The organism is Curtobacterium sp. VKM Ac-2887 (genome assembly GCF_015350935.1).
Taxonomy (GTDB): Bacteria; Actinomycetota; Actinomycetes; order Actinomycetales; family Microbacteriaceae; genus Curtobacterium.
In genome coordinates this window covers 393,504-449,813 of the sequence record NZ_JADKSB010000001.1, presented here as the reverse complement: position 1 = coordinate 449,813, position 56,310 = coordinate 393,504, and the positions used below count along the sequence as shown (strand labels likewise).

Genomic DNA, 56,310 nt, shown 5'->3' with positions numbered 1-56,310 from the left:
GCCTCCGCTCACCCCGCTGCGGACGGTCCGACACGGGAATCGGAACGCTACCGCACCGGACGACCGGGGCGGGCAACGACCGCCCCGGACCGCTCAAGGCCGCTCAGGGCAGCTCAGGGCCGCTCAGGACGGGTCCGGCACCTGGTCCCACTCGTCGGCGTACCGCGAGAGCACCGTCCACCGTGACACCGGCCACGTGGTGATGAACGCACGACCGACCACGTCGTCGACCGGCACCGTGCCGTGCACGCGGGAGTCCGCCGAGTTGTACCGGTTGTCGCCCATCACCCAGATGCGCCCCTTCGGCACGGTGATGTCGAAGTCGGTGCCGGAGACCCGGTCCGACCCGATCTCGGGCACCACGTAGGGTTCGTCGACCGGGTGGCCGTTCACCGACAGCCGACCACCGGTGCCGCAGCACGAGACGGTGTCGCCGGGCAGGCCGATCACGCGCTTGATCAGGTCGTCGCCCTGCCCGGTGCCGAGCCAGCCGCCCGGGTCTTGGAACACGACGACGTCACCACGCTGCAGCGGCACGGCGCCGGGGACGAGTTCGTTGACGAGCACGCGGTCGCCGATGAGCAGCGTGTTCTCCATCGACGCGGACGGGATGTAGAAGGACCGGACCAGGTAGGTCTTCACCAGGAACGACGCCAGCAGCGCCACGACGACGATGACGACGAGGTCGCGGAGGAACTTCCATCCGGCCCGCTTCGGCTTCGGCTCGGACTCGGTGGCGCTCAATGCGTCAACACCACCTTCACGAGACCGATCACGAACGCCACGGCGGCCAGCACGATGCCACCCCAGAGCCCGAGGAACGTGGGCCGCTTGCCGCTGAACCGCTGCATGAAGACGCCGACCATGCCGATGCGCACGACCAGGATGACCAGGGCGGCCGTCTGCGCCCACCCCGTCGGGATCCACCCGATCCACGCCACCGCGTACAGCACCGCGGGGATGAGCCCGGACGTCGCGATCGGGTTCGCGTTCCGCATGATCGTCAGGACCGATTCGCGCCGGGCGTCGTCCGTCTGGGAGTCGTCGTCGCCGAGGCCGTGCGCCACCAGGTGCGCGAGCACGTGCGCCAGGTAGGTCAGGACCGCGGTCGCCAGGACGGCCCAGATCGCCGACCCGTGGTGGATGGCGGCCGGGTCGACGGCGATCGCGGCGGCGAGCACCGTGATGTTGCCGTAGATGTAGGACGACATCCGGTCGCGGACGTGCTCGATCGGCAGGTCGCGCGGGTCCGGACGACCGCCGCGGGGTCCGCGTCCGCGTCCGAGCGGTGGTCGTGTGCGTGGCATCCGTCCATCTTGGCCCTCGCGTGCCGGTCCTCGCCGACAGGACACCGAGTGCGATGGCCACGCGCGTGGCCGGTTCCGGCAGACTGGGTGGCGATCGGTGCGACGGCGCACCGGACAGGAGGCCCGCATGACGTCCGCACGACCACTCGCCCTGGTGACCGGCGTGGGCCGCAGAGCCGGCATCGGCGCGGCGCTCGCCACCCGTCTGGCGACCGACGGCTGGGACCTGGCCATCTCGTGGTGGGGCCCGTACGACGACCGCGTGAGCGGTGGGGCGGATCCCGACGGGGTCGAATCCGTCGTGCAGGAGTGCGAGTCGGTGGGTGCACGCGTGACGCGCCTCCCGGTCGACCTGGAGGACCCGGACCAGGCGGCCGCCCTGGTCGGCCGCGCCGAGACCGAGGCGGGCGCCCCCGTCACCGCGCTGGTGATGTCGCACTGCGAATCGGTCGACTCGGACGTCCGCACCACGACGGTCGAGTCGTGGGACCGGCACTTCGCGGTCAACGCCCGCGCGCCGTTCCTGCTCGTGCAGGCGTACGCGGCCGCACTCGAACGCGCTGGCGACGCCGCACCGCGGGACCGCCGGCGGATCGTCGCGCTGACGAGCGACCACATCGCGTACAACCTGCCGTACGGGGCGTCGAAGGGGGCGCTCGACCGCCTTGTGTTCGGTGCCGCGAAGGAGCTCGGCAGCCTCGGCGTCAGCGCGAACGTCGTGAACCCCGGCCCGAACGACACCGGGTGGATGTCCGACGACGTCAAGCGCTGGGCGGTCGAGGGCACGCCGCTCGGCCGACTCGGACGACCGTCGGACACCGCTGCACTCGTCGGGTTCCTCTGCTCGGAGCAGGGGCGCTGGGTGAACGGGCAGCTGCTGACGTCGGACGGCGGGATCTCGAACCGCGCGTGACCCGCGCGGTCGGCAGCCGGCGCCGAGTCTCGGGGTCGGCGACACTTCTCGTGGCTGCGGGCGCGAGAAGTGTCGCGCAGCCCGAGTCTCGGCCGCCCCGCGGCGGACAGCGTCAGCCGCGACCGGGCGCGGTCACCTCGATGCGGTTCGCCCACGGGTCCTCGAACGCGACCGTCCGGCCGTCGTCGGCGGTCTGCACCCCGGTGTCGTGCATGCGTGCGACGAGGGCACCGAGGTCGTCCGACCCGGGCACCTCGATCCGCACGAGCCCCAGCCCGAGCGCGAGCTGGCGGCGCCCAGCGCCGCGGGAGTTCCAGGTGTTCATCGCCATGTGGTGGTGGTAGCCGCCGGCGCTGACGAACAGGGCCTCGCCCCACCCGGCCGTCGTCGCGAAGCCGAGCTTGTCGACGTAGAAGTCCTTCGCGCTGGCGACGTCGCCGACCGACAGGTGCACGTGGCCGACCCGACCCGGCGCGTTCGGCGCGGACTCCATCGCGTCGGCCGTCAGGTGCTCCTGCAGGAACGCGTTCGGGTCGACGTACTTCGTGTCCATGTCGACCATGCCGTGCGTCCACGACCACTCCGTGCGGTCGCGGTCCCAGTACAGCTCGACGCCGTTGCCCTCGGGATCGGTGAAGTAGAACGCGTTGCTCACCAGGTGGTCGGCGCTGCCGGTGAAGGTCTGCGGGAACTTCGTCGCCACCGAGTACAGCGCGGCGGCCAGGTCGGCCCTCGTGTCGAACAGGATCGCGGTGTGGAACAGGCCGGCGTCGTGCGGGCCGGCGTGCTGCATCGACGGCGCGTGCTCGAGGATCACGATCGGGACCGCCAGGCCACCGGCGCCCGGTCGCCCCAGCACGGCGACGCCGCCCTCGTTCGAGAGCAGCGAGAGCTGGACGCCGTCGCGGTAGTAACCGATCATCCGGTCGAGGTTCGCGACGCGGAGGGTGACGGCACCCATCCCGGTGTCGGCGGCGAGGAGGTCCTGCGTGTGCATGGCACCAGTGTGCGCCCATTTGGTTGACGCGTCAACCAAATGGGCGTCGGTCGCCCGCGCCAGAGCGACAGATCCACGCCATCCCGGTGCGACGTACCCGCCAAAGCGACAGATCTCCGCGAACAGTTCGCGGCAATCTGTCGCTTTGGCGAACGGGGCGCGCAGCGGACGGGGCGCGCAGCGAACGGGGGCGGGCAAGCGACGGGAGGCCCGGTGCGCGTCCGCCCCGCCGGCCGCGGTCAGCGGGAGCGGAAGTAGCGGTGCAGCGCGCGCTCGCGGATCGCGGCCGCGGCGAGCGCACCGCCGAGCAGCGCGCCCACGAGCCCGAGGGACACGATCGCGATCGCCTCGCGCACGATCGGCAGCGCGTCGTCGACGTCGAGGCCACGCACCGACACCACCGCGACGCTCGTCGCGACCAGGGCCCCGACCGATCCCCAAACCAGGTGCTGCAGGACGATTCCGAGGACCTGCGCGCTCCGCGGTACCCCGACGTGCCGGTCGGAGGCCAGGGCGAGCCGGCGCCGTGCGACCGCTGCCGCGCCGATCGTCAGCCCCACGAGGACCGCTGCACCGAACGGGACGAGCACTGGCTGCCGCGCCGCGGGGGTGAAGACCGCGCCCAGCGTCGGGTTGAGCTGCCCGGCGGTCGGTCGGTCTTCGCCCTCGGCCCCGCTCGCCGGCAGGACGGTGCGCCGGAGCATCGAGACCGTGTCGTCGCGCTGCGGCCACACCGTCGCCCAGCAGGCGTCGAACGGCGACCCGTCGTCCACCGTCGGCGCGAGGACCGCGTACTCCAGGTCGGGGTCCCGGCCGTCGTCGGGGTGGTCGTACACACCGGCGACTCCGGTGCCCGCGCCGCCCACCGTCACGAGGCGATCGCCGGCAGCAAGCCCCAGGGTCTCGTGCACCGTGGGCGAGATGATCACTCCCGCGGCCCCGTCGGCAGCCGAGCCACCGAGCAGGCCACGCACCCCGGCGCTCACCTCGTAGGTCGGGATCGCCGAGCCCGGTAGCGCGGCGGGGACGACCCCGGCGTCGAGGCGCCGGAATGCGCCGGATGCGATGACCCCTTCGGCATCCGCGAGGGCATCGCACACGCGGCCGTCGATCCGGCCCTCGGCGCGCTGGACGGTCGTCGCCGCACCGCTCGCGACGAACACCGCAGCCGCTCGGACGTCATCGGCGACCGCACCTGCGCGCAGGCCCACGACACCGCTGAGCAGCACCGCGAGGACGACAGCGGTCACGGCTGCCCACGAAGCTCCGGAGGCGATGTCGCGCCACGCCTCCCGCCAGACCTCGGTCACCTGCATCCGGCGGGGGCTCATCGGTACCGCCCGAGGTCGAGCACTCCGTCGCAGGCGTCACGGGTCGCGTCGTCGTGCGTGGCGACGACGACGACCGTCCCCGACGCGGCGAGCGCACCGATCCCACGGTTCACCTCGATCGCGGTCGCTCGGTCGAGTTGCGCCGTCGGCTCGTCGACCAGCATCAGACCCGGCGCACTCGCGATCGCGCGCGCGAGCATCAGGCGTTGCGCCTCGCCACCGGACAGTTCGGCGAACCGCGCGTGCGCCCGCGAACCGAGCCCGAAGCGCTCGAGGACCTCGAGTGCCCGGACGTCCGCGGTCCGACGATCCGCGCCCTGGGCGACGAACGGCAGCGCGACGTGGTCGAGCACGCGGCGGCGGGCCACCCCGTACGGGTTCTGGAAGACCCAGAGCGGCCGACAGCCCGGCGGACGGACGGCGGCACCGCGCGTCGGACGGAGCATCCCGGCGAGGATCGCGAGCAGCGTGGACTTGCCGGAGCCACTCGGCCCGACGACCGCGGTCACGCTCCCCTCGGCGAAGGCGCGGTCGACGCGGTCGAACAGCACGGTGCCGTTCGGCCAGACATGTCCGACGCCCTCGAGCGTCACCGACACGAGCTGGACCGGTCCGGCGCGGCACGGATCCGGTCGAGCGTTCGTCCGCCGGGCACCCGGACGAACGACTGCCCGAGTTCCGACCCGAGGACCTGGACCCGGAGCGGCCGCCCCGTCGTCGGTTGCACGCACGCCCGGTCGCCCTCGAGGTCCCAGAGGGCCGTCGGCGGCACCACTTGGACGGTCCGCGGGCGACTGAGCGTCCACGTCGCGGCCACCGTCGGTGCGCCGTCCGCCGAAGCGACCGTCGCCGCGTACTCCGGCAGGGCGGTGATCGCAGCGAGGTCCGTCGGCGGCGAGACCACCCCGGCGGCGTCGATCGGGATGTCGGCGTTCCCGATCCGCAGCACGCGCTCCCCCGGCGCCGGATCGACCGGGAGCGCCTCGATGCGCGCACCGCGGAGTTCGGCCGGGAGTTCGACGAGGACACCGTCGGCGCCGACCGCTGCCCCGACGACGGCCACGCACGCCAGGACGGCGTTCTCGGCGGCTGGCACCCATGCGAACGGGTCCCGCGGCACGACGTCGTCGGGCAGGTCGTCGCGGTCGACACCTCGGTCGACCAGGAGCTGGTGCGCAGCTCGGAGCGTGCCCGGCCCGAGGACGCCGTCGATGCTCAGTCCGGCACCGAGGCGCGTGAGTTCCCGCTGCAGCCCCGTGACGTCGGCCCCGCGGTCGCCGAGCTCGAGGTCGCGCCACAGCGGCTCGTCACTGGCGAGCGCGATCACCGGCCGCCCGTCGACCCGCGCGAGGACGTCCCCGCTCCGCACGGGCGCCCCGGTCGAGCACGTCGACGTCGTCACCGTGCCGGTCCGCGACGTCACGACCGCCCGTGGGGCACCGGTGGCGAGTGCGAGCTGCACCTGTCGTTCATCGGCATCGGTGCGCTCGGTCACCCGGACGGTGCTCGTGGGGGCCGCCGTCCGGAGTGCAGCCGGGACCTCGGCCGGCACAGCGACCACGATGGCGGCGGCCGTCGCCGCCGCGACCACCATCGCCCCGAGCGCCAGGAGCGCGGCAGACGGGAAGCGCATCACTGCCGCCAGAGCCCGAGCGGATCAAGGGCGCACTGCTTCGCCTGCTCGCCCATCGAGTCGAAGGGGAAGAGGTCGGCGTCCTGGTCCTTCCGCCACTGTTCCTCGGTGTAGTCAGGTCCGACGAGGCCGGCCTTCCGCAGACACGGAACGGTGATCTTCGCGTCGTCCAGCTTGCCGGGGTTCCTGCGCGTCTCCTCGAACAGGAACGTGATGCTCTGGTCGAACTTCGACTCGCACGCTTCGAGGATCTTGTTGGTCCTCCCGATGTCGTTGCTCGGCGACTTGCCCACCGTGCTTCCCACTTCGAACCCGCCGTCCGCGAAGTAGGAGATCGTGAGCTCGGAATCGCGGAGGCACGTGTCGACCTTCGCGTGAGCGTCCTCGAGCTCCTGGGTCGTGACCCGACCGTCAGCCAAGACCCTCGCCTCCGAGTCGGACACGTCCGCGTCGAGCGCCTCGAGGAACGCATCCGCCCACGGTCCCGCCGCCTCGAGCGACGCAGGAGCCCGCTCGGAGGGCCTTGGCGTGTCCGCGTCACCCGCCGAGCAGCCAGACAGCGCAAGGGCAGAGCCGACGAGGAGGGCGAGTCCCGCCGTCACGACGGATGGCACAGCGAAGACCCCGGTCATTGCTGCCGCCAGAGCCCGAGGGGGTCCAGTCGACACTGTACGGCTGCGGGGTCCCACGGCGAGAAGGAGAAGTTCCCGTCGTCGTTCTGGGTGCGCCATTCACGTTCGGTGTACGTGTCGTCGACGAGTCTCGCGGCACGGAGGCACGCGACGGTGATCGTTGCCTCGTCCTGCTTCTCCGGGTTCCGCCGGACTTCGTTGAACAGGTACGTCACGTCGCTGTCGAAGTCCTTCGCGCACTTCGACTTCGAATCGTTGATGGCCGTTGCGTCTTCAGCCTTCCGCCCCGGGAGCGGCGACGCTTCGGACGTGCCGTCCTCTGCTGTCGTGTAGTCGTAGCCGAGATCCCGCATGCATGCGCTCATGCGGGACTGGGCATCTGCGACCTCCCGCGCCGAGATCGTTCCGTCCGAGAGGATCTGTCGCTGGTAGGGGCTGGTATCGGAGGCTGATTCCGCGAACTCATCTGCCCACGGCCCGGCCGCGGAGAAGCCTGACGGATCGACGACCCGGGGCGCAGCATCTGCGGAGGCGCAGCCAGCGAGCCCCGTGGCGGCGATCACCACGACGACCAATGCTCCCCGAGCACGGTTCCGAACCACCGCGTCAGGCCCGGACCATGCCGTACTGGGCGATGTTGGTCCAGCAGGCAGCCTCGTAGGACCACTTGTTGCCACCGACCACGTTCCCCCACTTCATCGTCCCGCTCTTCAGCCGGTTGAAGTGCTGAGCGCGACCACACCCCGACTCGTTGAAGCCCATGCTCTGCGTCACCTTCCGCCAGCACGTCGCAGCACTCGCCTCCGGCGCCGTCACGGTGTCGACCGCGATCCCGCCGCCCACGACACTCCCCAGCACGACCGCACCCAGCACGACGTTCTTGATCGACATCGATCTCCCCTTTCATCGCGACATCAGCCCGATGTCACCGTTAACGTATTACCGGTCAGTACGAGAACGCAACGACACCCACCACATCCGTGCAGGATGGATGCGTGACTGATGACATCCGGTGGGAGGTGGTCGAGGAGAGCTCCCTCTCACTCCCGGACCACGAAGCGATCGCAGCACTGCTCGCGCAGGCGTTCCCGGACTGGTCCCACTGGTACGTGGGCGGCCGCAGCTGGTCCGGCATGCAGCCCGAACGCCGGGTCCTGGCCCGCGACCGGGACGGCGTCGTCCTGGCGCACGTCGGGATCCGCCGCATGTTCATCACGGTCGGCGGGCGCGACGTCCTGGTCGGTGACACCGGCCTCGTCGCCGTGTCGCCACGGCTCCAGGGATCGGGCAAGGGCCGGGAACTCATGGAGCGCACGCACGCCGTGCTCGACGGGCTCGCGGTGCCGTACGGCTTCCTCGGCGCGGGCGAGAACCGCATCCCCTTCTACGCGAAGCTCGGCTGGCACGAGTTCCCCGAGGTCGTCGGCACCTTCTCGGCGTTCACCGCCGAGGGCGCCGGTATCACGAACACCGAGCAGGGCGGCTGGATGGTGCGGCCGGTGGCCGCAGCCCTGGAGGACTGGCCGGCCGGCCCGATCTGGCTGAACGGGCAAGAGGTCTAGAACGCAACGACAGACGGACGGGAGGCCCGGTGCCAGCTGGCACCGTGCCTCCCGTCCGTCAGGTGGTGGACCGGGGCTCACGCCCCCGCGTCCACCGGACTACGCCTCGACCGCAACCGTCCCCGGGTCCTCGTTCGAACCCGGCGCGCTCGGCACGACCGCGGCGCGCACGCGCGCACCGAGGTCGGCGTCGACGTTCGTCCAGTACGCGAACACGCGCTCGCGCAGGTCGTCGCGCGTCACCTTCGAGACGTGACCGGCGATGTTGCCGACCAGGCGCTCACGGGCGGCGTCGTCGAGGACCTCTCGGACGAGCGTGCCGGCCTGACCGAAGTCGTCGTCCTCCGGGTGCAGGGTCGCGGCGGAACGCTGCAGCGCGCCGTCGGACTCCCAGCCGGGCACGTCGTCGGTCGCGGTCGGGTCGGCGTGTGCGCCACCGAGCGAGTTCGGCGCGTACACGGGCACCTCGGACTTCTGGAAGTCGAAGCGCATCGCGCCGTCCTTCGAGTACGAGTGCACCTCGTTCTTCGGGGCGTTGACCGGCAGCTGCGCGTGGTTGGTGCCGACGCGGTAGCGGTGGGCGTCCGCGTAGCTGAAGATGCGCGCGAGGAGCATCTTGTCCGGGCTGGCAGCGATGCCGGGAACGAAGTTCGAGGGGGCGAAGGTCGCCTGCTCGATCTCGGCGAAGTAGTTCTCCGGGTTGCGGTTGAGCTCCATCGTGCCGACCTCGATGAGCGGGTAGTCCGCGTGCGGCCACACCTTCGTCAGGTCGAACGGGTTGAAGCGGTAGGTCGCGGCGTCCTCGTAGGGCATGACCTGCACCTTGAGGGTCCAGCGCGGGAAGTCCTGACGCTCGATCGCGGCGTGCAGGTCGCGGATGTGGAAGTCCGCGTCTTCACCGGCGATGCGGTCGGCATCCTCCTGCGTCAGGGCCTTGTGGCCTTGCTCGGTGATGAAGTGGTACTTCACCCAGAAGCGCTCGCCCTCGGCGTTGATCCACTGGTAGGTGTGCGAGCCGAAGCCGTCCATCTCGCGCCACGACGCGGGCAGGCCGCGGTCGCCCATCAGCCACGTGACCTGGTGCGCCGACTCGGGCGACAGGGTCCAGAAGTCCCACTGCATGTCGTGGTCGCGCAGGTGCGAGCCGGGCAGGCGCTTCTGCGAGCGGATGAAGTCGGGGAACTTGATGCCGTCGCGGATGAAGAAGACGGGGGTGTTGTTGCCGACGAGGTCGTAGTTGCCCTCGGACGTGTAGAACTTCAGCGCGAACCCACGGGGGTCGCGCCACGTGTCGGGCGAACCCTGCTCACCGGCGACGGACGAGAAGCGCGTGAGCATCTCGGTCTGCTGGCCCGGCTGCAGGAACGCGGCGCGGGTGTACTTGCTGACGTCCTGCGTGACGGTGAAGGTACCGAAGGCACCGCCGCCCTTCGCGTGGACGACGCGCTCCGGCACGCGCTCGCGGTTGAACTGGGCGAGCTTCTCGACCAGGTAGTGGTCGTGCAGCGCGAGGGGGCCGTCGGCCCCGACGCCCATCGAGTGCTCGTCGCTCGAGACGGGAGCGCCGGAGTTGGTGGTCGTGGTGGGGGTGCCGGCCGGCTGGCCGGGCGTCGTGTTCTGGTCGGACACGGTTCCTCCTTGGGTGGAACGGTTGGTTCGGTCAGGGGTGCTCGGGTGGTTCAGTGGACGCGCGGGGCGTCGGGCGCGGCTGCGTCGGGCACGGCTGCGCCGGGCTCGTCTGCGCTTGCGCTTGCGCCTGCGTCGCCTGCGCTTGCGCTGGGTGTGCCTGCGTCGCCGGCTGCGTCATCGCCCACGTCGTCGCGCTCGGCCGCGGCGCAGCGCTCGCAGATGCCCCAGTAGGTGACCTCGGCGGTGGTGACGGCGAAGCCGTGCGCGTCCGACGGGGTCAGGCAGGGTGAGTGCCCGACGGCACAGTCGACGTCCTCGATCGCGCCGCACAGGGTGCAGACGATGTGGTGGTGGTTGTCCCCGGTGCGTCGCTCGTACCGAGCGGGGCTGCCGGCCGGCTCGATGCGTCGGACGAGGCCGACGCCGGTCAGCGCAGCGAGCACGCCGTACACGGCCTGGTGGCTGGTCGTCGGGAGTTCCGCCGTGAGCGCCGTGACGATGTCGTCGGCGGTGGCGTGCGGCATCGATTCGGTGGCCCGCAGCACCGCAAGTCGCGGCGTCGTGACCCGGAGGCCCGAGGTGCGGAGCAGATCGGCGTCGGCGTCCATGCTGAGCCTTTCTTTTGCAGGAATCAAGACAACACGGCCACTGTACACGAGCCGTCGTGGCGCGTACCCGTCGGAACACATTCCGCGACCGGTATGCGACGTGTCACGATCTGGCGGCGATCACCTGGAGGGACCCTGGAACGATCGGTCTGCACGCTAACGTCCCGACATGTCCACGAGCCACGGCCTGTCTGAACAGGCGAACAGCGCACCGGACGTCCGGGGGATCATCGCGAAGCGGGACCTGGTCGTCGACCTCATCCGGACGGCCTGCGTCGTCCTCGTCGTCATCGTGCACGTCACGATGGTCGGCGTCGCCGCCGACGACCAGGGGGTCCGGGTGACGAGCCCCCTGCAGGAACTCCCGTGGTACGTCGCCGCCACCTGGGTCGGGCAGGTGATGCCCCTCTTCTTCGTGGTCGGCGGCTTCGCGAGCGCAGTCGGCTGGCGCAGCACCGTCGCCCGCGGTGCGCCGAGCCCTGCTCGCGACTACCTGGCCACCCGCCTCGTGCGCCTGTTCCGGCCAGCGGTCCCGCTGTTCGTGTTCCTCGCGCTCGGGCTCGGTGTGGCCACGGCCGTCGGCACCCCGCCGGACCTCCTCGCCGAGGTCGCGTTCGGCATCGGCTCACCGCTCTGGTTCCTCGCCGCGTACGGCATCACGCAGTGCTGCGTGCCGCTGATGATGCACCTGCACGAGCGGGCACCATGGGCCGCCCTCGGCGTCCTGCTGCTGCTCGCCGGAGCGGTCGACGCGATCCGCCTGGCCACCGGGGTCGCCGAGGTCGGACTGCTCAACCTCGGGCCGGTGTGGCTCTTCGCGCAGCAGCTCGGGTTCCTCTGGGCCGACGGGTGGTTCGCACGGCGGTCGAAGGCGCTCCTGCTCGCGGTGGCGGTCGTCGCCTACGCCCTGCTCGTCCCGATGACCTCGATCGGCTTGTGGGCACCGGACATGCTGCAGGACCTCAACCCGCCGATGCTCCCGCTGGCGTTCCTCGCGATCGCGCAGGCCTGCCTGGTCCAGCTCGTGCACGCCCCGCTCAGTCGCCTGATGCGCACCAGGGCCGCACTCGGAGCCGTGTTCGTCCTCGGCCGCGACGGCATGACCATCTACCTGTGGCACCTGCCGCTGTTCATCGCGCTGAACGGGGTCGCCCTGCTGGTCGGGGTGCCGTTCCCGTCGCCGGGCTCGGGTGGGTGGTGGGCGTCCCGGCTGATCGCGCTGGTCGCGGTACTCGCCGTCGCACTCGGGGTTGCTCGCGCGCTCCGTTGGTTCGACCGCCCGCTCCCCCGGCTGCTGCCCTCGGCCGACCGCCCGTCCTGGCCGGTCGTCGCTGTCGCTGCGCTCTGCACGATCGGTCCGGCGTTCCTGGTGATGCAGCTGCACCTGTCGTTCGGGGTCGCGGTCATCGGCGCCGTCGCGGTGCCGATCGGGGTGTGGTTGCTCTCGCGGACCACGCCGGCCAGGGGCGTCACCCGGATCTGAACCGGTTCTCACCGATCGGGGCCACTCGGGTCTGCGCCGGCACACACGCCGGGCAGAGGATGGCACGAGGCCGATCCCCTGGAGGCACCCGACGCCGTCGACACCCGAGTTCTGGAGCACCTGGCGGTTCGATCCCCTGTCCGCGGTGATGATCGCCGTCGCCGCGGTCGCCTACGGCTGGTGGATCGTCGGCGCCGCACGTCGCGGCGCGCGCTGGCCTTGGTGGCGCACCCTCGCCTTCGTCGCCGCACTGGTGCTGTTCGGGATCCTGCAGTTCGGCATCGTCGGCGAGTACGACCAGCAGCTGCGGTGGGCGTTCGTGCTGCGGTCCGCCCTGCTCTTCTTCGCGGTCCCCACCTTCGCCGCGCTCGGTGCGCCCGTCTCGTTGCTCCGGACAGGAGGCCCGGATCGCCTCGCGCACGCCGCCGACGCCGCCATGCGGTCGCGTCCAGTGCGCCTGCTCGGCAACGCGATCGTCGCGCCGCTCGTCGCCCTCGTCCTGTTCGTCCTGTTGCTGACACCGTTCTCGGCGACCCTGCGCGAATCGTCCGTCTGGGCCGTCGTGATCACGGTGACGGTTCCGATGCTCGGGTTCGGGTTGCTCGCTCCGCTGTCCGAGCCCGGTGTGCTGCGATCGTCGACGTTCGTGACCGCGGAGTTCCTGCTCGCCTTCGTGGAGCTGATGATCGACGCGGTGCCGGGCATCGTGCTCCGGATCACGAACCACGTGCTCGACGGGTCGGTGGTGCGGGCCGTGGGGCAGCCGTGGTTCCCGTCGCCGCTGCGCGATCAGCACCTGGCGGGCGACCTGCTGTGGTTCATCGCCGAGGTGGCGGACATCCCCGTGCTCATCTCGCTGTTCATCCGGTGGCAGCGGACCGATCGCCGCGAGGCCCACGCCGTCGACGCCCTGACCGACGAGCAGATCGACGAGCTGACGCGGGAGCACCTGCAGCGCCGGGGTTGAGCGCGCGGGCGGGGCGGCGGCGGGCGGCGGGTTTCACATGGTGAGCAGAAATGGTCGGGTGCCCGCAGGCGACCCGACCATTTCTGCTCACGAACTGTGCGCGTTCCTACTTCGACGGGGCTCCGGCGGCCTCGGGCTGGGCGGTCACGCCGCCGGTCTGCTGCCAGGCGACGGTCTGCTTCGGCTTCGCCAGGAACAGCGCCGCCACGATCGCCGCGATGAGCACGATCGCCGGCAGGAACAGGGACTCACCCATGGCCCGCGAGAACGGCTCGAGCAGGAACCCGGGCAGTCCGCCGACCTGCTGCTCGGCACCACCGGCGGAGGTCCCACCGGTCGAGGCCGGGAAGTTCGCGGTGATCCGGGCCTCCATCAGCGCCGCGATGCCGGCCGAACCGAGCACGGCACCGATCTGGCGCGTGGTGTTGTAGACGCCCGAGCCGGCACCGGCCAGCTTCGGCGGCAGGTTGCGCGTCGCCGAGACCGACAGCGGACCCCACATGCAGGCGTTGGCGATGCCGAGAAGCGCGCTCGGCAGGAGCACCCATCCCCAGTCGGCACTCGACGACAGCAGGGCACCGAACCAGAACAGCCCGGCCGAGAAGCACGCGAGACCGAACGCGGCGACCCAGCGCGGGTTCCACCGGTTGAGGTTCTTGCCGACGAGCGGTGCGAGGCCGGCGGACAGCACGGCCTGCGGCACGAGGAGCAGTGCCGCCTGGGTCGGCGAGAACCGCAGGACGTCCTGCGCCCAGAGCATGATCGGCAGCGCGAACGAGGCGATCGCGACACCGACGGCCGTGATGGCGACGTTGGCCAGGGTGAAGTTGCGGTCCTTGAACAGGCCGAGGGGCAGCAGCGGCTCGCCCTTCTGCACGCCCTGCCAGACGACGAACCCGGCGAGCACCACGAGCCCGACGATGATGAGCGACCACACCGAGATCGGTCCGGCGATGACGCCCCAGTCGTAGGTCTCGCCTTCCTGGATGCCGAAGACGAGCAGGAACAGACCGGCCGCCGACAGGAAGATGCCGAGGTAGTCGAAGCGGTGCCCGTGGCGGTCGAACGACGGCACGAAGCGCTGCGCGAGCACGAACGCCACGACACCGACGGGGACGTTCACGAAGAAGATCCACTCCCAGCCGAAGCCGTCGACGAGCAGGCCGCCGACGATCGGGCCGACGAGCGAGGCGACACCGGCGACGGCACCCCAGAGCCCCATCGCGGCACCGCGGTTCTGCGGCGGGAAGATGCGCGTGATGACGGACATCGTCTGCGGGCTCATCATCGCGGCGCCGAGGCCCTGCACGACGCGGGCCACGATGAGCATCTCGATCGAGCCGGCCAGACCGCACCAGAGGCTGGCGAGCGTGAAGACGACGAGGCCGATCTGGTACATGACCTTCGGGCCGAAGCGGTCACCGAGGCGGCCGGTGATGAGCAGCGGCACGGCGTAGGCGAGCAGGTACGCGCTCGTCACCCAGATCACGGAGTTGATGTCCGCGTCGAGCTTCTGGGCGATGGTGGGGGTGGCGACCGACACGATGGTCGAGTCGACGAGGATCATGAAGAAGCCGACGACGAGCGCCCAGAGGGCGGGCCACGGCTTCTTCTCGGTCGTCCGCGGAGGCGTGACGGTGGTCATCGAGTGGTGTCCTTGCTGTTCGTGGGGAAGTCAGTGTCTGTGGGGACGGCCGGGCCGTCCCAGGGGAGGTCGCCGCTGGCGATGCGGTCGACGGTGGTGCTGAGCCACTCGATCTGCGCGGCGAGCATCGCATGGACGTACGACACGTCGAGCCAGTACCGCTCGGTCAGCTGCTTGGCCTGCACGCGCTCGAGTGCCTGGTCGTAGTCGTCGCGCTCCTGTTCGAGTGCGACGATCCGGGCCCGGACGGCATCGACCGCCTCGGCGTGCGGCAGGTTCTCGAGCACGGAGAGGGCCAGGTGGAACTCCGGGTACTCGTCCGCGGGCTCCGCCACCATGCGGCGGAGGCCGTCCGCGAGTGCTGCGCGGCCGGCGTCGGTGATCGTGTAAGTGGTGCGTTCCGGCCGGTTGCCGTCGCGGTCGGTGCCCACGACCTCGGCGAACCCGAGCTCGGCGAGGCGGCCGACCTGGTGGTACAGGGTGCCCGGGCGGACCTTGACGTTCCGCTCCTCCTGCCGGTGGACCATCGTCTGGAACATCTCGTACGGGTGCATCGGTGCCTCGTTCAGCAGGTCGAGCGCGGCGAACGCGAGGGGCGTGAGCGACGCCATGCGGGCCTCCTGACGGATCGATGTCGCAGTCTTCCGACTGGACTATTCGACTTCGAATATACGGAGTCGAACACAGGTGAGCAAACGCACAGCACGTTCTCCACAGGAGGCCCGGATCCGTCCCGGCGTGTCGCGCGCGCCCCGTAGACTGGTCGCGTCCCCCACCCCTGAAGCGCTGGAGAGAACACGTGCCAACGATCGTCGTCGAGGTCATGCCCAAGGCTGAGATCCTCGACCCCCAGGGCAAGGCGGTGGGCAACGCCCTCGCCCGTCTGGGCAAGGCCGACCTGACCAACGTCCGCATCGGCAAGCGCTTCGAGGTGACCGTCGACGGCCCCGTCGACGACGCCAAGCTGGCCGAGGTCCGCGACATCGCCGCCGACGTCTTCTCGAACGCGGTCATCGAGGACGTCGTCTCCGTGACCGTCGAAGGTCAGTGACCCGGATGCGCATCGGCGTCATCACCTTCCCCGGCTCCCTCGACGACCGTGACGCCCAGCGCGCGGTCCGTCTCGCCGGTGCCGACCCCGTCGCCCTCTGGCACGGCGACCACGACCTGCAGGGCGTCGACGCCATCGTGCTGCCCGGCGGGTTCTCGTACGGCGACTACCTGCGCGCCGGTGCGATCGCCGCGAAGGCGCCGATCATGGCCGAGGTCATCGACGCCGCCGGCAAGGGCATGCCCGTGCTCGGCATCTGCAACGGTTTCCAGATGCTGGCCGAGGCCCGTCTGGTCCCCGGGGCCCACACCCGCAACGCGCACCAGCAGTTCATCCGCCGCGACCAGAAGCTCCGCGTCGAGACGACCTCCACCGCCTGGACCTCCGGGTTCACCGCGCAGCAGGAGATCACGATCCCGCTCAAGAACGCCGACGGCCGGTTCGTCGCCGACGCCGACGAGATCAAGCGCATCGAGGACAACGGCCAGGTCGTGTTCCGCTACGTTGGCGTGAACCCGAACGGGTCGATCGACGACATCGCGGGCGTCTCGAACGAGCGCGGCAACGTCGTGGGCCTGATGCCGCACCCCGAGCACGCGACCGAGCCCGGCTTCGGCCCGGACACCGCCGCTGCCATGGCCTCCGGCACGGACGGCCTCACCTTCTTCACCTCCGTGATCGAGTCGACGCTCGTCAAGTGACGGCCGCGACTCCAGTGACAGGGAACGACAACACCGTGACGACTTACGTGCGCCCGAAGCCCGACACCGTGCAGGATGCCGCGGCGACTCCCGACAAGGACCAGCCGTACGACGCGCTCGGCCTGAAGCCGGACGAGTACGCCCGCATCAAGGAGATCCTCGGCCGCCGCCCCACCTCGGGTGAGCTGGCGATGTACTCCGTCATGTGGTCCGAGCACTGCTCCTACAAGTCCTCGAAGAACTACCTCCGTCAGTTCGGCAAGAAGGTCACGCCGGAGATGACGAAGAACCTGATGGTCGGCATGGGCGAGAACGCCGGTGTCGTCGACGTCGGCAACGGCTGGGCGGTGACCTTCAAGGTCGAGTCGCACAACCACCCGTCCTACGTCGAGCCGTACCAGGGCGCCGCGACCGGCGTCGGCGGCATCGTCCGCGACATCATCTCGATGGGTGCCCGCCCGGTCGCCGTGATGGACCAGCTCCGCTTCGGCGCGATCGACCACGAGGACACCGCACGCGTCGTGCACGGCGTCGTCGGTGGCATCTCGTTCTACGGCAACTGCCTCGGCCTGCCGAACATCGGCGGCGAGACCTACTTCGACCCGGTGTACCAGGGCAACCCGCTCGTCAACGCCCTCGCGGTCGGCGTCCTGCGGCACGAGGACCTGCACCTGGCGAACGCGTCCGGAGCCGGCAACAAGGTCGTGCTGTTCGGTGCCCGCACCGGTGGCGACGGCATCGGCGGCGCATCGATCCTGGCGTCCGACACCTTCACCGAGGGCGGCCCGACCAAGCGTCCCGCCGTCCAGGTCGGTGACCCCTTCGCCGAGAAGGTCCTGATCGAGTGCTGCCTCGAGCTGTTCCAGAAGGAACTGGTCGAGGGCATCCAGGACCTCGGCGCCGCGGGTATCTCCTGCGCCACGTCCGAGCTCGCGAGCAACGGCGACGGCGGCATGCACATCTCGCTCGACGACGTCCTGCTGCGCGACCCCACGCTCACGGCCGAAGAGATCCTGATGTCGGAGAGCCAGGAGCGCATGATGGCGGTCGTCCGCCCCGACAAGCTCGACGAGTTCCTCGCCGTGGTCGGCAAGTGGGAGGTCGAGACCAGCGTTCTCGGCGAGGTCACCGGCACCGGCCGTCTCGTCATCGACTGGCAGGGCCAGGAGATCGTGAACGTCGACCCGCGCACCGTCGCCGTCGACGGCCCGGTCTACGACCGCCCGGTCGCCTACCCAACCTGGATCGACGCACTGCAGGCCGACAGCGCGGCGTCGCTCGACCGTCCGGCCGACGGCCCCGCGCTCAAGGCGCAATTCCTCAGCCTGCTCGGTTCGCCGAACCTGGCGTCGAAGAACTGGGTCACGAACCAGTACGACACCTACGTGCTCGGCAACACGGCCCTGTCCTTCCCCGACGACGGCGGCATGATCCGCGTCGACGAGGAAACGGGTCTCGGCGTCGCGATCGCCACCGACGCCAACGGCCGCTACTGCCAGCTCGACCCGAAGCAGGGTGCTCGTCTGGCCCTGGCCGAGGCGTACCGGAACGTCGCCGTGACCGGTGCCGTCCCCGCTGCGGTCACCGACTGCCTGAACTTCGGCTCCCCCGAGAACCCCGAGGTCATGTGGCAGTTCTCCGAGGCGGTCGAGGGACTGGCCGACGGCTGCATGGAGCTCGGCATCCCGGTCACCGGCGGCAACGTGTCGTTCTACAACCAGACCGGCTCGACCCCGATCCACCCGACCCCGGTCGTCGGTGTGCTCGGTGTCATCGACGACGTCGCCAAGCGCGTCCCGTCGGGCTGGCAGGACGACGGCCACAACATCTACCTGCTCGGCACCACGAGCCTCGAGCTCGACGGGTCGGCCTGGGCCGGCACGGTGCACGGACACCTCGGCGGTCGTCCGCCGGCGGTGGACCTCGGTCGCGAGAAGGAGCTCGCCGAGCTGCTCTTCGCAGCGAGCGGCGAGCAGCTGCTGACGAGTGCGCACGACCTGGCGGACGGTGGCCTCGGCCAGTCGCTCGCCGAGTCGGTGCTCCGCTTCGGCCTCGGCGCCCGCGTGGTCCTCGACGAGCTCGAGTCCCGCGACGGCGTCGACACGGCGACCGCGCTGTTCTCCGAGTCGACCGGTCGCGTCATCGTGACCGTCCGGCGCGAGGACGACGTCCGCTTCCAGGGCCTGTGCGCCGGTCGGGGCTTCCCGGTCCTGCGCATCGGCGTGACCGACGCCACGTCGAACGCGCTCGAGGTCCAGGGTGCGTTCACGGCGACGCTCGACGAGCTCCGCGGCACGCACAACGCGACGCTGCCGGCCCGCTTCGGCGACGTGATCGTCGAGGACGTCACCGAGGGGTACGTCGGCCGTGGGCCGCTCGACTCCGACGGTGCGTTCTCGCCGCGCACGGACTCCTAGGCCCGGCGGACACCGCGTGCCCATCGTCACCCTGCCCTTCGCGGAGCTCGTCGACCGGTTCGGCCCCGTGCCGGACGGCATCGAGCTGGACGTGTGGGACGTCGAGGCGCCGTACGGTCGCCCGGACGACGTCGCCATCACGTTCCTGCCGTTCTACTTCGGTGGACGGCACCGCTGGCAGTTCGTGCACGACCTGCCGGCGCTCGAGCTCCTGCAGCTGCCGAGCGCCGGCTACGAGCACGCGGTGCCGCACGTGCCCGGGCACGCCCAGCTGGCGAACGGTCGGGGGATCCACGACGACGAGACCGCCGAGCTCGCCGTCGGCCTGGCGCTGACCTCGCTGCGCGAGCTCGGGGCGTTCCAGGCCGATCGCGCCAACGGTGTCTGGGACGCCCGGAAGACCCGTTCCCTGGCCGACCGCCGGGTCACGGTCGTCGGCTACGGCGCGATCGGGTCGGCGATCGCCACCCGGTTCGAGGCGTTCCGCACCGAGGTCACCGTGGTGGCCCGTACGGCTCGCGACCAGGACGGTCGCCACGTGCACGCGTTCGGCGAGCTGCCCGAGCTGGCAGCGACGACGGACGTCCTCGTGCTCATCGCGCCGCTGACGGACGAGACCGAACGGCTGGTCGACGCCGAGCTGCTGGCCGCGCTGCCCGACGGCGCCCTGGTGGTGAACGTCGCCCGCGGCAAGGTCGTCGACACCGATGCACTGGTGGCGGAGCTGCAGTCCGAGCGACTGTTCGCGGCACTCGACGTCACCGACCCCGAGCCCCTGCCCGACGGCCACCCGCTGTGGACGACGCCGAACACGGTCCTCACGCCGCACGTCGGGGGCAACACCGACCTGAGCGTCCCGCGGTCGATCGAGCTGATGCGTCGGCAGGTCGCCGCGCTGGCCGAGGGTCGCCCGTTCGAGAACCTGATCGAGCGCTAGCGACCTGTCGGCGTCAGTCCAGTCGGAGTGCCATGCCGAGACTCGGCGCGACGTCGTCGAACCCGAGCGATCGGTACAGCCGCTGACCGGGCGGATCCCCGACGAGCGTGACGTAGGCCCCGGCGGGTGCTCGGTCGCGGACGTCCTCGAGCAGCCACTCGACCACACGGCGTCCGAGCCCACGGCGCTGGTGGTCGGGATCGGTGGCGATGTCGGCGATGTGGAAGTACCACCCGCCGTCGCCGATCGTCCGGCCCATTGCCACCGGTGTGCCGCCGGCGTCCACGACGTGGCACGCCGACCAACTGCCGGCGATCGCCCCGGCGCCCTGCTCGGCGTTCTTCGGTGAGAGTCCGGAGTCCTGGCGCAGACGCAGGTAGTCCGTCAGCGGCGGTGCCCCGACGACCAGGGTGTACGGGTCGACCTCGGTCACGGTCAGAGCGGGACGATGCACGTCGGGGTCCCGACGGCGATCTGCTCGACGGCCTCGCCCGGCACACCGTCGGCACCGATCGGCAGCACGGCGATGGCGTCCGACCGCTCGTTGGCGACGAGCACGTACCCGGGCACCCGGGCGAAGTGGCGCGGCCAGGCTCCCCCGCACGACGCGGACCCGACGAGCGCGAGCCCGTCGTCGGCAGCGTCGAGCACGACGATCAGGTCGCGGCCACGGACGGCGACGGTGACGAGTCCGGCTTCGTCGACCTCGATGTGGCTGAGGAGCGACTCCCCCACCGCACCCTCGAACGTCGGGGTCGAGGCGATCGTCACGAGCGAGCCGGACTCGTCGCGGCGGAGTCGGTGGACAGCGCCGTCGAGCTCACCGGCGACGAACAGGTCGCCTGCGTACCAGGCCAGGTGCCGCGGGCCGACGCCGGGCGCCACGTGGTGCGCGCGTAGCGCCTCGAGCGTGGGGACGCCGTCGGCCGACACGGTCACGCGGAACTCGTGCAGCGCGTCGCCACCGAGGTCGGCGACGAGCACCGTGCCGTCCGGCGTCGCGACGGACTGGTGCGCGTGCGGCGCATCCTGCCGGTCCTGCACCGGGCCGGTGGCGGCGGGCAGGGTCGCGACGGCGATGGCCGAGGCGGGGACGGCGAGCCGGTCGGTTCGGCCGTGCACGCCGTCTGCGGGCAGGACGACGCCGTCGCTCGCGAGGACCGAGGCGGAGAACGACTCGGCCGCCGCCAGGGACACGGCGGTGACGGTGCCGGAGACGTAGTTGGTGACGATGAGCGCCCCGGACGGGTCGACCCGCAGGTGGCACGGGGCGTCACCGCCGGCGGAGGCGTCCCACAGGTGTTCGAGCGCGCCGTTCTGCATCCGGAAGGCTGAGACGCCGCCGTCGTTCGTCTCGGACACGGCGTAGACACGGTCGCCCGACACGGCGAGGAACGAGGGATCGTCGAGCACCGCGACGGTACGAGCGACCGCGCCCGCGCGGGCAGCCCCGCCGTCGACGAGGGAGATGCCGGTCGCGTTCCCGCCGCCGGTGGCGGTGTAGGAACCGACGAGCAGGGTCGGCAGGTCGACGCTCATTCGTCGCGTCCGGCGATGCGCTCGTGGTGGTGGATGACCTCGGCGACGATGAAGTTGAGGAACTTCTCGGCGAAGGCGGGGTCGAGGTGCGCCTCGGCGGCGAGGCTCCGGAGCCGTGCGACCTGGATCTGTTCGCGGTCCGGGTCGGCGGCGGGCATGCCCGATTCGGCCTTCAGGTGCCCCACTCGCTGGGTGTACTTGAAGCGCTCGGCGAGCATGTGGATGACGGCGGCGTCGATGTTGTCGATGCTCTGCCGGATGCTCCGGAGTTCGGCGACAGCCGTCGCTTCGGCCGTCGCTTCGGGCTCGGGCGGGGTGACGTCGTCGCTCATGCCCCGAGCCTACTGGCGGACGCGCAGCCGAACCCCGCCGACGCCTGCGAGAATGAGCACATGTCGGTCTTGCTCGTGATCTCGGGCGTGTGTGCGGTCCTCGCTGGCCTCGTCCACGTGTACATCTGGTTCCTCGAATCCATCATCTGGACGAGTCCACGCGCCCGCAAGGTGTTCGGCATCGCGACCGAGACCGAGGCCGACGCGACCCGCTCCCTCGCGTTCAACCAGGGGTTCTACAACCTGTTCCTGGCGATCGGCGCGATCCTCGGTGTCGTGCTGGTGCTGGCGGGCAACACCGCAACCGGCTGGACCCTCGTCGTGTTCTCGACCGCGAGCATGCTCGGCGCCGCGGTGATCCTGGTCGGCTCCGGCCGCAAGTACGTCAACTCCGCGTTCAAGCAGGGCACGCTCCCGCTGATCGCGCTGCTCTTCGCGCTGCTCGGCTCGAGCTTCCCCGTCTGAGCCGTCTGCGCCGTCTGCGCCGTCTGCGCCGTCTCGACCACACCGTCAGCCCCGCCACGCAAATGCGACAGGGTGCCGCCGAACATCGGCGGCACCCTGTCGCTTTCGCGGGTGAAGACCGGCCAGGTCAGCCGAGCTTGTCCTCGAACTGGGCCGGCAGCTTGTCGAGCGCCCACTCGATCGCAGCGGTGGTGCCCATCGAGAACGCCGACGACACGTCCTTGTCGTCGAAGACGATGTAGTGACCGGCCTCGACCGACGGCACCTTCTGGAACAGCGGGTCGGCCTCGGCCTTCGACGCGTCGACGTAGATCGGCAGGACCAGCGTCAGGTCGGCGTCGAGCAGGTCGAGGTTCTCGTCGGACAGCGTGACGGAGAACGCCTTGCCGGCTTCCTTGTCGATGGCCGACGGGATCGTGAACCCGAGGTTCTTCATGAACGACGAGCGGCTGTCGGTGGAGGCGTACGCCCCGAAGCCCTCGGAGCTGTACGCACCGACGACGGCGGTCTTGCCCTCGAAGTCCGGGTGGGCCTTGCGCGCCGTGGCGTAGGCGTCGTCGAGGTCGGAGAGCAGCTTCTTGCCCTCGGACTCCTTGCCGAGCGCCTTCGCGATCATCGTGGTCTGCTGCTCGGTCGAGGCGAGGTAGTTCTCGCCGCCCTTCGGGATCGCGACGGTCGGCGCGATCGCGGACAGCTTGTCGTACCGGTCCTTGTCACCAGACGACTTCACGTCGAGGATCAGGTCCGGGTTGAGCTTGAGGATGTCCTCGTAGCTCGGCTCGAGCGTCTGGATGATCTTCGGCGACTTCGTGTAAGCGTCCTTCAGCCACGGTCCGACGCCGTCGCCACCGAAGGCGAGCCAGTCGCTCGCACCGACCGGCTGCACGCCGAGCTCGAGCGCGGTCTCGGCGTCACCCCAGCCGAGTGCGACGACGCGCTTCGGCTGCGAGTCGATCGTCGTGGTGCCGAGGCCGGTCGTGATGGACACCGGGAAGGCGCCGTCGGACGAGCCGGACGAAGCCGTGTCGGTGGACGAGCCGGAGCCCGAGGCACAGCCGGCGAGGACGAGGGAGGCTGCGACGACGGCACCCGCAGCGGCGAGGACACGTCGGAGACGAAGGGATGAGCGGATCACGAAGGGTAGCCTAACCTAACGGGGCGTACAGGAATTCAGCTGGATAGGCTGGGTGATCGTGGCCGTCCCAGATCCAGACCGCACGCGCCTCGCGGTGCTCGGCTCCCCCATCGCGCATTCGCTCTCCCCCACGCTCCACGAAGCGGCCTACGACGCGCTCGGGTTGGGGTGGTCGTACGGGAGGCACGAGGTCGCGTCCGGTGGGCTCGACGCGTTCGTCGCGGGGCTGGGTCCCGGATGGCGCGGGCTGAGTCTCACGATGCCGCTCAAGCGCGAGGTGCTGCCGCTCCTCGACCGCACGACCCCGTTGGTCGATGAGCTCGGGGTCGCCAACACGGTGGCGTTCCGCCACGAGGGCGACAGCATCGTCCGTGCGGGTGCCAACACCGATGTCCAGGGGCTCGTCCGTCCGGTCGAGGCCCTCGGGCACCTTCCCGGCGAGGCCACGATCCTCGGCGGCGGGGCGACTGCGGCGAGCGCTCTGACCGCAGCCGTGCGGCTCGGGGCGTCACTCGTGCGGGTGTTCCTGCGCGACACCGCGAAGGCCGGGTCGCTCGTGGAACTGGCTGTGCGGCTCGGCGTCTCGCTCGAGGTCCTGCCGCTCACCGACCTGCCCGGCACCCACCACGGGTTCGTCCTGTCGACGCTGCCCGGCGGCGCGGCCGACCCGCTCGAGCTGGTGCCGTCGGGGTCGGACGCCGTGCTGTTCGACGTCGCCTACGAACCGTGGCCGACCGCCGTCGCGTCGCGTTGGGCCGGTGCGGGCGGCCGGGTGCTGAACGGTCTCGACATGCTCACCGAACAGGCCATCGGCCAGATCCGCTTCTTCCTGACGGGTGACGAGGACGAGCTGCTGCCCGACGAGGCCGCCGTCCGTCGTGCGATGCGCTCGGCTGTCGGCCTGCCCGCCGTCATCAGCAGCTAGCCGACGACGACACCGGCGACCCGCGGTCAGCCGCGGGACCGCGCCTCGGCGTCGAGCAGGGCGACGGACACGTCCCACAGCCGGTCGGCCTGCTCCGGGTCGAGCGCCCAGGGCAGCACGCCGTGCAGGCCGTCCTCGATCCGCTCGACCACCGCTGCTTCGTGGCAGTCCTCGAAGTAGCGGCCGGTGATCCCGTCGAGTTCCGGTGCGGTGGCGAGCAGGACCGAGGTCGCGGCTCCCTGCTCGGGGGTCTTCACGGCGTCGGCGGCGGCGATCTTCGTGGCGGCGAGGACCTCCGGGTCCCAGTGCTTCTGCAGCCCGGTCCAGATCCCGCCGGGCATCAGGGCGTTCGCGGTGATGCCGTCGGCGGCCCACCGCCGGCCGGCAGCGACGGCGAACAGCACGTTCGCGGTCTTCGACTGGCCGTAGGCGAGTCCGGGTTCGTAGGGGCGCCGGCGGAAGAACAGGTCGTCGAACACGACGGGCGAACCGCCGTGGCCGCTCGACGACACCGAGACGATGCGGGCCGAACCCGAGGCCGCCAGGGCGTCGTGCAGCCCGAGCGCGAGGGCGAAGTGCCCGAGGTGGTTCGTGGCGAACTGCGCCTCCCACCCGGCGGGCGTGTACGACTCGGGCGCGTCCATGATGCCGGCGTTGGCGACGAGGACGTCGAGCGGCCCCGACCACGCTGCGGTGAACGCCTCGACGGAGCCCGGGCGGTCCAGGTGCAGTTCGACGACGGCCGGTGCGTCCGTCCCCGTCGACCGGGCGATGTCGTCCGCGACCCGTCGGCCGGCGTCGACGTCCCGCACGGCGAGCGTCACGCGCGCCCCGGCTCCGGCGAGTGCTCGGGCGGTCTCCACCCCGATGCCGGACGCGGCGCCGGTGACGATCGCCGTGCGTCCTGTCAGGTCGAGGCCGTCGACGACCTCGGCGGCCGTGGTCCGGCCGCCGAAGCGGGTGAGGTCGCGTGCGGGCATGTCGACTCCTGTCAGCTGGCGTGGTGCGGAGCCGTCAGGCGACGACACCGTCCACGTAGAACCATCGTCCCTGCTCGCGGACGAACGCGCTCGTCTCCTCGAGCGTCCCGCGGTCGTCGTCGGAACGCCACCACGCGCGGAACGCGACCGTACCCTGGGAGTCGAACGGGCCTCCCGAGGTCGTCGTCAGGACGTCCAACCGGGTCCAGCGCTGGGACGCGTCCAACTCGAGGGCTGCCGGACGGGTGCGCGGGTGCCAGGTGAGCAGCAGGTACTCCGGCAGTCCCAGCGCGAACGCGCTGAAGCGTGAGCGCATCAGGCGCTCCGCGGTCGGCGCGGCCGCTCCGCGGTGCAGGGGGCCGCAACACTCGCCGTAGGAGTTGCCGCTCAGGCAGGGGCAACGCGTCTCGTCGGTGACCACGCCGGAACGCTAGTCGACGATCGACAGCGCGACGGTGATGTTGCCGCGGGTGGCGTTCGAGTACGGGCAGATCTCGTGCGCGCGCTCGGCCAGGCGCTGGCGCTGCTCCTGCGGGGCGGCCGGTGCGTAGACGTCGAGCTCGACCGCCAGGCCGAAGGTGCCGTTGCCGGCGCCGCCGATGCCGACCTCGGCGGAGACCTCGGCGCCGGTGGTGTCGAGGTCGAGTTCCTTGCCCGCGGCGTGCAGTGCACCGAGGAAGCACGCGGCGTACCCGGCGGCGAACAGCTGCTCGGGGTTGGTGCCCTCGCCGCTGCCGCCCATCTCCTTGGGCGGGCGGGTGTCCAGGTCGAGCCGGTCGTCCTCGCTGCGGACGTGCCCGTCGCGGCCGCCTCCGGTGGCGTGGGCGGCTGCGGTGTAGACGATGTCGAGACTCATGGAGGCGAGGTCATCGCGCCCACCTGGACGTGTGCTGCGCGTGCCCGGGGCGCCGGGGCCGGGCGCCCGCGCGTGCCCGCGCCGCCGGGCGTGTCCGCGCGTGCCGCGGGGTGCCCGCGGCGCACTTCGTGAACTTCGTGAGCAGAAATGGTCGGGCCCCGCGAGCGCACTCGACCATTTCTGCTCACGAAGTACCGAGCGCCCGAGCGCCCGCGCCACAATGCCCCGCGCCCGGGTAGACATGACACGTGTTCAAGATCGGGTGGCAGGTGTACCGGGAGCGACTGCCCGAGGTCATCGGTGAGCGCATCCGCCGACGCATGGTGGTCGTCGGCGCGATCGTCGCGTCGACCGCGTTCGTCGTGCTGCTGCTCGTCGGGGTGCTCCTGGACCGCCTGGACGACCCCGTTCCCGGTCCCGCTGGCGTCGTCGTCGCGGTCGTGGTGGCCGCCGGCTTCGGGTGCTTCGGCGCATCGCTGACGCCGGTCGGTCCGAAGGGATGGGCCGTCCCACCGATCCCGGGCGTCGGCTGGCGCACGCAAGAGGCCATCGCCCGTTACTACGGCAGGAACCCTCCGGCGGTGGACCCGCAGCACCGCGATGCCGTGCTCCACGGTCTGCTGGAGAGCCGCGACCAGATCGTCCGCGTCGCCACCCGTTCGTTCCTGCAGTTCGTCAGCTGGGTGGGTCTCGTCCTCGGCACGGTGGTCTTCGTCCTCACGTTCCCCGTCGACGGCGACCGGATGATCGTGCTCCTCGGTGTGTGGTTCATGTGGCTCGTCATCTCGAGCGGCACGGGCGTCATGGGGATCCGGACCCTCGGCCGTCAGGAGCAGCTGCGCGTCGAGGCCGAGGCCCTCCCGCCCGTCCCGCCGGCGCCGCCCGCCCGCGGCCGGCCCGGCACCCCGAAGGGCAGCAAGCTCTCGCTGCCCGGAGACTGATCCGTGTTCGCACTCGGTTGGCGGATCTTCTTCCGGCACGTCGACGACGTGCTGGACCCGCGTCGTGTCCGCCGCGCGGCAGCGTGGTCCGGCGCAGCAGCCGTGGTCGCGTTGGTCGGCATGCTCGTCCTGGAGGCCCGGCTCGGCTGGACGGCACAGCCTCCGCTCCGCAGCGTGGCGGCCATCGTGCTGCTGGCAGCCGGCGTGGGTCTGCTCACGTTCGCGTGCTTCCCGACGCGGCGCCCGCCGGACCCCTCGGCGACGATCAACGGGCGGCAGGTGCGGGCCTCGTGGCAGAACTCGGTGCGGTGGTCGGTGCAGCCCTACCTGCTGCGACGGCCACGCCCTGTCCGTCCAGAGGACCGCGAGGCCGTCCGCACCGACACGGTCCTGCTCCGCCGCGGCCTGATCGGCACGCTCGCCCGCGTCACCCCGGTGTCCCTCGCCGGAATCGCCGCGGTCGCCGGCGGCCTGCTGCTCGGGTTCGATCACGTGCTCTCCTTCGCGTGGATCCTGCTGTCCCCGATGTCGCTCGTCGAGTACGTCGTCCGCCTCGGCCGCTCCGAGCGCGCCCGAGTCGCCGCCAGCCCGACTTCGTGAGCAGAAATGGTCGGGTGGCGTGACGGGACCCGACCATTTCTGCTCACGAAGCGGGATACGGGGCACGGGAACGACCCCAGCCGCGCGACTGTCGGGGGCACGGAGCACACTGGGCGCATGTGTGGAAGGTTCGTCGTCTCCGACACCACGGCTGATCTGTTGCCCGAGCTCCTCGGTGAGCTCGCCGACCGGACCGAGCACGTCGACCAGGACACCGGCGTCGTGGGGACCGGCCTGGTGCCGAGCTGGAACGTCGCCCCGACCGATCCCGTGTCCGCGGTGCGCCAGCGGCAGGGGGAGCGCGAGCTGCCGCAGATCAGCTGGGGCTTCGTGCCGAGTTGGGCGAAGGACTTCCTGAAGCAGCGCCCGAAGCCGATCAACGCCCGCATCGAGACGGTCGCGACGAGCGGCATGTTCAAGCGGGCCTTCGCGACGAACCGGTGCATCGTGCCGGCGCAGGGCTACTACGAGTGGGTGGTGCGCGAGGACGGCAAGGAGCCGCACTTCGTGCACGAGCCCGGCGGCGCCCTGGCGATGGCCGGGGTCGTGAGTGCCTGGCCCGACCCGACCAAGCCCGAGGGCGACCCGGACAAGTGGCGGCTGTCGCTGGCGATCATCACCCGCGACGCCCACGTTGCCCCGGGCGAGGTGCACGACCGGATGCCGGCGTTCCTGACGCCCGACGGCTACGACGACTGGCTGGGGGGCGAGTTGCCGGCCGACGACCTGCTGGCCCTGCTCGACCACGAGTCGCTGACGGTCGCGGCCGGCCTGGAGCAGTACGAGGTCGCCCGCACCGTGAACAGCGTGAAGAACGACGGCCCGCAGCTCATCGAACCAGTGGCGTAGCCAGCGAGACGCCGCCCTACTCGACGCTCGGGCGCACCCACAGTTCGGCGATCTGGGAGTCCCGCGGGGCGTCGATCACGAACCGCACGGCCGAGGCGACGGTCGACGGTTCGCTTCGCACCACGTCGGGGTCGGCCGGACCGTACCGATCGCCGGTGTGCGCGAGCGGGGTGTCGGTCGGTCCCGGCGCGACGGTGCTCACCCGGATCCCGTCGGCGCTGACCTGCTGGCGGAACCCGTCGGTGACGGCCTGCAGCGCGTGCTTCGACGCGGAGTACACGGTGCTGTTCGGCACGGCCCGTCGCGCGGCACCCGAGCTGATCACGACGACCGACCCGGCGGCCCGGCGCAGGTGTGGCAAGAACACCCGGCTGAGCTCGGCCGGCGCGATGACGTTGGTGGCGAAGGCGCGCTGCCAGTCCTCGGCGCGGGCGTCCTCGACACGCAGGCGCTCGACGATCGCTGCGTTGTGCACCAGGACGTCGAGCTCCGGTACCGAGTCGGCGAAGGCCGGGAACCCGGCGGCGTCGGTCAGGTCGAGCTGCACGGCGGTGACGTGGTCAAGCGCCCCGACCTCGTCGAGCCGCACGCGGTCACGCCCGACGGCGATCACCTCGTGGGTCCGGCGGAGCTCCTCGACGACGGCGCGTCCGATGCCGCTGGTCCCACCGGTCACGATCGCGGTGGGGCGGCCGAGTGCGGTGGGTCGGTCGCTCATCCTCCGAGGCTAGCGAGCGGCGGAGCCGCACCGCCCCGCGTGACGGCGTGCGTCGGACGCGACCACGGCACGACGACGGGAGGCCCGGATCACGTGCGCCTGTCGGCTGACGTGATCCGGGCCTCCCGGTCGACCGCGGTGGTTACGGACGCGCGCTGCGTCGGATCCCCGGGGCGGCTGCGATGCCCGCCGCGATGCGGCGACGCGTCACGAGCAGCACGCCGGCCAGGAGCAGTGCGATCGCAGCGAGGCCGAGGCCGGCCAGGCCGGTCGCGCCGGTGAAGGCGAGCTCCGCGGTGTGGACCGCTGCCGCGATGCCGGTCGGGTAGGTGACCGTGATCGTCGCCCGGACGGCCTGGCCGTTGCTGTCCGTCACCACGTACCCGATGAACGCGGTGCCGATGAAGGTGGTGCCGGTGTGGCCCTTCGCCGGGGTGAAGACGACCTTGCCGTCGCGGACGGTCCAGGTGCCCTCGTGGCTGACGACGACGCGGTCGGACTGCTTGCCCGTCTCCGGGTCGATCAGGTGCACGGTGCCCGTCTCGAGGGTGGCACCGCCCGAGGCGGAGTCGTTGTCGAGCGGGTCGATCGTGACCTGGTGCCCGACGGTCCCGGTGGCGGAGTCGTCCTTCGCGACCGCGGCGGCGACGACCGTCATCGTGGCGGTGGCGGTGGTGGTCTGCCCCGAGGCGTCGGTCACCGTGTAGGTGAAGGTGTCCGTGCCGGTGAAGCCGGCGGCCGGGGTGTAGACGTACGCGCCGGTGGGCTGGACCGTCACCGTGCCGTGGGCCGGCCGCCGGTCCAGGGCCGCGGTGAGGCGGGTGCCCTGGTCGTTGGCGAGCAGACCGTGGGCGGTGTCACGGGCGATCGGGGTACCGGCGACGGTGCGGCCGGCGTCCTTCGTCGCGTCGATGCCGACGGTGACGGTGACGGTGGCGTCGACCTGCTGGCCCGATCCGTCCTGTGCCCGGTAGGTCACGGTGTCGGTGCCGGAGAAGCCCTTCGCCGGGGTGTAGACGAACGTGCCGTCCGCGGCGATCGAGACCGTGCCGTGCTCCGCCGTGCCGGAGGTCACGACCGTCAGGTCGCTGCCGTGGTCGTTGCCGAGCACACCGGGGCCGGCGACGGTGACCGGCTTGCCGGCCTTCGTGGCTGCCTCGTCGTTCGTCGCCGTCGGGGTGACGGTGATCGTGACGAGGCCGGTCGCGGTGTTGCCGTCGCGGTCGACCGCCGTGTAGGTGAAGGTGTCGATGCCGGACCAGTCGTGCTCCGGCGTGTAGACGTACGAGCCGTCCTTCGCCAGCACCACGGTGCCGTGTGCCGGCTTGCGGTCGGTCTTCGCCCACAGGTCGGTGCCCTCGTCGTCGGACAGGACGCCCGTGCCGACGGTGGCGGTCACGGTGCCGTTGGTGGCGGTGCGGCCGGTGTCGGGCGTCGCCATGGTGCCGACCAGGACGGTGACGGTCGCCGTGGCGGTCTGACCGGAGCCGTCGGTGACGGTGTACGTGAACGTGTCCGTGCCGGAGAAGCCCTTCTTCGGCAGGTAGACGAGCGAGCCGGGCTCGGTGCCCTTGGTCACGTCGCCGTGTGCGGCGTCACCGTGGCCGGTGACCGTGAGCGTCGTGCCGTGGTCGTTGGCCGTCAGCGTCGTGCCGGCGATCGCCAGCGCCGTGCCCGCGGTGGTGTGCACGGCGTCCGCGACGGCGACGGGCTCGACCGTCACCGTGACGGTCGCCGTCGCGGTGCCGCCGGTCGGGTCGGTCACCGTGTAGGCGAACGTGTCCGTGCCGGAGAAGCCGTCGGCCGGCGTGTACGTGACGGTGCCGGTGCCGGCTCCGCCTCCGCCTCCGGTGATCGCGGCCTCGCCGTGACCGGGCTTGGTGACCGCGGTGACGGTGAGCTTCGTGCCGGAGTCGTTGCCCGTGACCACGACGTCGACCGGGGTCGAGGCGGTGGTGGTCGCGGTGTCGGCGACGGCCTTCGGGGCGACGACGATCGTCACGGTGCCGGTGGTGGTCCCGCCGGCACCGTCGGTGACGGTGGAGTCGAACGAGTCCGGGCCGGAGTAGCCGGGCTTCGGCGTGTAGGTGTACCCGCCGTCCTTGTCGACGACGACGTCACCGTGCGACGGGTCGGTGTTGTCCGTGACGTGCAGGTCGGTGCCGGTGGCGCCGTCGAGCACGCCCTTGTCGGCCGGCACGGTGGTGGATCCGTCGGCGTCGGTGGACGTGGAGCCGCCCGCCGTGACGGGGGTGACCCGGACGGAGACGGTGCCGGTGTTCGTGAGGCCGTTGCGGTCCGTGACCGTGTACGTGAACTCGTCGGTGCCGGAGAAGCCCGGCTTCGGCGTGTAGGTGACGGTGCCGTCGTCGTTCCGGACCGCGGTGCCGTTCGTGCCGCTCTTGCCGACGGGGATGTCGAGCACGGACAGGCCGGTGCCGTGGTCGTTGCCGGTCAGTTCGGCCGAGGTGACCGTCTTGCTGCCGCCTGCCTTGACCGTGATCTCGTCCGGCTCGGTGCCGGGCTTGACCGTGATCGTCACGACACCCGTGGCCGTCCCGCCGGAGGGGTCCTTCGCCGTGTAGGTGAAGGTGTCCGTGCCCGAGAAGCCGTCCTTCGGGGTGTACGTGTACGACCCGTCCTCCGCCAGCTCGAGGTCGCCGTTCGCGGGTTCGAGGTCGACCGTGGCGGTGAGCTTCGTGCCCTCGTCGTTCCCGAGCACGCCCGTGCGGTCGTCGCCGTCCCCGCCCACGGTCAGCGTGGTGCCGGCGGTGGCGGTCGCGGTGTCCGGGGTGGCCATCGGGCCGACGACGACGGTGATCGTGCCGGTCGTGGTCTGGCCGGAGTCGTCCCGCACCGTGTAGGTGACGGTGTCGGTGCCCGAGAAGCCGGGCTTCGGCGTGTACGTGATCACGCCGGTGGTCGGGTCGATCGCGACGTCGCCGTGCGTCGTGCCGTCGGCGTCCGGCACGGCGGCCGCGTCGGTGACGGTCAGCTTCGTTCCCTTGTCGTTGCCGGTGAGCGTCTCCGGGGCGATGGTCAGCGTCTCGCCGGACTTCGTCGCCACCGTGTCGCCGTTCGCGACCGGCTGGACGGTGACGGTGACCGTCGCCGGGACGGTGGTGACCTTCGAGCCGTCGGTCACGGTGTAGGTGAACGAGTCGGTGCCGGAGAAGTCACCCGTCGGCGTGTACTCGACGGTGCCGTCCTCGGCGACCACGGCGGTGCCGTTCGCCGGACCGGTGACGATCGTGGTGACCAGGTCCGTGCCGCGGTCGTTGTGCTGCACGTCGACGTTCACCGGGGTGCCGGCGCTCGTCGTCGTGGTGTCGTTCGCGATCGTCGGGTTGACCGTGATGGTCACCGTGGCGGTCGTCGGCGCACCGGCGGTGTCCGTCGCGGTGTACCGGAACGAGTCCGTGCCCGAGAAGCCGTCGGCCGGCGTGTAGGTGATCGCACCGGTCGCCTTGTCGAGGGTGAGCTCGCCGTGCGCGGGCTTCGTGTTCGACGAGATCGTCAGGCCGGTGCCGAGGTCGTTGCCCAGGACGCCGGTGGCGCGGGTGTCGGCGGTGTACGTGGTGCCGGCGGCGACGCGGACGGTGTCGTCCTTCGCCAGCGGGGCGACGTTCACGGTCACGGTCACGGTGTCGGTCCCCCCGGTGCCGTCGGTGACGGTGTACGTGAAGGAGTCGGGGCCGGAGTAGCCGGTGGCCGGGGTGTACGTGTAGCTGCCGTCCTTCGCGACGACGATGTCACCATGCGACGGCTTGGTGCTGCCGGTGACCGTCAGGTCCGAGCCGAGGTCGTTGGCGAGCAGGCCGGGGGCGGTGCCGGACGTGGCGGCTCCGGCCGTCGCGGTGACGGTGTCGGCGCCCGCGGTCGGCAGCACCGTGATGGTGACCGTGCCGCTGATCGCCGCGCCGTCGCCGTCCTTCGCCGTGTAGGTGAAGGAGTCCGGGCCGGAGTAACCGGCGATCGGGGTGTACGAGTACGAACCGTCCTGCTCGACGGTGAGGTCACCGTGGGCGGGCTTCGTGTTGCCCGTGACCGTCAGGCCGGTGCCGTGGTCGTTCGCGAGCAGACCCGTCTTCGCGTCCGCGGTGGCGGTCTGGCCAGCGTGCACGCTGAACGCGTCGTCGGTGCCCGCCGGGGCGACGGTGATCGTCACGGTGCTGGTCGACGTCTGGCCGGAGGAGTCCTTCGCCGTGTACTGGAAGGTGTCCGTGCCCGAGAAGCCGTCGGCCGGGGTGTACGTGTACGAGCCGTCGGGGTTCACGGTCGCGGTGCCGTGGGCGGGCGTGGTGTTCGACACGACGGACAGGCCGGTGCCGCTGTCGTTCGCCAGGACGCCCTTCGCCGGCACGGTCAGCGTGGTGCCGTTCGGCGTGTTGCCGGTGTCCGAGGTCGTGGTGACGTGGACGGCCTTGAGCGTGTTGGTGAAGGTCACCATGACGTCGGTGCCGTCGGCGGTCGTGGCTGCGGGGAACGTGAAGGTGCCGGTGTTCCCGGTGCCGTCAGCGATGACCGCGTTGGTGCCCCGGTCGACGGCCTTCCACGTCGTGTCGTAGTTTGCCGGGTCGGTGGTGCCGTTGGCGGTCTGCGTGACCGTGTAGTCCTTGTTCGGCGTGGTCAGGACCGCGCCCGCCTTCTGTGCCTGGACGCCCGTGGCGCTGCCGCTGGTGGTACCGGTCGTCCCGTCGTTCGGGGTGATGCCGCCGCCGGTGATCGACAGCTTGAACTGGTCACTGCTGTTCCAGCGCTTGTCGACGCTCGCCTCACCGGTGACGGTGTCGGCGTAGTTGCAGCTGGCCAGGTCGCTGGCGGCGTAGTTGCCGACGATCGGGAAGCTGCGGACCTGCGCACCCGAGGTGGGGTCGAGCTGGTAGATCGTGGTCGTGGAGACGTTGTTCGCCGTCACGGTGTTCGACACGTACAGGTACCCGTCGGACGAGAACGCGATGCCCGGGCTGTTCGTGGTGGACGGCAGGGTTGCGATCTCGGTCGTCGACATCGCTGTGGTGCCCGGTGTCGTCGGGACCTCGTTCGTGTTCACGCGGTACACGTGGTTCGCCGCGACGACGAAGAACAGTCCGCGGGAGCTGAATGCGAAGTCGCCGTTCGCGTTCGCTGTGTCGGCAGCGTTCCGCGTGGCGAGGCCGTTGATCTGCCCGACCTGACCGAGGTACTTCGCCGGCGTCGTGTCGGTCGCGGGGCGATACGCCCCGAGCCAACCGGTGCCGTCGCCGTAGTAGTAGATGCCCGTCGCCGGGTTCACGGCACCACGGATCACGGACCGTGTCGTGTCGGTCGCGACCGGGTCGCTGGCGACGCCCGTCTTCGGGTCGTACTGACGAAGGGTCGCGGTCCCGCCGTTCGCCGCGGCGAACATCGAAACACCCTCGCGCGAGATACCGAGACCGTTGTTCGCCTCGGCGCCGAGGGTGACGAGGTCCTTCGTCGTGCCCTTGGCGTCGCCTTCGCTGATGTCGACGGCCACGACTTTGCCGGACCGGTCGATCGCGTACAGCGTGTTCTGCGGGTAGCAGACGAGTGCACCGTTCTGGGTCGCATCGACGGCCGAGGCCGGCTCCGCCGCGATGACCGCCGTGGTCGTCGAGAGACCGGCGCCGACGAGCAGCGCGGCGCCGAACATGGCGACGGTTCGGACGCCGAAGCGGCGTCGAGGCACAGCGGTGCCCTGGGAAGCAGGCAGCATGATCACTTTCGGGTCGAGACGATGCGGGCACCTGATCCACGGCCGTCGGTTCAGGGAGGACGGGCGGTGGCGCCGGGTTGATACTGGCAGGTCTCGACAGCGAAATGGGGACAGGACGGGTCCCCAATAGGGGGGACCACTCGTTGTGGGGGTGACCGCACCTCAGACCCGCGTCACCCGCTCGGGGCACACGAAAACCCCACCGGATCCGGTGGGGTTTCGGGGTTCGCGGGGCTCAGCGCGTCAGACAGCCTGCCGGATCACGTCCGGCAGCAGCACGTGCAGCCGCTCGGCCAGACGCCCCTTCGCCTCGTCGAGGGAGCGGAAGTCCCCCACGTACTCACCGAACGTGTCGGCGACGAAGAAGTGCGTGCCCTGCCGGTCGACGGTGCCGCCGTAGTACCCGCCGTAGTTGGCGACCCAGAGCCCGGTGTCGGGCTGCGCCCAGCTGATGCGGACGCGAGCAGGCGCAGTGTCGGCGACGACCTGCGCCTCGATCTCGGCGATGACCTCGATCGTCCGGGTGTCCAGCGTCACTTCGGTCTGCTGGTGGTGATCGGCGGTCATGCTCATGGTGGTGCTCCTTCGGGCTGTGCTGCGTGCTGCGTGCTGCGTGCTGGTGCTGCGGGCGTCGCGGACGCCGATGGTGCGTGGTGGGACGGGCGCCGACGGTGCCCGTGGCGCGGTGGCGCCGCTGGCGCCGTGGCGCCAGTGAGACGCCTACTCGACCGGTCGGATGACCGACGGGAGCATGACGTGGAGCTGGTCCTCGAGCTTGGTCTGCGCTTCTTCCAGCGATGCGAACTCACCGACGACCAGGCCGAAGGTGTCCGAGGCGACGAAGCGGCCGTCGCGCTTGTCGACGCTGCCGCCGAAGTACCCGCCGTAGCCGGCGATCCACTCACCCTGGTCTTCCTGCACCCAGGTGACCTTCGCGCGGGTCGGACGGGTCGAGGTCGCCGCGTCGGCTTCGAGGATCGCGATGGTGTCGACCGTGTCGGTGTCGAGGGTGACCTCGGCCTGCGTCGCGTTGTTGACGGTGATGCTCATGTCGCTCTCCTTCACGATCCGGGGTACATCTGCTGACACCAGAACGCTACGAGAACCACGGCCCGAACCGCCAGCGATGCCCGTTGATTCACGGGTTCTGTCAATGCGGCCCATCGGTGTCCCCCGGGTTTCCGGGGCGGTGTGACGTCTTTCCGGGGTACACGCCAGCGATCGGGGTACTCGTTTTCCGGATCGGCGGCGCACGGGGTACGGATGGTTGCGGAGCCGGTCTGGAGGCGCGGCTCGCTACCGTCGGTCGGGTGACCTCCGACAGCCCCCGCGATCCAGGGCACGCCCCGGCTACCGGACGCAGCCGTCGGGTCGCGACGTGGCTCGCCGCCGCCTACGGCGTCGCGGTGGTGCTCGTCGGGTTCTGGGGTTCGCCCGTCGACGCGGCAGCCGGTCCGACGCTCGACCGGGTGATCGCGATCGCCCATCGGCACGGGGCCCCCGACTGGTTCGGCTACGGCACGATCGAGTCGCTGTCGAACGTGGTCTTCTTCGTCCCGCTGGGTCTGCTCGTGGTCCTGCTCGCGGGCGCTCGGTGGTGGTGGGCCGCCGCGGCCGCGGGACTGGTCGTCAGTGTCGGCATCGAGACCGTGCAGGCGCTCTTCTTGCCCGCTCGCACCGCATCAGTGGCCGACGTCCTGGCGAACGGCCTGGGAGCGGTCCTCGGAGCCGTCCTGGGCGTCCTGGTGCTGTCGTGGGCCGCGCACCGACGGCGTCGATGACACGCGGACACGACGAAGCCCCCGGAGCGATTCGCTCCGGGGGCTTCGTGCAGTGGCTCGAGACTCAGACGGACTCGCGCTGACGACGGACCGAGCCGCGGACCAGCAGGAGGCCACCACCGAGGACGACGGCGCCACCCGCGACCCAGAGGGCCAGAGCGGAGACGGTCGAACCGGTGAAGGCGAGGGTGCCGTCGGTGCCGGTGCCGGCACCCGCAGCGGGGACAGCAGCAGCAGCGTCAGCCGGGGCGACGGTGAAGGCGGCGAAGCCGACGACGCCCGAGGTCGCGCCGGTGGCGGTCAGGTTGTAGGTACCCGAAGCGCCCTTCGGGAAGGTGACCTTGACGGCGAGTGAACCGTCGGAGGCAGCGGTGTAGGTCTTCGAGACGGTCGTGGTCGGCAGCGCGCCGAGCGTGACCGCACCGGCACCGGTGACCTGGACGTTGACGGTCTCGTTGTCCTGGAACGCACCCTCGGTGAAGTTCACGGAGGCGGTACCACCGGCAACGGCGGTGCCGGAGACGGAGACGTCGGAGTCAGGCGTGTAACCGGCGGCATTGGCGACGGTCGGCGTGGCGAGCAGTGCGGCCCCAGCCAGCACCACCGCAGCGATGAGCTTCTTCATGTGGTTCCCCTAAAGATCTGAAGATCCAGACCCTGACACCCAGAGCCCGCTGATCCGCCCGTGGTTGTCCCCGGCCAAGAAACTGGCGGTTGTGATGGCGAAGTTGTCTCAATCTACCGGAGTTTCACAGCTCGGTACCAGAAGGCGTGGATTTCGGTCACCGGTCGTCATGTGTTCACCCCGGACGAGCGGGCAACCGAGTCGCCGTCAAGGTGCCATCGGGCTGGATCCGATGAGGAAATCCCAGATCAGACGGACATCCATCCCGTCCCTCCGGGAGCCTGACCGCCACATCCGCTACCTGTGGCGTCGGACAGCCGAAACCGTTCACCCCCGGAGTGGGGGCGTCCCATCCGCGTTAACGGGATGGTCGGCTCACCCGGCGGCGAGGGGCTGCTCGCACTCGAACGCAATCGGCTTGGTCTCGGACTGGCGGACTCCGGGGGTGGAACTCGCCTGCACGGGGGCCTTCGCGTATTTGCTCGCGCCGAGGAACGCTACGCGGTAGGTCAGGCTCTGGCCCGGTGCGAGCAGTGTCTGCAACTGCGCCACGGGGTGTCCGCCGTCGGTCGCCGTCTGCACCGCGGTCGTCTTGCCGTCCTTCGTCGCGCCGAGGAAGATCGCGCCCTCTGGCGCGTAGGTCGCGATCAGGGTCTTGATCTTGCCCGGCTCCACACCGAAGTCGCCACCACCCGTGACGTACTCGGGCAAGCTCGTCGCCGCGTCGGCGGGTGCAGTGTTCTTGATGGTGACCTCGACGACCGACGTGGGACGACCGTCCTTCCGGCACACCGAACTGCCGACTGACACGGTCTTCTCGAGGTAGTAGTCCATCTTCGAGCCGGTGCCGTCGTTCAGGTACACCGCGAACTCTCGTGACGACGCCGACTCGGTCGGGAGTTCGCCAGCCACAGCGGTACCGCTGATGCGGCGCTGCTCGGCCCGGTCCGCGCTCCACAGGCGCAGTCGGTCCTCACCGGTGCTCCGGGTCAGGGCGGAGACGAACTGCTGGGGGTCGAAGTCACCACTCGCGACCTTGTCGAACACGGCGCTGGCGGCGGAGGCGAAGAAGGCGTCCTGCAGGACCGGATCCGGGTACCTCGCGTACACGTCGCTCAGTAGGAGCTTGACCGCGTTGTCCGACGTCAGCGTGTCCCCGGTTGGCAGCTTCACCGGTCCGGTGGCTTTGAGGATGTAGCCCAGCGTCACCGGGTCCATCGCCAGCACGCCGTCGACCTGTTCGCCGAACTTCTGCTTCCACATGGCCCGAGCGAGCTTCGCCGAGACGTCGAAACGCGGGGTCAGGGTGACGTCCTGCATGTACTTCCCGGTGATGCTGCCGTACAGACCAGTCGTGTCCGGGGTCAGCGGCAGGATCGGCTGCGCGTACGGACCGAACGAGCCCCCGGACGTCTGGTTCTGCAGGTGAACGGCGCCGTCATCCGTCTGGAGGAGCGCCACGACTCCCGGGATCCCGCCGCCCGCGCGCAACTCGGCGTTGTTCTGGAACAACAGCAGGTAGTTCCGTTCACCGTCGTTGCCCAGCATCGCCGGCGCGAGCTGCACGACCCGGTTCGCGGTGGTCACCTGCGCAGAGGCGGACGACAACGCGTTCCGCAGCTCGGCAACCGCGGTCGTCACCGGGGACAACGTGTCACTCGTGTCGATCGCGTCCGCATCGCGGTCCGCCCGCGCCAGGGTCGTCGTCGCCTTCGCGACGGCCGGCTGCGCGTCCACGATGGGCTGTAGGTCGACCTTGCCGTTCTTCGGCGCGAACGAGTTGGTTCCGAGACCGCCGATGACGTCAGCGACCGGGCTCACCGCGTTCCGGGCGACATCGTCCACGACGACGGAGACCTGGCGGACTGCACGCAGGTTGGCCCCGAAGAACGGGACGTTCTGCGCAGCCCCCCAGATCGGATCACCCGTCAACGAACGAGCTGCCCCCGCTTCGCGCTCCAGGTGCTCCGCGGTCTCCTGCGCGGCGGCGGTGTCACCGCCGGTGAGTTGGGAGCGCAGTGTGTCGACGTCACCGACCGCTCGTTCGAGGTGTGCCTTCGCGAGCGCACCACGTACTCCCACCCAGGCGACGGTGAGGATGAGCAGCAGGACGAGGGCGAGGACGACCCACAAGACGATCCGGGCCCTGGATCCCCGGTGTGCTGCAGTGCGTCGCGACTCGGGCAGGTCGGACATGAGGCGATCCTACGGTCCCCCGTGTCCAGCCCACATCACTGACGCACGGTGTCCACGTGTTCGCGGTACCAGTCGATGGTGCTGCGGAGGCCTGCCTCGAGCCCGATCTGCGCCGTCCAGCCGGCGTCGGCGAGCTTCGACACGTCGAGCAGCTTCTGCGGCGTGCCGTCCGGCTTGGTGGTGTCCCAGACCGTCTCGCCTTCGAAGCCGACGATCCTGCCGATCGTCTCGGCGATCTCCTTGATGGTGACGTCGGACCCGGTCCCGACGTTGACCTGGTCCGGACCGTTGTAGTGCTCCATCAGGTGGAAGACCGCCGCCGCCATGTCGTCGACGTGCAGGAACTCCCGACGGGGCGAGCCCGTCCCCCAGTTCTCGACGCGCGCCGCACCCGTTCGCGCCGCTTCGTCGTACCGGCGGATGAGGGCCGGCAGGACGTGCGAACCGGTGGGCGAGAAGTTGTCACCGGGGCCGTAGAGGTTCGTCGGCATCGCCGAGATCCACGATCGGCCGAACTGGCGGCGAACGGCCTGCACCTGCAGGATGCCAGCGATCTTGGCGATCGCGTACGCGTCGTTGGTGGGCTCGAGGTGCCCGGTGAGGAGCGCTTCCTCGCGGATCGGCTGCTCCGCCATCTTCGGGTAGATGCAGGACGACCCGAGGAAGACGAGCCGCTCGACTCCGTGCTCGACAGCCGCGTCCATCACGTTGACCTGGATCTGGAGGTTCTCGCTCAGGAAGTCGTGCGGGTAGGTGTTGTTCGCCATGATCCCGCCGACCTTGGCTGCCGCCAGCACGACGTGCTTCGGCTGCTGCTCGGCGAAGAAGGCGAACACGGCGCCGCGGTCCTTCAGGTCCAGCTCGGAGGAGCTTCGCCCGACCAGGTCGGTGAAGCCCTCCGACTCGAGCTTGCGCCAGACCGCCGAGCCCACCAAACCCCGGTGTCCCGCGACGTAGACGCGGTCCGCTCGGTCGATCGGACCGGGAGTGAAGTCGGTCGTGGTCATCAGGATCCCCAGCTCTCGAGTCGGACGGTGTCGATCCACGGGCTGCCCTCGTGCTCGAGGGCGGCGGTGTCCGCGTTCACCATGATCCTCGCCAGTTCGGCGGTGTCGACCGTCGCCTCCCAGCCGAGCTTCTCCTTGGCCTTCGACGCGTCACCGACCAGCGCATCCACCTCGCTCGGTCGCAGGTACCGCTCGTCGAAGCGCACGTGGTCTTCCCAGTTCAGGCCTGCGTGGGAGAACGCGGTCGTCAGGAAGTCCTTGACCGTGAAGTCACCGCCGGTCGCCAGGACGAAGTCGTCCGGCTCGTCGACCTGCAGCATCCGCCACATGCCCTCGACGTACTCGGCGGCGTACCCCCAGTCGCGGACGGAGTCGAGGTTGCCGAGGTACACGTGGTCCTCGAGGCCGGCCTTGATCCGCGCGACTGCACGGGTGATCTTCCGGGTGACGAACGTCTCACCACGTCGCGGCGACTCGTGGTTGAACAGGATGCCGTTCACCGCGAACATGCCGTACGCCTCGCGGTAGTTCCGGGTCACCCAGTAGCTGTAGACCTTCGCTGCACCGTACGGAGAACGCGGCCAGAACGGCGTCTCCTCGTTCTGCGGCGGCGGGGTCGCCCCGAACATCTCGGAGGAGGACGCCTGGTAGAAGCGCGTGTGGATGCCGGAGACCCGGACCGCTTCGAGCATGCGCATCGTGCCCACACCCGTCACGTCACCAGTGTGCTCCGGCTCGTCGAACGACACCCGCACGTGTGATTGCGCCGCGAGGTTGTAGACCTCGTCCGGCTTCAGTTCGCTGAGGAGGCTGACGAGTCGTGCACCGTCGCCGAGGTCCCCGTAGTGCAGGAACAGTTTCGCGCCCGACTCGTGCGGGTCGACGTACAGGTGGTCGATCCGCGAGGTGTTGAACGTCGAGGCGCGACGGATCAGGCCGTGGACCTCGTACCCCTTGCGGAGCAGCAACTCGGCCAGGTACGAGCCGTCCTGTCCGGTGATGCCGGTGATGAGCGCCCGCTTCGTCAAACGATTCCCCAGTTCTCACTATGGAGCCCGTCCGTCATCCGCGGCCCCTCCAGCTCCTGAGCATACGGACGCCCTCAACGTGACACGACATCGGCTCGGTGCGAAGCGCGCGACGTTGCCGTGCTCCAATGCGCGTGTTGGACAATCCTCCGGAATCGCCCACGTGCGGATATGCGAGCGCTACGATCCCCCTCACCTCCCCAGAAGGTCTCAAGGGGTCAGACCGATGAGAAGTGTGGCGACGTGGCCCAGATCGTGATCGTGCAGCCGTACGTCCCGGCCTATCGATCGGCGCTCTTCTCCGAACTCGGCCGGCGACTCCGTTCCAACGGCCACGAACTGGTGATCGTGTCGGGAGAGCCGGACTTCGAACAACGCGAGCGCCAGGACAGCGTCGAGCTCTCCGACGTTCGGCAACGTATCTTCAAGACGAAGTCGCTGAAGCTGGGTCCGGCGACGATACGCACGGCCCCCGCGCCGTCCGCATGGGCGACGGCGGACGCGGTCGTCGTCGAACTCGCGGCCGGTGCCATCTACTCCTATCGAGCATTACTCGGCTCTACCCCGACGGCGGTGTGGGGGCACGTCGGCTCCTACGTCAATCGAGATTCCTTCGCATCGAGGACCCTGCGGGCCTGGCAGGTCCGCAGGGCGGATGCGGTCCTCGCCTACACGCCGAGCGGAGGCGAAATCGCAGTCGCGTTCGGCGCGGATCCAGCCAAGGTCTCGGTCCTCGGCAACACCTCTGACACGGTCGCGCTACGCAGGGCTGTTCTCGCCGCGCGCGAACAGTCAGAGGAGGACGCTCGTGCAGAGATCGGTATCGGTGACGGACCGTACTTCGCGGTCGTCGGTGGTCTCGACGCGAGCAAACGAGTGGATCTCGTTGCCTCGACACTCGACGTCCTGTGGGACAGGAGGTCACCGGCACGATTCGTGGTTGCCGGGCGAGGACACCTCGAGCATCTTCTGGATCCGGCGGTCGAACGGGAGCAAGCGCACTCCATCGGCTATGCCGGCGAACGCGAGAAGGCTCTCATGGCCCGACTCTGCGTGGGTATATTCAATCCGGGCAGAGTCGGACTGATCTCCCCGGAGAGCTTTGCTCTCGGGCTCCCAATCGTCACGGCTGGATTCGCGTTTCACGCTCCTGAGTTCGAGTACCTCCGACCGGGAGTCGATTCGATCGTCACGAACGATTCGCCCGAAGCACTGGCCGCCGCACTCGACGAGCTGGTGGCCCGACCAGACGAAGCCGGTCGGCTGGCTCGCGCCGCAGAGTCTCGGATCGGCGAGTACAAGCTCGAAGACATGGTCGACCGAATGCAACAGTCCATCGAACAACTCCTCCGACGTTCCCCCTCAGCTTCGACGGCATGAGACCCCGCACGACGTTGCCTTTCGATTACGGTCCCCCAATCGACCTTTCGTGCCGACGGAGAAGACGATGTCGCATCTAGACCGCTTGATCAGGGCTCGCCGTGGACCATTCTGGCGCGCGGCGCGGGAACTCCTGTCCCTCTACGGAATCGAGATACCGGCGCACGTCGAGATCGGATCTGGGTTGCAGGTCATGCACCGAGGCTTCGGGGTCGTCCTGCATCCGCGCACCGTGATCGGGAATAACGTGACGATCTACCACGGTGTGACCATCGGACGCGGCGACGTATGGGTACCAGAACTTGAGTCACCACTCGAAGGCTTCATCATCGAAGACGATGTCATCATCTGTGCCGGAGCGAAGATCGTCTGTGCACGTGGCTTCCTCACCGTCGGCAGAGGTGCGGTCGTCGGAGCGAACGCCGTCGTCACGAAGAGCGTTCCGTCCGGTGAGATCTGGGCGGGGTGTCCGGCACGGAAGATCGGTACCCGGTGATGACATCGGGCTCCTAGAGTCAGGCGTCAGCTTCGACCACCTGCGCGGCGTTTCCGCTTCGACGTGCCGGACCGGCGCGCGTCCTGAAGGGCCTGCTCGAACGCGTCGATGGCCGAGCCAGGAGAGAGAAGTCGTTCGTGGTAACGAACTCCCTCGAGCCCCATCTGAGACGAGCGCTCGGCATCAGCACCGACCTTGGTGACCGCGTCCAACAGCGCTCGTTCGTCGCCAGCTCGGACGCACACCCCGGCCCTCGAAGCCGTGACCTCCTCTTCGGTCACGCCCCCAGCGTCCGTCGCAGCGACCACCGGTCGTCCCGCTGCGAAGTACGAAGTCAGTTTGCTCGGCACCGCCATCCCGGACACGCCGGGGAGCTCGTTGACCAGCAGGACGTCTGCTGCAACCAGAGCGAGCGCGTACTCGTCATCCGGCAGAGAGCCGATGAAATCGACCTGGGTCAGACCGTCGGCCATGGCGACAAGACGATCTCGCTGATTGCCTCCGCCGATGAACACGAACCGGACCCGGACACCGCGCTGTTCTGCGAGCGCAGCCGCACGAACCACATTCTCGAGACCCTGCTTGACACCCATGTTGCCGGTGTGCAGTGCGATGATCTCGGAATCGACCCAGCCCAGCTTCGACCGCGCCGCGGAACGGCGACTTCTGTCGACCGGGCTGATGTGAGTCCAGTTCCGGATGACCCGCACACGGTCGGCCTCGACTCCGAGCAGCGAAGTGACCGTGTTCCGGAATCGCTCGTGGATGACGGTCACGGTGCCGACGCTCCGGAACAACCACGATTCGACCGCCGTGACCACCTTCGCGACCTCCGCCCGGCCTCCGGTCTCGCGGATCCCGAGGCTGTAGAGGTCTTGCACCCACGCCAAGACCGGCGTGCGCGGGTGCAACAGCTTCAAACGGAGCATCGTCACCGCACTCGCGAACATGCTCGGCGACACGAGGACGACCACATCGGGCCGCCCCCAGGATGAAAGAGCGGAACGGGCGCCGAAGGAGAGTTCCGACACGAGGCGGCTGAGCGCGTTGGGGCGTTGGGGGACGTAGTGCAGTTTCCGGCGGATGCGGACACCGTGCAGCGTCTCGTCACGCCGCCACTGACCGTACCCCGCTCGTATCTTCCAATCCGGGTAGTACGGATGCGCTGTGATGACCGTCACGTCGAATTCCCCGCTCGCCTGCAGCCCCTCAGCCAGTGAGGTGACGTACGGCGCGTTGCCGCTCGGTTCCGGTGCGTAGTTCTGTGCGAAGATCACGACAGAGACTCGGGAAGACACCCGAGGACAGTAACAGCCGGGGACATCCTCGACCGAGTACGGGACGTTGAACTGTGAACCTCGACAAAGAGCCATCGCGGCGGCCCCGGATCATCAGCCTGCGAGCCGCACCCGGCGAGCGCACGTCCTGGGGACGGCCGACACCGATCGTGTACCTCTGGGGCATCGCGGAACTGCTCTTCGTGACGAATCCCCTCCAGATCAGCTCGCGGCTCCGAGTCACCGTGCTGCGCCGCTTCGGGGCGGACATCGGCGACGGCGTGATCTTCCGCCCCCGCACTCGGGTTCGCTTTCCTTGGAAGCTCCGCATCGGCAACGATAGCTGGATAGGCGAGGGCGTCTGGATCCACAACCAGGACCACGTGATCATCGGCCACGACGTCGTCGTCTCGCAGGACACGTTCGTGACCACCGGGAGTCACGCGCACCGGCGAGACATGGGGCTGATCACTCGACCGGTCGTCATCGAGGACGGGGCCTGGGTCACGGCTCGCTGCGTGGTCCTCGGTGGCGCCCACATCGGTCGGTCAGCACTCGTGCAGCCGCTCTCGGTGGTTCGTGGCACGATCCCCGAGAACTCGATCGCGGTCGGGAACCCGGCGGTCGTGACGGGCACCCGGCATGGCTGAGCACGTCATTCGACACGTGGTCACGCTCGTTTCCCCCGACGGCCGCTTCGGTGGCCCCACGAAGGTCGCGCTCGACATCGCAGCTGAACAACGGCGCCGTGGAATCGACTCATCGGTGTTCGCGGGAGCAGACGGCTACGAGACACTGCCGACGGAGTGGCAGGGCGTGCCACTCCAGCTCGCACGCTCTCGCCGCCTCGTCCCGGGGGTGGGTTTCGCGACCACGGTGGCGCCCGGTCTCCGACGGAAGGTCCTCCGCGGACTCACCGGCAAGGAGATCTTCCACGTCCACCTCGCGCGTGACCTCGTCACGCTGCCGATCGCCATGGCCCTGCGCCGGCGCTCGCTCCCCTACGTCATCCACACCCACGGGATGATCGATGCGTCATCGAAGCGGTCGGCGCACGTCGTCGATTCGTTGATGACCGCCCGCGTGGTCTCGGCCGCCCGGACGGCCTTGGTGCTCACCCCCGAGGAGAGCGGTGAGGTCGCTCGGTTGTCAGCCGGGGCGACGCCGTCAGTGCTGTTCGAGAACGGCATCCCGGTGCATGACGATGCCGAACCACGACTCCGGCAGGGTGCGCTGTTCCTCGGCCGGCTTCACCCGCGAAAGGGAGCGACCGTGTTCGCTGCTGCGGCGGCGGAGCTGGCAAGCCGCTACCCGGACGAAACCTTCCGGATTGCTGGCCCCGACGAAGGCGACCTCTCCAACGTCCGCAGCGCACTGAGCGGATTCCCTGGAGGCGAGCGCGTCGCGCTCGTCGGATCAGTCCCTCCAGACGAGGTCGTCGACCACATGAAGTCGGCTGAGGTGTTCGTTCAGCCGGCCGCCGACGAGCCCTTCGGCATGACCATCCTGGAGGCGATGTCCACTGGAACACCGCCGATCGTGCACCACACCTCCGCGCTCGCCCCGCTCATCTCGGCGGCGCGGGCGGGGTGGACCTTCGGATCCGTCGATGAGTTGCGAATCCGACTCGAGGACGCGTTGCACTCACCACAGACGACAGCCGAGACCGGGGCACGGGCGAGACAATTCGCGCAGGAGCGGTTCTCGATGACCCAGGTGGTCGAAAGTCTGCAGGACATCTACGATGCCGGAGCCTGACGCCATGGCGCGCAGCCGGGCACAGGTGCCGGTTCTGCACTGGTTCACGAACATCGCGGCTCCCTACCGCGTTCCGGTCTGGGAACACCTCGCGAGCCGGGCTGACCTCACGGTGTTCCTCCTCGAAAGCGACCGGCAGCGTGTCCGCGAGGGGCGTCGCCCCGCCGACTGGTCTGAGCGCGGACTCCGGGGGCTTCGACACCGGACACTCCGCACGCTCAAGCTGCGCAGGGGCGAAACGAGCCTGTACACGCTCCTCGACCCTCGATTCGCCCTCACGCAAAAGCCGAACGCGGTCCTGCTCGGAGGGTGGGAGTCCCCCGCGTACTGGCAACTCCTGTTCGTCGCGAAACTCCGTCGGATCCGAACCGTCGGCTTCTACGAATCCACTCTCAAGACGAACCGCCACCGCTCCGGAATGATCGCACGTGCGCGGAGCCTGTTCATGCGCTCTCTCGACGCGGTCGTTGTCCCAGGTGTGGATGCAGAGGACGCTCTCAAGAGTTTCGGTGTCGCCGCCGAACGCATCCATCGCGGTTTCAACGCCGTCGATGTCCAGCACATCGCAGATCGAGCGCGTTCCGTTCGGGCCAGCGATCAGCACGCGCGCGGACATCGATTCATCTTCGTCGGACAGTTGGTCAGTCGGAAACAACCCGCTCTCCTCTTGCAAGCGTTCGCGAAGGTCCGGGGGCCGGAGGACGTCCTCGTCTTCGTCGGCGATGGCCCCGAGCGAGGCATGTTGGAAGAGCGTGTCCGGTCCATGGGCCTCAGTGAGCACGTCACGCTCACGGGAACGACGGAGAACGACGAGGCAATCGACGAGGTGATCGCGAGCGACACCCTGGTCCTCCCGTCTTCCGAAGAGGTGTGGGGGCTCGTCGTCAACGAGGGACTGGCGGCCGGTCTCCACGCGGTGGTCACCGCGAGCAGCGGCGTCGCCGCCTCGACGAAGCACATGCAGGGCGTGTACACATGCGCTCCCGACTTGGACTCCCTCGCGGAGGCGCTCGTCGCATCGAAGTCGAACTGGCGCGGTCACATCAGTACCCCGGAGATCCTCCAGCACACGCCGGCCGCGTTCGCTTCGATCTTCCTCGGCGCACTCGACCAGCGTTGAGGCCAGACCCCGATCAGTCCCAGGCGATCCCTCGGCGGACGACAGAAGCAGGGTTTCCCGCAATGAGGCTGTTCGGTTCGTCAACGCTCCTCGTCACGACGGCGCCGCTCGCGACGACGCACCCGTCGGCGATCTCGACACCCTTGAAGATCATTGCCTTGCTCCCGACCCACACGTGATCCCCGAGGGCGATCGGAGCAGACCGAGGTCGTTGCCGATCTCCACTCCGGAAGACGTGCTGGTCGTCGTCCAGAATCTGGACGTCCCAGCCGATCGCGCATCCACGCCCGATGGTGAGCCCGGAACTCACGATGATGCGCACGTTCGGGGAGAAGTAGCTGTCCTCTCCCACGTCCATGAGCGCTCCCGGCTCCACTTCGATCCTCGATCCGACTCCGATCGCGACCCTCCCGTGGATCCGCAGCCTGCCGCGCACCCGGAGGATGCCGTCATCTCGACCGGTCGCGAAACCGTACGGGCGCGTTCCGAGCGTCAAACGAGATCGTTCATCGACGAGCTCCGGCGTCCCCTTCAGACAAAAGCGCCGCCCGATGAGGATTCGATGCCCGCGGACCAGCTGGAGGAGCGTGCGGAGCCACGAGATTCGGAAATCCCCGAACAGCAGAAGAACGAGTCGCCTCATGGCCTCAAGATTAGGTCGTCGAGCTCGCCGAACCGGCTAGAGTTCGGACATGCGATCGGGGACACGCACAGGCGCGCTGGCTGTTCTCGCAGTGATGGCCACGTGTGCGCTTGCGATCGGAGCGTCCGCCGACCCCCGCGCAGCGTTGGTCATACCCGCTGTGCTCGCACTCGTTCTGGTCATCCGCTACTCCTGGGCACGCGCTGCATTCTTCGTGTTCGGCGCATTCCTCGTCTTCCAGACCTCGAGCGGCCTCAGCGCTCCGAAGTTGTTCTACTTCGCGGTGGTCGGCGTATCGGTGCTGGTCAGTTTGACGAAGCTGAGGGGGCTGTCGGAGTCGCCAGCGTTGCGGTCGCTGTTCCCCGCCTACATGGGCGGGATCGGGATCATCCTGTGGCAGGTCCTGATCGTCCTCCCCTACTCAGTCGCAGTTCAAGGTGCCTCCTTGTCGAACTGGCTCCGAGACGGGGCGACGTACATCTTGGTGGGTTGCGCGGTGATCATCGCCCTCGACGCGATCGGCACCACGAGCGTCCGCACGTCTCGCATCCTGGTGGTCCTGGTGGGTGCGCTCGCGGCCTACAGTTTCGCCGCGCGCTGGATCGCAGCGCGTGGTCTGGTGTCCGCGCAGCCCGTGGACGGCGATGCTGCTCTCCTGTCGTCGCTGACCGCGCTGACGTTGGCCGTGTCACTCAGCTTCGCGATGGCGCTGGCAGGTTCACGTATCAACTGGGCGTGGTTCGCGGCAGGCGTGGCCTTCGTGTTCGCGGTCCTGGTGACCGGGACTCGAACCGGAGTGGTCTTCGCAGCAGTCCTCATCGGCATCGTGGGTGCGCGGAGCAAGCGACGCGCACCTGTCCGGCGAATCGTGACGGCGGCTGTGGTCGGCCTCGCGGCGATAGCAGCGGCTGTCCCCCTGACTGCACAGTTCTTCCAGAACGAGGACTTCTTGGCTCAGCGGTTCGCGAGCATCTGGCAGACGGTCCAGAACGGCGTCGGCTCTGACCAGTCGGGAGCGATTCGTTCTCGTGCGTACGAGTACTGCCTCATGCTGTGGCGGCAGAACCTCTTGATGGGTAGGGGCGAGGGCCAGACCTTTATCAATCCGACCACGGGTGTCGCCGGTACCGACTTCTCGGTCGACAGTCCTCTCGTCTACCTGGCGAAGTTCGGGATCATTGGCTGCGTAATCCTGCTCACGTGCCTCGTGCTGATCTTCGTGCCGCTGTTGCGGCGTGCACCCAGGTTCGAGTGGACGCTCGCGAACACCGCCGTCCGCGGGTGCGTCGCGATCCTCGTGGCGCTCCTGCCCTTCGGCGCGTCCCTGGAGGACAAGGGTTTCGCGATCACGGTCGGGCTCGCCGTCCTGCTCGTCGGCGCGGCGCTCGCTGAGCAGACGCCGGAAGTCTCAGGTCTGCTTCCTCGAGGCAAGACGAGCAAGTCCCCGCTCCGCGAGAAGCGGAAGCGTGGGCAGGGCGGACGTGAGGCCACGACGGTACCGGCGGCCCGTCGAGCCTGATTGCCCGACAAAGTGCGGCCGTTCCGGGAAGCGCTCGATCCGGATCTGTTGCAGGGCTGCTGCACGCGCGACCGCCCCAGCGAGGACGTGCTCGAGGTAGATCCCGGCCTCCTCGTCGACGGCTGCGGTGTCGGCGAGGAGGATCGTCCGCCAAACCTGCGCGTGGGCACCGACGAACCGCGTGTCCGCGAAGGAGCGGTCGAGGGTCATCCGGACCCGGACGGCGTCGAGCGGAATCGGGCGCACGAGTCGTCGGGCGTTCCGGAGAACGAGTCGACCCGTGGACTTGTAGATGCTCTGGTCCGGGTCGGAATCCTCGATGGCGGCGACCCCGCACGCGATCGCATCAGCCTCGAGACGGCCCTTCCCGCGACTCGCATCCGATTCGGATGGGTCGTACTGGATCGTTCGGATACGAGAGCGGAGACGGGGATCGACTGCTGACAGCAACTCCGTCGCGGTCGCACCGCTCGTCTCCACCACGGTGAGATCGAACGACGTGGCTTCGAGCTGTGTGGCCCAACTCGAGATCGCGCGCCGATACTGTTCGAGCCTCGCGGCCGGATCGTGTTGCACCAGGTACATCGTCGTGTTCGGGCGCACCGTCGCGGTGAGGAGCACGGTCCCCGTCATGGGCGTCCCTCCTTCGAGGCAGTGCTCCTGAAGTGCAGGACTCCCGCGATCAGGGCGATGAGGATCAGCAGCTGGGAAAACAGCGCGGCCTGACCCGCGCCGAGGGCACCACTCGCATGCCCCAGAACGAGAACGAGAACGAGTTGCGCGATCGCTGCGATCACCATGATGAGGGCAACGTACCGGTCGCGTCCGAAGGCTTGCAGGATCACGACCAGCGGCTGGCAGATGATCGACGGAATCACGACCAGGGCGAGCAGCCGGAGCACCCCCGCGGACCCCGCGTAGTCCTCACCGAGAAGCACATCGACGACGAGCGGTGCCGCGAAGAAGACCGCGACGGCGAGTCCGATCGCGGCGATCGGCATCCAGAGGGCCCGTCGGAGTTCGCTCCAGGCGGTTCTGAGATCGGGGCTCCTCGCCGCGTAGGGCGCGAGCGCGGACGAGAAGGCGGCAGCCAGCAAGCTCATGGGCTGGGTCCATCGGCTGACCGCTCCGTAGACACCCGACGCCGCGCTTCCGCTCACGGCTGACAGCAGCGTCAGGTCCAGAGACTGTGCACTGGTCGCTACCACCGTGATGCCGAAGTACCGAGCCCCGACCCAGGGGTTCACCAGTCGCAGACGGACACCGGTGAGACGATCCGGTGCCAGCACGCTCGCGATGCCGGAAGCGAGTACCGAACCCGCAGCGAGCGCGATCCAAAGCGCGACGGTCGACGGCACTTGGAGCGCAAGCAGCACGAGGAAGAACACCGCCGCGGACGCTCGGTCGGAAAGGATGACGAGCGCGACCAGATCGCCACGTGCAGCGCTCCTGAGCGGCACCTGGTACGCCTGGTTGGCCACGAGCGCGGCGGCGATGGGGCCAGCGAGCCAGAGATGGGAAGCCGGCGCTGCGATCCCCAGCACGACCGTCCAGATGACCGCCAGCGCGATGGTGATGGCGATCTTCGAGAACAGGCGCGTGGCGAAGACATCACGTCCGATGGCCTGACGCGCCAGTTCCCGGGTCCAGTGGTTGTTCGTGCCGAAGTCGATGAAGCCCGCCGCTGCCGTGCCCAGTGCGATCGCCGAGACGACAGACCCGAAGGCCTCGGGGCCGACACCCCTGGCAGCGAAGAGGTAGAGCACTGCAACGAGCACTTGGGACAGCCCGGTCGCTCCGGCGAGCAGTACCGCCTGGTGTGCCATCGGCCGCTCGCCTCTGGTCGGACCGCCGTTCACAGGAGCGCGTCGGTGAATGCCGATGTCGTTGCCGGCAGCACCGCCCGGGGTCGCGGCTGACGAGTCGAGCGGTGGAGCAACGCGGCCAGGGCACCCTCGTCGAGTTGTGCCCATTCGCCGAGCCCTCCCAGCGCCGACACATCGCGTCTGAGGCTCTCCGCTCCTGCTGCCACCACCCGTGTGCCGGATGCCGCCGCCTTTCCCAGGAGTCCGCTCGGCCCTTCGTTCGAATGGGCGAGGACCAGGCAGTCGGCAGCCCGGACGGCGGTGTCGAGTTCATCGTCCGTCAGAAGTCGATCCACGACGACCGCAGAGCCCGCGGAGACCATCGAACGGAGCCGGACTCGGAGCTCCTCGCTGATGTCGCCGTCGATCTGGCCGGCGACGAGGAGCCCCCAGGGCGATGGCACGATCCTGAGCGCATCGACGATGAGACCGAGGTTCTTCCGTGCAGAGATCGCCCCGAGTACCGCGAACCAGTACCGCTCGCGGTCCATCCCATGCTCGGCGCGGAACTGTTCGACCGACCGATCAGACGACGCGATGACCACGGGATCGACCGCGACGGGGAACCGCGCGGTGCCGGCCCACCCAGCAGACTTCAGAACACGAAGATCGACGTTCCGCAAACGAGCGACCCGGCGGAACGCGGTGGTCCTCAGTCGTGTCTTCAGACCGTCCGCGAGTGGGGACCCCGTGGGCTGCGCCGACTCGCGCATAATGAGCAGGCTCAGCCGCCCTGAGCCCACCCACCGACGTCGAACTGCCAGGCGCAGGGCGAAGCGATCCGCATCCGGGATGACAACGCGGCTGGCTTCAACCTGACGCGAGAGTCGCGCGACGTCGTCGTGGCTCATCAGCGGCCGCCGGAGCAACTCGACCCGATCGACGACGGAGGCCAGGTGCACCTGTTCGGCGTCAGGAGCCGGATCCGGCCCGAGGAGGACAACGACACGAGCCCCTGCGGCGAGAGCTGCCTCTGCAAGCACGCGGACGTAGAACAAACGATGCCCCGTGGGGTTCTGCTCGACGATCAGCACGGTGTTCCTTTGCCGCACCGAGGTCATGATGCTTCCTTACCTGGCGCGAGCACAGCTCGAACGGTCTTCCAGAGGATCACGACGTCGCCCGTCACCGACCAGTTCTCCACGTAGAAGAGATCGAGGCGGATGGCGTCCTCCCACGACAGGCTCGAACGTCCGCTCACCTGCCAGAGCCCGCTCATACCCGGTTTGAGGAGCAGGCGCCGCCGTGCAGCGTTGTCGTAGAGCGCCACTTCGCCTTCTCGCTGAGGACGTGGCCCCACCAGGCTCATGCTGCCCGTCAGTACGTTGAACAGCTGCGGGAACTCGTCGAGCGAGTGCTTCCTGAGGAATCGACCCACGGGAGTGACGCGCGGGTCGTTCTCCACCTTGAACAGGGGTTCCCCGCCGCGGCCCTGCTCCGAGAGCAACGCGGCGAGCTCAGCGTCCGCTCCGACCCGCATCGAACGGAACTTCAGCATGTGGAAGGGCTTCCCGTTGAGCCCGATTCGCTGCTGGCGGAAGAGGACGGGACCTACACTGCTGATCCGAACGGCGACGGCGATCGCAACGAGCAGCGGGGACAGCACCAAGATCATCACGCTCGAGCCCACGATGTCGAACGCTCGTTTCGCGAAGTGGGTTGCCCCTTCGTACCGCGGCATCTCGACGTGCATGAGGGGCAGACCGGCGACCGGACGCATGTGGATGCGTGGACCGTTGATGTCGGTGAGACTCGGAGCGACGACGAGGTGCTGACGGCCACTCTCGAGCCCCCAGCTCAGTTCACGCACAGCACGAGCACCGAGCTCGTCAGAGCTCGTCACGGCGACCGTGTCCGCTCCCGTCGTGGCAAGGGCGGAAAGGGCGTCAGGAATGCGTCCCACCACGGGGATGTCACCACCGCGAAGAGTCGATCCGATGGGGGCGTTGGGCACGCAGGCGCCGATGACCTGGTATCCCTCCTCCGGATGCTTGCCGAGCTCACGGCTGATGTACTCGACACTCTCATCCGAACCGACGAGCAGCACGAGCGCAGAGAACCGTCCGTTCCTTCGTTGCGCGCCGAGCCACTGACGCCACATCCAGCGCGTCAGCAAGAGCAGGAGCACGCCGAGCGGGAACGCGATGAAGATGTAGCCGCGAGCGAGATCGACCTTGAAGCCGTACGCCAGGATGGCGATGAAAGCGAAGAGACGGATCGCGGAGTCGACGATCCGCCGGTACTCACCCGACCCGGCACCGATGTACCGAGGGTCCCGAGTGTCGTAGAGCGCGAGCACGACGAGCCACGCAGCGATGATGAAGATCGACACGGCGGTGTAGCCGATCGCCAAGTCCGGGATGCTTCCGTCGACCCGTCGGCTGTCGAGGCCGAACCACGCGATCTGGACGCCGAACGTCACCCAGATGAGTGCGAGTGTGTCGGTCACGACCAGCCGGCGCGCGTACGAGCTCTCCCAACTGGCGGCGACTTGGGCCATCCGCCCTGTGACGGTCACCACGTCGCCCCGCCGTCCGACGAGACCCGGACGGTCTCGCCGTCCCACAGCCACACGTCCTGTCCGGCACGGTCGATCGTGACGGTGCCATCGGAGTCCGCACCGTCGGCGCAGCCCACCGGCGAGACCGCGGTGTTGGGGGTCACGTCCGCCGCGGGCATGGTCACGAGTTGCACGCCGGAGCAGGACGCCACGTCCACGCGGGCCAGGGTGTACTCGCCGCCGTCGACCGCGATCGAGCGCACACCGCCCATCGGCACGTCCACCCATGCATCCGTCCCGGCCCGCCACTCGAGCTGGCCGTCGCAGATCACGACCGACGTCCGCTCCCCCTGGAACGCCTCGATCGGGTCCGCGCACGGGGCCTGGATCGTCCCGCTCGCGAGCACCACACCGTCGGTGCTGATCCCGGCGCCTGCGGCGCCGGGCGTCCCCGCGTTCCACGTCACGCCCGCATCGGTGCTGGTCCGCGCCGTCGTGGTGCAGTCGTCACCGACGCCCGCCAGGATCGAGAGCTCCGCACTGGAGGCCCGGATCGCCATGAGCGATCCGACATCCGTCCCGAGTCCCACCGGGACCCACGTCGACCCGCCGTCCACGGTGTGTTCCAGCACCGGCCGGGGGCCGCCGCACGACCCGCCGGACGCACGCCATGCCTCCCGGTCGTCCACGGCTGCCAACAGACGCCGCCCCCGCTGAGCGGTGGATGCGGAGTCTGCGTCAGTAGACGCGCTCGCGCGCGGCGTCTCGGTCGTGTCGGGTGTGCTCGTGAACGTGGGGATCGGGCCCGCAGGTCCGTTCTGCTCCGGCGCGGTGCGCCCCAGGGCGAGGGAGACGAGCACGACGTCGATCGCGACCAGCACCACCACGACGGCCGCCACCACGATGAGTGTGGTTCGGGGCAGTGCGCGGCCGAGGCTTCGGGTCCCCCGGCGCGTCGTCATGGTCGCGGCTCCGCTCAGCGTCCGGCTCGCCGGAGCACGCCGAGCTTCTTGCCGGGTTGCTTCGGCGGCGTCACCGATGCGGTGGCGCCGTCGTCCTGGCCGTAGCCGTACCCGTACCCGTACCGGCCGTACCCGTACGCACCGGGACCCTTGACGGGCATCTTGGTGATGACGAAGCCGGAGATCGGGGCGCCGACGTTCTCGAGCGATGCGATGGCTGCCGCCAGTTGCCCCTTGTGGGTGTGGCCCGAGGCGACCGCGATGATCGCGCCCGATGCCTTCTTCGCCAGGATCGCCGCGTCGGTCACCGGGAGCAGCGGCGGCGCGTCGAACAGCACGTAGTCGAACTGCTGCTCGAGGCGCTCGATCAGGTCCTGCATCGCGCGCGAGCCGAGGAGTTCCGACGGGTTCGGCGGGATCGGTCCGGCGGGCAGGACGACGAGCTTGCCGCGCCCCCACGGGTGTGCGACGTCCTCGAGGTCGGCACGACCGATGAGCACGTCGGTGAGGCCGGCGTTGCCCTCGACGTCCATGTACTCGGCGACGCGGGGGCGGCGCAGATCGGCGTCGATCAGGATGACCCGGAAGCCGGCGCTGTCCAGGGCGATCGCGAGGTTCGCCACGGTCGTGCTCTTGCCTTCGGACTGCATAGACGACGTCATGACGAAGGTCCGAGCGCCCGTGCCGATGTCGAGGAACTGGAGGTTCGTGCGGAGCGTCCGGAAGGACTCGGCGCGGGGGCTGCGGGGGTCGACCTGCACGATGAGCGGACGCTCGGCGGCCTTGGCGTCGTAGGTGATCCCGCCGATGACCGGCTTGTCGCTGATCTTCTCGACGTCGAGCTCGGTCCGGACACGGTTGTCCAGGGTCTCGCGCAGCACGGCGATCCCGATGCCGAGTGCCAGCCCGACGAGCAGACCGAGTGCGACGTTGACGGGCACGTTCGGACTGACCGGGGTGCTCGGGACGTCCGCCTGCTTGACGCGGGTGAGCTTGACCGTGCTCTTGCCGCTCGCATCCGTGGCCTCGATGTCCTGCACGACGTTGGTCAGGCTCTGCGAGGTCGCGTTCGCGATGTTCGCGGCCTGCACCGGGTCGGTGCCCTCCACCGAGATGGAGATGAGGGTGGTGCTCGTCGGCGCCGTCGCCGACACCATGGTCGCGAGCTGGTCGGCGTTCATGTCGAGCTTGAGCGACGAGATGACCGGCAACAGGACGATGGGCGTCGACACCAGGTTCGAGTACGTCAGCACGCGCTGCTGGGTGAACGTGTTGCCCTGCGCC

Annotated in this window: 56 protein-coding genes (1 of these 56 cut by a window edge); 20 read left to right on the top strand and 36 right to left on the bottom strand. The window is 69.6% G+C overall.

Translation table 11 applies throughout. The features are described from left to right. Positions 1-123: 123 nt before the first annotated feature. Positions 124-744 carry a signal peptidase I gene (gene lepB / locus ITJ69_RS02235; protein ID WP_194671855.1) on the bottom strand — a complete coding sequence of 207 codons (621 nt, stop codon included), beginning with the start codon at positions 742-744 and terminating at the stop codon, positions 124-126. Continuing rightward, entirely contained in the window at positions 741-1,307 is a 567-nt protein-coding gene (locus ITJ69_RS02230; RefSeq protein WP_194671854.1) for a hypothetical protein, read from the bottom strand. Before ITJ69_RS02230 ends, lepB begins: the two co-directional genes overlap by 4 nt. Before the next feature lie 127 nt (positions 1,308-1,434). Here ITJ69_RS02230 and ITJ69_RS02225 point away from each other — a divergent pair, with 127 nt between their 5' ends. Then, a complete protein-coding gene (locus ITJ69_RS02225; RefSeq protein WP_131921266.1) occupies positions 1,435-2,220 on the top strand; it encodes an SDR family oxidoreductase in 786 nt (261 codons plus the stop codon). Positions 2,221-2,332: 112 nt separating this feature from the next. On the opposite strand, the gene ITJ69_RS02220 is transcribed toward ITJ69_RS02225, so the two are convergent. The 7 genes from ITJ69_RS02220 to ITJ69_RS02190 form a co-directional block, all read right to left on the bottom strand. Continuing rightward, positions 2,333-3,217: a VOC family protein gene (locus ITJ69_RS02220; RefSeq protein ID WP_228504497.1), complete on the bottom strand. Its 885-nt coding sequence runs from the start codon at positions 3,215-3,217 to the stop codon at positions 2,333-2,335. Positions 3,218-3,456: 239 nt separating this feature from the next. Further along, positions 3,457-4,548 (bottom strand): hypothetical protein, encoded by a 1,092-nt coding sequence (locus ITJ69_RS02215; RefSeq protein WP_194671853.1) that lies wholly within the window; start codon positions 4,546-4,548, stop codon positions 3,457-3,459. Next, entirely contained in the window at positions 4,545-5,147 is a 603-nt protein-coding gene (locus ITJ69_RS02210; protein ID WP_131880723.1) for an ABC transporter ATP-binding protein, read from the bottom strand. The genes ITJ69_RS02215 and ITJ69_RS02210 overlap by 4 nt, the downstream gene beginning before the upstream one ends. Further along, positions 5,138-6,181 (bottom strand): peptidoglycan-binding domain-containing protein, encoded by a 1,044-nt coding sequence (locus tag ITJ69_RS02205; protein WP_159573598.1) that lies wholly within the window; start codon positions 6,179-6,181, stop codon positions 5,138-5,140. Before ITJ69_RS02205 ends, ITJ69_RS02210 begins: the two co-directional genes overlap by 10 nt. Continuing rightward, a complete protein-coding gene (locus ITJ69_RS02200; protein WP_228504495.1) occupies positions 6,181-6,870 on the bottom strand; it encodes a hypothetical protein in 690 nt (229 codons plus the stop codon). Before ITJ69_RS02200 ends, ITJ69_RS02205 begins: the two co-directional genes overlap by 1 nt. Beyond that, positions 6,810-7,379 carry a hypothetical protein gene (locus ITJ69_RS02195; RefSeq protein WP_159573596.1) on the bottom strand — a complete coding sequence of 190 codons (570 nt, stop codon included), beginning with the start codon at positions 7,377-7,379 and terminating at the stop codon, positions 6,810-6,812. The genes ITJ69_RS02200 and ITJ69_RS02195 overlap by 61 nt, the downstream gene beginning before the upstream one ends. Positions 7,380-7,419: 40 nt before the next feature. Then, positions 7,420-7,704 (bottom strand): hypothetical protein, encoded by a 285-nt coding sequence (locus ITJ69_RS02190; protein WP_159573595.1) that lies wholly within the window; start codon positions 7,702-7,704, stop codon positions 7,420-7,422. A gap of 104 nt (positions 7,705-7,808) precedes the next feature. On the opposite strand from ITJ69_RS02190, the gene ITJ69_RS02185 reads away from it, so the two are divergent. Further along, positions 7,809-8,375, top strand: a complete 567-nt coding sequence (locus tag ITJ69_RS02185) for a GNAT family N-acetyltransferase (RefSeq protein WP_194671851.1) — start codon at positions 7,809-7,811, stop codon at positions 8,373-8,375. 99 nt (positions 8,376-8,474) lie between these two features. Here the strand turns inward: ITJ69_RS02185 and ITJ69_RS02180 are convergent, their stop codons facing one another. Continuing rightward, on the bottom strand, positions 8,475-10,004 hold the full coding sequence (locus tag ITJ69_RS02180; protein ID WP_194671850.1) for a catalase: 1,530 nt from the start codon (positions 10,002-10,004) through the stop codon (positions 8,475-8,477). A gap of 50 nt (positions 10,005-10,054) precedes the next feature. Further along, the gene (locus tag ITJ69_RS02175) at positions 10,055-10,612 is read right to left on the bottom strand and encodes a Fur family transcriptional regulator (RefSeq protein ID WP_194671849.1); all 558 of its coding nucleotides are present in this window, start codon (positions 10,610-10,612) and stop codon (positions 10,055-10,057) included. Between the two features lie 169 nt (positions 10,613-10,781). Between ITJ69_RS02175 and ITJ69_RS02170 the strand changes: the two genes are divergently transcribed. Together ITJ69_RS02170 and ITJ69_RS02165 are read left to right on the top strand one after the other, a co-directional pair. Beyond that, on the top strand, positions 10,782-12,095 hold the full coding sequence (locus ITJ69_RS02170) for an acyltransferase family protein (protein ID WP_194671848.1): 1,314 nt from the start codon (positions 10,782-10,784) through the stop codon (positions 12,093-12,095). A 148-nt stretch (positions 12,096-12,243) separates the two neighbouring features. Next, positions 12,244-13,062, top strand: a complete 819-nt coding sequence (locus ITJ69_RS02165; RefSeq protein ID WP_194671936.1) for a cytochrome c oxidase assembly protein — start codon at positions 12,244-12,246, stop codon at positions 13,060-13,062. A 106-nt stretch (positions 13,063-13,168) separates the two neighbouring features. On the opposite strand, the gene ITJ69_RS02160 is transcribed toward ITJ69_RS02165, so the two are convergent. Next, the gene (locus ITJ69_RS02160) at positions 13,169-14,707 is read right to left on the bottom strand and encodes a DHA2 family efflux MFS transporter permease subunit (protein WP_131921275.1); all 1,539 of its coding nucleotides are present in this window, start codon (positions 14,705-14,707) and stop codon (positions 13,169-13,171) included. After that, positions 14,704-15,318, bottom strand: coding sequence for a PadR family transcriptional regulator (locus ITJ69_RS02155; protein WP_194671847.1), 615 nt, complete (start codon positions 15,316-15,318; stop codon positions 14,704-14,706). Before ITJ69_RS02155 ends, ITJ69_RS02160 begins: the two co-directional genes overlap by 4 nt. A gap of 188 nt (positions 15,319-15,506) precedes the next feature. On the opposite strand from ITJ69_RS02155, the gene purS reads away from it, so the two are divergent. The 4 genes from purS to ITJ69_RS02135 are packed head-to-tail and all read left to right on the top strand — an operon-like array spanning position 15,507 to position 19,813. After that, positions 15,507-15,758 (top strand): phosphoribosylformylglycinamidine synthase subunit PurS, encoded by a 252-nt coding sequence (gene purS, locus ITJ69_RS02150; RefSeq protein ID WP_017886272.1) that lies wholly within the window; start codon positions 15,507-15,509, stop codon positions 15,756-15,758. Between the two features lie 5 nt (positions 15,759-15,763). After that, positions 15,764-16,459 carry a phosphoribosylformylglycinamidine synthase subunit PurQ gene (gene purQ / locus ITJ69_RS02145; RefSeq protein ID WP_111085606.1) on the top strand — a complete coding sequence of 232 codons (696 nt, stop codon included), beginning with the start codon at positions 15,764-15,766 and terminating at the stop codon, positions 16,457-16,459. Between the two features lie 35 nt (positions 16,460-16,494). Beyond that, positions 16,495-18,876, top strand: a complete 2,382-nt coding sequence (purL, locus tag ITJ69_RS02140) for a phosphoribosylformylglycinamidine synthase subunit PurL (protein ID WP_243648845.1) — start codon at positions 16,495-16,497, stop codon at positions 18,874-18,876. Positions 18,877-18,892: 16 nt separating this feature from the next. Then, positions 18,893-19,813, top strand: coding sequence for a 2-hydroxyacid dehydrogenase (locus ITJ69_RS02135; protein ID WP_194671846.1), 921 nt, complete (start codon positions 18,893-18,895; stop codon positions 19,811-19,813). A gap of 13 nt (positions 19,814-19,826) precedes the next feature. Here ITJ69_RS02135 and ITJ69_RS02130 read toward each other — a convergent pair whose 3' ends face one another. From ITJ69_RS02130 to ITJ69_RS02120, 3 genes are read right to left on the bottom strand one after another with little or no spacing between them, the layout of a single operon-like run. Next, the gene (locus ITJ69_RS02130) at positions 19,827-20,267 is read right to left on the bottom strand and encodes a GNAT family N-acetyltransferase (protein WP_323742903.1); all 441 of its coding nucleotides are present in this window, start codon (positions 20,265-20,267) and stop codon (positions 19,827-19,829) included. Further along, entirely contained in the window at positions 20,249-21,352 is a 1,104-nt protein-coding gene (locus ITJ69_RS02125) for a lactonase family protein (RefSeq protein WP_194671845.1), read from the bottom strand. The genes ITJ69_RS02130 and ITJ69_RS02125 overlap by 19 nt, the downstream gene beginning before the upstream one ends. Continuing rightward, positions 21,349-21,684: a chorismate mutase gene (locus ITJ69_RS02120; protein WP_123293629.1), complete on the bottom strand. Its 336-nt coding sequence runs from the start codon at positions 21,682-21,684 to the stop codon at positions 21,349-21,351. Before ITJ69_RS02120 ends, ITJ69_RS02125 begins: the two co-directional genes overlap by 4 nt. Positions 21,685-21,744: 60 nt before the next feature. Here ITJ69_RS02120 and ITJ69_RS02115 point away from each other — a divergent pair, with 60 nt between their 5' ends. Beyond that, positions 21,745-22,149, top strand: coding sequence for a DUF1304 domain-containing protein (locus tag ITJ69_RS02115; protein ID WP_123293628.1), 405 nt, complete (start codon positions 21,745-21,747; stop codon positions 22,147-22,149). Between the two features lie 127 nt (positions 22,150-22,276). On the opposite strand, the gene ITJ69_RS02110 is transcribed toward ITJ69_RS02115, so the two are convergent. Next, positions 22,277-23,284 (bottom strand): iron-siderophore ABC transporter substrate-binding protein, encoded by a 1,008-nt coding sequence (locus tag ITJ69_RS02110; protein ID WP_323742902.1) that lies wholly within the window; start codon positions 23,282-23,284, stop codon positions 22,277-22,279. A gap of 58 nt (positions 23,285-23,342) precedes the next feature. Between ITJ69_RS02110 and ITJ69_RS02105 the strand changes: the two genes are divergently transcribed. After that, the gene (locus ITJ69_RS02105) at positions 23,343-24,209 is read left to right on the top strand and encodes a shikimate dehydrogenase family protein (protein ID WP_194671844.1); all 867 of its coding nucleotides are present in this window, start codon (positions 23,343-23,345) and stop codon (positions 24,207-24,209) included. A gap of 26 nt (positions 24,210-24,235) precedes the next feature. On the opposite strand, the gene ITJ69_RS02100 is transcribed toward ITJ69_RS02105, so the two are convergent. From ITJ69_RS02100 to ITJ69_RS02090, 3 genes are read right to left on the bottom strand one after another with little or no spacing between them, the layout of a single operon-like run. Further along, a complete protein-coding gene (locus tag ITJ69_RS02100) occupies positions 24,236-25,189 on the bottom strand; it encodes an SDR family NAD(P)-dependent oxidoreductase (RefSeq protein ID WP_194671843.1) in 954 nt (317 codons plus the stop codon). Positions 25,190-25,223: 34 nt separating this feature from the next. Next, positions 25,224-25,610: a YchJ family protein gene (locus ITJ69_RS02095; RefSeq protein WP_194671842.1), complete on the bottom strand. Its 387-nt coding sequence runs from the start codon at positions 25,608-25,610 to the stop codon at positions 25,224-25,226. Positions 25,611-25,619: 9 nt separating this feature from the next. Further along, on the bottom strand, positions 25,620-26,045 hold the full coding sequence (locus ITJ69_RS02090; RefSeq protein WP_123293624.1) for an organic hydroperoxide resistance protein: 426 nt from the start codon (positions 26,043-26,045) through the stop codon (positions 25,620-25,622). A gap of 248 nt (positions 26,046-26,293) precedes the next feature. Between ITJ69_RS02090 and ITJ69_RS02085 the strand changes: the two genes are divergently transcribed. From ITJ69_RS02085 to ITJ69_RS02075, 3 genes are all read left to right on the top strand, one after another. Next, positions 26,294-26,986: a hypothetical protein gene (locus ITJ69_RS02085; RefSeq protein WP_194671841.1), complete on the top strand. Its 693-nt coding sequence runs from the start codon at positions 26,294-26,296 to the stop codon at positions 26,984-26,986. A 3-nt stretch (positions 26,987-26,989) separates the two neighbouring features. Further along, the gene (locus ITJ69_RS02080; RefSeq protein WP_194671840.1) at positions 26,990-27,586 is read left to right on the top strand and encodes a hypothetical protein; all 597 of its coding nucleotides are present in this window, start codon (positions 26,990-26,992) and stop codon (positions 27,584-27,586) included. A 117-nt stretch (positions 27,587-27,703) separates the two neighbouring features. Continuing rightward, positions 27,704-28,435 (top strand): SOS response-associated peptidase, encoded by a 732-nt coding sequence (locus tag ITJ69_RS02075; RefSeq protein ID WP_194671839.1) that lies wholly within the window; start codon positions 27,704-27,706, stop codon positions 28,433-28,435. Positions 28,436-28,451: 16 nt separating this feature from the next. On the opposite strand, the gene ITJ69_RS02070 is transcribed toward ITJ69_RS02075, so the two are convergent. From ITJ69_RS02070 to ITJ69_RS02055, 4 genes are all read right to left on the bottom strand, one after another. After that, the gene (locus ITJ69_RS02070) at positions 28,452-29,153 is read right to left on the bottom strand and encodes an SDR family oxidoreductase (protein ID WP_194671838.1); all 702 of its coding nucleotides are present in this window, start codon (positions 29,151-29,153) and stop codon (positions 28,452-28,454) included. 142 nt (positions 29,154-29,295) lie between these two features. Next, entirely contained in the window at positions 29,296-34,869 is a 5,574-nt protein-coding gene (locus ITJ69_RS02065) for an Ig-like domain-containing protein (protein ID WP_228504493.1), read from the bottom strand. A 243-nt stretch (positions 34,870-35,112) separates the two neighbouring features. After that, positions 35,113-35,442, bottom strand: a complete 330-nt coding sequence (locus tag ITJ69_RS02060) for a hypothetical protein (RefSeq protein WP_207913272.1) — start codon at positions 35,440-35,442, stop codon at positions 35,113-35,115. 147 nt (positions 35,443-35,589) lie between these two features. After that, positions 35,590-35,919 carry a hypothetical protein gene (locus tag ITJ69_RS02055; RefSeq protein WP_111086112.1) on the bottom strand — a complete coding sequence of 110 codons (330 nt, stop codon included), beginning with the start codon at positions 35,917-35,919 and terminating at the stop codon, positions 35,590-35,592. A gap of 260 nt (positions 35,920-36,179) precedes the next feature. Between ITJ69_RS02055 and ITJ69_RS02050 the strand changes: the two genes are divergently transcribed. Next, positions 36,180-36,650 carry a VanZ family protein gene (locus ITJ69_RS02050; RefSeq protein WP_194671836.1) on the top strand — a complete coding sequence of 157 codons (471 nt, stop codon included), beginning with the start codon at positions 36,180-36,182 and terminating at the stop codon, positions 36,648-36,650. A 64-nt stretch (positions 36,651-36,714) separates the two neighbouring features. On the opposite strand, the gene ITJ69_RS02045 is transcribed toward ITJ69_RS02050, so the two are convergent. From ITJ69_RS02045 to gmd, 4 genes are all read right to left on the bottom strand, one after another. Beyond that, a complete protein-coding gene (locus ITJ69_RS02045) occupies positions 36,715-37,275 on the bottom strand; it encodes a sortase (RefSeq protein WP_194671835.1) in 561 nt (186 codons plus the stop codon). A 375-nt stretch (positions 37,276-37,650) separates the two neighbouring features. Further along, a complete protein-coding gene (locus ITJ69_RS02040; protein WP_194671834.1) occupies positions 37,651-39,471 on the bottom strand; it encodes a DUF4012 domain-containing protein in 1,821 nt (606 codons plus the stop codon). A gap of 35 nt (positions 39,472-39,506) precedes the next feature. Continuing rightward, on the bottom strand, positions 39,507-40,478 hold the full coding sequence (locus ITJ69_RS02035) for a GDP-L-fucose synthase family protein (RefSeq protein ID WP_194671833.1): 972 nt from the start codon (positions 40,476-40,478) through the stop codon (positions 39,507-39,509). After that, the gene (gene gmd, locus ITJ69_RS02030) at positions 40,478-41,506 is read right to left on the bottom strand and encodes a GDP-mannose 4,6-dehydratase (protein ID WP_194671832.1); all 1,029 of its coding nucleotides are present in this window, start codon (positions 41,504-41,506) and stop codon (positions 40,478-40,480) included. Before gmd ends, ITJ69_RS02035 begins: the two co-directional genes overlap by 1 nt. Before the next feature lie 243 nt (positions 41,507-41,749). Between gmd and ITJ69_RS02025 the strand changes: the two genes are divergently transcribed. After that, entirely contained in the window at positions 41,750-42,886 is a 1,137-nt protein-coding gene (locus ITJ69_RS02025) for a glycosyltransferase family 4 protein (protein ID WP_194671831.1), read from the top strand. A 49-nt stretch (positions 42,887-42,935) separates the two neighbouring features. Next, positions 42,936-43,382 (top strand): hypothetical protein, encoded by a 447-nt coding sequence (locus ITJ69_RS20830; RefSeq protein WP_323742901.1) that lies wholly within the window; start codon positions 42,936-42,938, stop codon positions 43,380-43,382. Between the two features lie 26 nt (positions 43,383-43,408). Here the strand turns inward: ITJ69_RS20830 and ITJ69_RS02015 are convergent, their stop codons facing one another. Next, positions 43,409-44,659: a glycosyltransferase family 4 protein gene (locus tag ITJ69_RS02015; protein WP_323742900.1), complete on the bottom strand. Its 1,251-nt coding sequence runs from the start codon at positions 44,657-44,659 to the stop codon at positions 43,409-43,411. A gap of 74 nt (positions 44,660-44,733) precedes the next feature. Between ITJ69_RS02015 and ITJ69_RS02010 the strand changes: the two genes are divergently transcribed. From ITJ69_RS02010 to ITJ69_RS02000, 3 genes are read left to right on the top strand one after another with little or no spacing between them, the layout of a single operon-like run. Further along, the gene (locus ITJ69_RS02010; protein WP_194671829.1) at positions 44,734-45,309 is read left to right on the top strand and encodes an acetyltransferase; all 576 of its coding nucleotides are present in this window, start codon (positions 44,734-44,736) and stop codon (positions 45,307-45,309) included. Continuing rightward, complete coding sequence (locus ITJ69_RS02005; protein ID WP_194671828.1) at positions 45,302-46,417, top strand: glycosyltransferase; 1,116 nt, start codon at positions 45,302-45,304, stop codon at positions 46,415-46,417. The genes ITJ69_RS02010 and ITJ69_RS02005 overlap by 8 nt, the downstream gene beginning before the upstream one ends. Before the next feature lie 4 nt (positions 46,418-46,421). After that, positions 46,422-47,537, top strand: coding sequence for a glycosyltransferase family 4 protein (locus ITJ69_RS02000; protein WP_228504485.1), 1,116 nt, complete (start codon positions 46,422-46,424; stop codon positions 47,535-47,537). A gap of 13 nt (positions 47,538-47,550) precedes the next feature. Here the strand turns inward: ITJ69_RS02000 and ITJ69_RS01995 are convergent, their stop codons facing one another. Further along, a complete protein-coding gene (locus tag ITJ69_RS01995; protein WP_194671826.1) occupies positions 47,551-48,180 on the bottom strand; it encodes an acyltransferase in 630 nt (209 codons plus the stop codon). 268 nt (positions 48,181-48,448) lie between these two features. On the opposite strand from ITJ69_RS01995, the gene ITJ69_RS01990 reads away from it, so the two are divergent. Further along, the gene (locus ITJ69_RS01990) at positions 48,449-49,699 is read left to right on the top strand and encodes an O-antigen ligase family protein (RefSeq protein WP_194671825.1); all 1,251 of its coding nucleotides are present in this window, start codon (positions 48,449-48,451) and stop codon (positions 49,697-49,699) included. Here the strand turns inward: ITJ69_RS01990 and ITJ69_RS01985 are convergent. The 6 genes from ITJ69_RS01985 to ITJ69_RS01960 all read right to left on the bottom strand — a co-directional run. Then, complete coding sequence (locus ITJ69_RS01985; RefSeq protein ID WP_194671824.1) at positions 49,589-50,332, bottom strand: hypothetical protein; 744 nt, start codon at positions 50,330-50,332, stop codon at positions 49,589-49,591. The genes ITJ69_RS01990 and ITJ69_RS01985 overlap by 111 nt on opposite strands. Then, on the bottom strand, positions 50,329-51,525 hold the full coding sequence (locus tag ITJ69_RS01980) for a lipopolysaccharide biosynthesis protein (protein WP_194671823.1): 1,197 nt from the start codon (positions 51,523-51,525) through the stop codon (positions 50,329-50,331). The genes ITJ69_RS01985 and ITJ69_RS01980 overlap by 4 nt, the downstream gene beginning before the upstream one ends. A 29-nt stretch (positions 51,526-51,554) precedes the next feature. After that, the gene (locus ITJ69_RS01975) at positions 51,555-52,625 is read right to left on the bottom strand and encodes a hypothetical protein (RefSeq protein WP_194671822.1); all 1,071 of its coding nucleotides are present in this window, start codon (positions 52,623-52,625) and stop codon (positions 51,555-51,557) included. Further along, positions 52,622-54,064, bottom strand: a complete 1,443-nt coding sequence (locus ITJ69_RS01970) for a sugar transferase (protein ID WP_194671821.1) — start codon at positions 54,062-54,064, stop codon at positions 52,622-52,624. The genes ITJ69_RS01975 and ITJ69_RS01970 overlap by 4 nt, the downstream gene beginning before the upstream one ends. Positions 54,065-54,078: 14 nt before the next feature. Further along, entirely contained in the window at positions 54,079-54,963 is an 885-nt protein-coding gene (locus ITJ69_RS01965; RefSeq protein WP_194671820.1) for a hypothetical protein, read from the bottom strand. Between the two features lie 77 nt (positions 54,964-55,040). Continuing rightward, on the bottom strand, positions 55,041-56,310 hold the 3' portion of the coding sequence (locus ITJ69_RS01960; RefSeq protein WP_416354920.1) for a polysaccharide biosynthesis tyrosine autokinase. Its footprint extends 146 nt past the window's final position; only the last 1,270 of its 1,416 coding nucleotides appear in the window; its start codon lies beyond the right edge, outside the window — the gene reads right to left on this strand; it ends in the stop codon at positions 55,041-55,043.

Coding starts and splice junctions, on each gene's coding strand:
- ITJ69_RS02220 (WP_228504497.1), bottom strand. CDS start 3,217: ATGCACACGCAGGACCTCCTCGCCGCCGACACCGGGATGGGTGCCGTC.
- ITJ69_RS01995 (WP_194671826.1), bottom strand. CDS start 48,180: ATGAGGCGACTCGTTCTTCTGCTGTTCGGGGATTTCCGAATCTCGTGG.
- ITJ69_RS02170 (WP_194671848.1), top strand. CDS start 10,782: ATGTCCACGAGCCACGGCCTGTCTGAACAGGCGAACAGCGCACCGGAC.
- ITJ69_RS02055 (WP_111086112.1), bottom strand. CDS start 35,919: ATGAGCATCACCGTCAACAACGCGACGCAGGCCGAGGTCACCCTCGAC.
- ITJ69_RS01980 (WP_194671823.1), bottom strand. CDS start 51,525: ATGGCACACCAGGCGGTACTGCTCGCCGGAGCGACCGGGCTGTCCCAA.
- ITJ69_RS02000 (WP_228504485.1), top strand. CDS start 46,422: ATGGCGCGCAGCCGGGCACAGGTGCCGGTTCTGCACTGGTTCACGAAC.
- ITJ69_RS02060 (WP_207913272.1), bottom strand. CDS start 35,442: ATGAGCATGACCGCCGATCACCACCAGCAGACCGAAGTGACGCTGGAC.
- ITJ69_RS02035 (WP_194671833.1), bottom strand. CDS start 40,478: ATGACCACGACCGACTTCACTCCCGGTCCGATCGACCGAGCGGACCGC.
- ITJ69_RS02005 (WP_194671828.1), top strand. CDS start 45,302: ATGGCTGAGCACGTCATTCGACACGTGGTCACGCTCGTTTCCCCCGAC.
- ITJ69_RS02040 (WP_194671834.1), bottom strand. CDS start 39,471: ATGTCCGACCTGCCCGAGTCGCGACGCACTGCAGCACACCGGGGATCC.
- ITJ69_RS02230 (WP_194671854.1), bottom strand. CDS start 1,307: ATGCCACGCACACGACCACCGCTCGGACGCGGACGCGGACCCCGCGGC.
- ITJ69_RS01975 (WP_194671822.1), bottom strand. CDS start 52,625: ATGACCTCGGTGCGGCAAAGGAACACCGTGCTGATCGTCGAGCAGAAC.
- ITJ69_RS02120 (WP_123293629.1), bottom strand. CDS start 21,684: ATGAGCGACGACGTCACCCCGCCCGAGCCCGAAGCGACGGCCGAAGCG.
- ITJ69_RS02070 (WP_194671838.1), bottom strand. CDS start 29,153: ATGAGCGACCGACCCACCGCACTCGGCCGCCCCACCGCGATCGTGACC.
- ITJ69_RS01970 (WP_194671821.1), bottom strand. CDS start 54,064: ATGGCCCAAGTCGCCGCCAGTTGGGAGAGCTCGTACGCGCGCCGGCTG.
- ITJ69_RS02205 (WP_159573598.1), bottom strand. CDS start 6,181: ATGCGCTTCCCGTCTGCCGCGCTCCTGGCGCTCGGGGCGATGGTGGTC.
- ITJ69_RS02090 (WP_123293624.1), bottom strand. CDS start 26,045: ATGAGTCTCGACATCGTCTACACCGCAGCCGCCCACGCCACCGGAGGC.
- ITJ69_RS02125 (WP_194671845.1), bottom strand. CDS start 21,352: ATGAGCGTCGACCTGCCGACCCTGCTCGTCGGTTCCTACACCGCCACC.
- ITJ69_RS02100 (WP_194671843.1), bottom strand. CDS start 25,189: ATGCCCGCACGCGACCTCACCCGCTTCGGCGGCCGGACCACGGCCGCC.
- ITJ69_RS02190 (WP_159573595.1), bottom strand. CDS start 7,704: ATGTCGATCAAGAACGTCGTGCTGGGTGCGGTCGTGCTGGGGAGTGTC.
- ITJ69_RS02075 (WP_194671839.1), top strand. CDS start 27,704: ATGTGTGGAAGGTTCGTCGTCTCCGACACCACGGCTGATCTGTTGCCC.
- ITJ69_RS02165 (WP_194671936.1), top strand. CDS start 12,244: ATGATCGCCGTCGCCGCGGTCGCCTACGGCTGGTGGATCGTCGGCGCC.
- ITJ69_RS02215 (WP_194671853.1), bottom strand. CDS start 4,548: ATGAGCCCCCGCCGGATGCAGGTGACCGAGGTCTGGCGGGAGGCGTGG.
- ITJ69_RS02045 (WP_194671835.1), bottom strand. CDS start 37,275: ATGAAGAAGCTCATCGCTGCGGTGGTGCTGGCTGGGGCCGCACTGCTC.
- ITJ69_RS02155 (WP_194671847.1), bottom strand. CDS start 15,318: ATGGCGTCGCTCACGCCCCTCGCGTTCGCCGCGCTCGACCTGCTGAAC.
- ITJ69_RS02115 (WP_123293628.1), top strand. CDS start 21,745: ATGTCGGTCTTGCTCGTGATCTCGGGCGTGTGTGCGGTCCTCGCTGGC.
- ITJ69_RS01985 (WP_194671824.1), bottom strand. CDS start 50,332: ATGACGGGGACCGTGCTCCTCACCGCGACGGTGCGCCCGAACACGACG.
- ITJ69_RS02175 (WP_194671849.1), bottom strand. CDS start 10,612: ATGGACGCCGACGCCGATCTGCTCCGCACCTCGGGCCTCCGGGTCACG.
- ITJ69_RS02065 (WP_228504493.1), bottom strand. CDS start 34,869: ATGCTGCCTGCTTCCCAGGGCACCGCTGTGCCTCGACGCCGCTTCGGC.
- ITJ69_RS02225 (WP_131921266.1), top strand. CDS start 1,435: ATGACGTCCGCACGACCACTCGCCCTGGTGACCGGCGTGGGCCGCAGA.
- ITJ69_RS02160 (WP_131921275.1), bottom strand. CDS start 14,707: ATGACCACCGTCACGCCTCCGCGGACGACCGAGAAGAAGCCGTGGCCC.
- purQ (WP_111085606.1), top strand. CDS start 15,764: ATGCGCATCGGCGTCATCACCTTCCCCGGCTCCCTCGACGACCGTGAC.